Annotated in this window: 53 protein-coding genes and 1 pseudogene (2 of these 54 only partly in view); 35 read left to right on the top strand and 19 right to left on the bottom strand. The window is 67.5% G+C overall.

Features of this window, described 5'->3' with window-relative positions:
• Positions 1-665, bottom strand: the 5' end (the start) of a protein-coding gene (locus AB3K92_RS00240; RefSeq protein ID WP_059677848.1) for an FUSC family protein. The gene continues 1468 nt to the left of window position 1, outside the view; 665 of the gene's 2133 nt are visible here — the first part of the coding sequence; its start codon is at positions 663-665; its stop codon lies beyond the left edge, outside the window.
• Positions 662-1141, bottom strand: a complete 480-nt coding sequence (locus AB3K92_RS00245) for a MarR family winged helix-turn-helix transcriptional regulator (protein ID WP_048028119.1) — start codon at positions 1139-1141, stop codon at positions 662-664. The genes AB3K92_RS00240 and AB3K92_RS00245 overlap by 4 nt, the downstream gene beginning before the upstream one ends.
• Before the next feature lie 326 nt (positions 1142-1467).
• On the opposite strand from AB3K92_RS00245, the gene AB3K92_RS00250 reads away from it, so the two are divergent.
• The 3 genes from AB3K92_RS00250 (at position 1468) to AB3K92_RS00260 (ending at position 3358) form a co-directional block, all read left to right on the top strand.
• Positions 1468-2328, top strand: coding sequence for a MaoC family dehydratase N-terminal domain-containing protein (locus AB3K92_RS00250; protein ID WP_226203030.1), 861 nt, complete (start codon positions 1468-1470; stop codon positions 2326-2328).
• A gap of 213 nt (positions 2329-2541) precedes the next feature.
• On the top strand, positions 2542-2829 hold the full coding sequence (locus AB3K92_RS00255; protein ID WP_021160733.1) for a DUF1330 domain-containing protein: 288 nt from the start codon (positions 2542-2544) through the stop codon (positions 2827-2829).
• A gap of 58 nt (positions 2830-2887) precedes the next feature.
• The gene (locus AB3K92_RS00260; RefSeq protein ID WP_131723255.1) at positions 2888-3358 is read left to right on the top strand and encodes a hypothetical protein; all 471 of its coding nucleotides are present in this window, start codon (positions 2888-2890) and stop codon (positions 3356-3358) included.
• A 33-nt stretch (positions 3359-3391) separates the two neighbouring features.
• On the opposite strand, the gene AB3K92_RS00265 is transcribed toward AB3K92_RS00260, so the two are convergent.
• From AB3K92_RS00265 to AB3K92_RS00280, 4 genes are all read right to left on the bottom strand, one after another.
• Positions 3392-5092, bottom strand: coding sequence for a dihydroxyacetone kinase family protein (locus AB3K92_RS00265; RefSeq protein WP_369464302.1), 1701 nt, complete (start codon positions 5090-5092; stop codon positions 3392-3394).
• Positions 5093-5340: 248 nt separating this feature from the next.
• Entirely contained in the window at positions 5341-6483 is a 1143-nt protein-coding gene (locus tag AB3K92_RS00270; protein WP_059487828.1) for a sigma-54-dependent Fis family transcriptional regulator, read from the bottom strand.
• Positions 6438-7784, bottom strand: coding sequence for an acyl-CoA dehydrogenase family protein (locus AB3K92_RS00275; protein WP_369464303.1), 1347 nt, complete (start codon positions 7782-7784; stop codon positions 6438-6440). Before AB3K92_RS00275 ends, AB3K92_RS00270 begins: the two co-directional genes overlap by 46 nt.
• 118 nt (positions 7785-7902) lie before the next feature.
• On the bottom strand, positions 7903-8091 hold the full coding sequence (locus AB3K92_RS00280; RefSeq protein ID WP_155631925.1) for a hypothetical protein: 189 nt from the start codon (positions 8089-8091) through the stop codon (positions 7903-7905).
• Positions 8092-8139: 48 nt separating this feature from the next.
• On the opposite strand from AB3K92_RS00280, the gene msuE reads away from it, so the two are divergent.
• From msuE to AB3K92_RS00300, 4 genes are all read left to right on the top strand, one after another.
• Positions 8140-8700 (top strand): FMN reductase, encoded by a 561-nt coding sequence (msuE, locus tag AB3K92_RS00285; RefSeq protein WP_060147665.1) that lies wholly within the window; start codon positions 8140-8142, stop codon positions 8698-8700.
• A gap of 36 nt (positions 8701-8736) precedes the next feature.
• Positions 8737-9840 (top strand): dimethylsulfone monooxygenase SfnG, encoded by a 1104-nt coding sequence (gene sfnG, locus AB3K92_RS00290; RefSeq protein ID WP_369464304.1) that lies wholly within the window; start codon positions 8737-8739, stop codon positions 9838-9840.
• Positions 9841-10014: 174 nt separating this feature from the next.
• Positions 10015-11244, top strand: a complete 1230-nt coding sequence (locus AB3K92_RS00295; RefSeq protein WP_369464305.1) for an SfnB family sulfur acquisition oxidoreductase — start codon at positions 10015-10017, stop codon at positions 11242-11244.
• Between the two features lie 96 nt (positions 11245-11340).
• On the top strand, positions 11341-12789 hold the full coding sequence (locus AB3K92_RS00300) for an APC family permease (RefSeq protein WP_059491826.1): 1449 nt from the start codon (positions 11341-11343) through the stop codon (positions 12787-12789).
• Positions 12790-12894: 105 nt separating this feature from the next.
• Here the strand turns inward: AB3K92_RS00300 and AB3K92_RS00305 are convergent, their stop codons facing one another.
• Entirely contained in the window at positions 12895-13542 is a 648-nt protein-coding gene (locus tag AB3K92_RS00305) for a LysE family translocator (RefSeq protein ID WP_021160723.1), read from the bottom strand.
• A 110-nt stretch (positions 13543-13652) separates the two neighbouring features.
• Here AB3K92_RS00305 and AB3K92_RS00310 point away from each other — a divergent pair, with 110 nt between their 5' ends.
• The gene (locus AB3K92_RS00310) at positions 13653-14504 is read left to right on the top strand and encodes a LysR substrate-binding domain-containing protein (RefSeq protein WP_369464306.1); all 852 of its coding nucleotides are present in this window, start codon (positions 13653-13655) and stop codon (positions 14502-14504) included.
• A gap of 28 nt (positions 14505-14532) precedes the next feature.
• On the opposite strand, the gene AB3K92_RS00315 is transcribed toward AB3K92_RS00310, so the two are convergent.
• Positions 14533-15423, bottom strand: a complete 891-nt coding sequence (locus AB3K92_RS00315) for a LysR substrate-binding domain-containing protein (protein WP_369464308.1) — start codon at positions 15421-15423, stop codon at positions 14533-14535.
• Between the two features lie 153 nt (positions 15424-15576).
• On the opposite strand from AB3K92_RS00315, the gene AB3K92_RS00320 reads away from it, so the two are divergent.
• Positions 15577-18636 (top strand): FAD-binding and (Fe-S)-binding domain-containing protein, encoded by a 3060-nt coding sequence (locus AB3K92_RS00320; RefSeq protein ID WP_369464310.1) that lies wholly within the window; start codon positions 15577-15579, stop codon positions 18634-18636.
• A gap of 97 nt (positions 18637-18733) precedes the next feature.
• Here AB3K92_RS00320 and AB3K92_RS00325 read toward each other — a convergent pair whose 3' ends face one another.
• The 3 genes from AB3K92_RS00325 to AB3K92_RS00335 all read right to left on the bottom strand — a co-directional run bounded on the left by AB3K92_RS00325 (position 18734) and on the right by AB3K92_RS00335 (position 21815).
• Positions 18734-19036: a hypothetical protein gene (locus AB3K92_RS00325; RefSeq protein WP_021160718.1), complete on the bottom strand. Its 303-nt coding sequence runs from the start codon at positions 19034-19036 to the stop codon at positions 18734-18736.
• An 87-nt stretch (positions 19037-19123) separates the two neighbouring features.
• A complete protein-coding gene (locus AB3K92_RS00330) occupies positions 19124-20278 on the bottom strand; it encodes a branched-chain amino acid ABC transporter substrate-binding protein (RefSeq protein WP_021160717.1) in 1155 nt (384 codons plus the stop codon).
• A gap of 637 nt (positions 20279-20915) precedes the next feature.
• Positions 20916-21815, bottom strand: a complete 900-nt coding sequence (locus AB3K92_RS00335) for a DMT family transporter (RefSeq protein ID WP_021160716.1) — start codon at positions 21813-21815, stop codon at positions 20916-20918.
• Positions 21816-21872: 57 nt separating this feature from the next.
• Between AB3K92_RS00335 and AB3K92_RS00340 the strand changes: the two genes are divergently transcribed.
• From AB3K92_RS00340 to AB3K92_RS00355, 4 genes are all read left to right on the top strand, one after another.
• Positions 21873-22862, top strand: coding sequence for a LysR substrate-binding domain-containing protein (locus AB3K92_RS00340; RefSeq protein ID WP_369464313.1), 990 nt, complete (start codon positions 21873-21875; stop codon positions 22860-22862).
• A gap of 188 nt (positions 22863-23050) precedes the next feature.
• Complete coding sequence (locus AB3K92_RS00345) at positions 23051-23719, top strand: hypothetical protein (RefSeq protein ID WP_059620447.1); 669 nt, start codon at positions 23051-23053, stop codon at positions 23717-23719.
• A gap of 112 nt (positions 23720-23831) precedes the next feature.
• Entirely contained in the window at positions 23832-24287 is a 456-nt protein-coding gene (locus AB3K92_RS00350) for a hypothetical protein (protein WP_060276732.1), read from the top strand.
• A 232-nt stretch (positions 24288-24519) separates the two neighbouring features.
• Positions 24520-25029, top strand: a complete 510-nt coding sequence (locus tag AB3K92_RS00355) for a hypothetical protein (protein WP_021160712.1) — start codon at positions 24520-24522, stop codon at positions 25027-25029.
• Between the two features lie 58 nt (positions 25030-25087).
• Here the strand turns inward: AB3K92_RS00355 and AB3K92_RS00360 are convergent, their stop codons facing one another.
• The 4 genes from AB3K92_RS00360 to AB3K92_RS00375 all read right to left on the bottom strand — a co-directional run bounded on the left by AB3K92_RS00360 (position 25088) and on the right by AB3K92_RS00375 (position 29327).
• On the bottom strand, positions 25088-26320 hold the full coding sequence (locus AB3K92_RS00360) for an acyltransferase (RefSeq protein ID WP_369464315.1): 1233 nt from the start codon (positions 26318-26320) through the stop codon (positions 25088-25090).
• Between the two features lie 84 nt (positions 26321-26404).
• On the bottom strand, positions 26405-27049 hold the full coding sequence (locus tag AB3K92_RS00365) for a glutathione S-transferase family protein (protein ID WP_369464317.1): 645 nt from the start codon (positions 27047-27049) through the stop codon (positions 26405-26407).
• Positions 27050-27168: 119 nt separating this feature from the next.
• Complete coding sequence (locus AB3K92_RS00370) at positions 27169-28341, bottom strand: porin (protein ID WP_021160709.1); 1173 nt, start codon at positions 28339-28341, stop codon at positions 27169-27171.
• Between the two features lie 152 nt (positions 28342-28493).
• Positions 28494-29327: a helix-turn-helix transcriptional regulator gene (locus AB3K92_RS00375; RefSeq protein WP_226280899.1), complete on the bottom strand. Its 834-nt coding sequence runs from the start codon at positions 29325-29327 to the stop codon at positions 28494-28496.
• A 242-nt stretch (positions 29328-29569) separates the two neighbouring features.
• Here AB3K92_RS00375 and AB3K92_RS00380 point away from each other — a divergent pair, with 242 nt between their 5' ends.
• The 9 genes and pseudogenes from AB3K92_RS00380 (at position 29570) to AB3K92_RS00420 (ending at position 40176) form a co-directional block, all read left to right on the top strand.
• A complete protein-coding gene (locus AB3K92_RS00380; protein WP_369464319.1) occupies positions 29570-30691 on the top strand; it encodes a polyamine ABC transporter substrate-binding protein in 1122 nt (373 codons plus the stop codon).
• Positions 30692-30762: 71 nt separating this feature from the next.
• Positions 30763-31842, top strand: a pseudogene (locus AB3K92_RS00385) (ABC transporter ATP-binding protein); the annotation flags it as partial.
• A 10-nt stretch (positions 31843-31852) separates the two neighbouring features.
• Positions 31853-32836: an ABC transporter permease subunit gene (locus AB3K92_RS00390; RefSeq protein WP_369464321.1), complete on the top strand. Its 984-nt coding sequence runs from the start codon at positions 31853-31855 to the stop codon at positions 32834-32836.
• Positions 32833-33774, top strand: coding sequence for an ABC transporter permease subunit (locus tag AB3K92_RS00395; protein WP_059492535.1), 942 nt, complete (start codon positions 32833-32835; stop codon positions 33772-33774). Before AB3K92_RS00390 ends, AB3K92_RS00395 begins: the two co-directional genes overlap by 4 nt.
• 21 nt (positions 33775-33795) lie before the next feature.
• Complete coding sequence (locus AB3K92_RS00400; protein ID WP_369464323.1) at positions 33796-35430, top strand: DUF3138 family protein; 1635 nt, start codon at positions 33796-33798, stop codon at positions 35428-35430.
• Positions 35431-35456: 26 nt separating this feature from the next.
• Positions 35457-36749, top strand: a complete 1293-nt coding sequence (locus tag AB3K92_RS00405; RefSeq protein WP_369464324.1) for an NAD(P)/FAD-dependent oxidoreductase — start codon at positions 35457-35459, stop codon at positions 36747-36749.
• A 67-nt stretch (positions 36750-36816) separates the two neighbouring features.
• Positions 36817-37197, top strand: a complete 381-nt coding sequence (locus tag AB3K92_RS00410; RefSeq protein WP_021160700.1) for a cupin domain-containing protein — start codon at positions 36817-36819, stop codon at positions 37195-37197.
• 47 nt (positions 37198-37244) lie between these two features.
• Positions 37245-38660, top strand: coding sequence for an amidase family protein (locus tag AB3K92_RS00415; RefSeq protein WP_059620356.1), 1416 nt, complete (start codon positions 37245-37247; stop codon positions 38658-38660).
• 25 nt (positions 38661-38685) lie between these two features.
• A complete protein-coding gene (locus AB3K92_RS00420) occupies positions 38686-40176 on the top strand; it encodes an aldehyde dehydrogenase (RefSeq protein ID WP_369464325.1) in 1491 nt (496 codons plus the stop codon).
• Between the two features lie 51 nt (positions 40177-40227).
• Here the strand turns inward: AB3K92_RS00420 and AB3K92_RS00425 are convergent, their stop codons facing one another.
• From AB3K92_RS00425 to AB3K92_RS00435, 3 genes are all read right to left on the bottom strand, one after another.
• On the bottom strand, positions 40228-40740 hold the full coding sequence (locus AB3K92_RS00425; RefSeq protein ID WP_369464326.1) for a DUF4262 domain-containing protein: 513 nt from the start codon (positions 40738-40740) through the stop codon (positions 40228-40230).
• A gap of 124 nt (positions 40741-40864) precedes the next feature.
• Positions 40865-42718 carry an ABC transporter ATP-binding protein gene (locus AB3K92_RS00430; RefSeq protein WP_059710151.1) on the bottom strand — a complete coding sequence of 618 codons (1854 nt, stop codon included), beginning with the start codon at positions 42716-42718 and terminating at the stop codon, positions 40865-40867.
• 96 nt (positions 42719-42814) lie between these two features.
• Positions 42815-43834, bottom strand: a complete 1020-nt coding sequence (locus AB3K92_RS00435; protein WP_369464327.1) for an alpha/beta hydrolase family protein — start codon at positions 43832-43834, stop codon at positions 42815-42817.
• A gap of 148 nt (positions 43835-43982) precedes the next feature.
• On the opposite strand from AB3K92_RS00435, the gene AB3K92_RS00440 reads away from it, so the two are divergent.
• The gene (locus AB3K92_RS00440) at positions 43983-44579 is read left to right on the top strand and encodes a TetR/AcrR family transcriptional regulator (protein ID WP_042975746.1); all 597 of its coding nucleotides are present in this window, start codon (positions 43983-43985) and stop codon (positions 44577-44579) included.
• Positions 44580-44600: 21 nt separating this feature from the next.
• Here AB3K92_RS00440 and AB3K92_RS00445 read toward each other — a convergent pair whose 3' ends face one another.
• The gene (locus AB3K92_RS00445) at positions 44601-45413 is read right to left on the bottom strand and encodes a DNA-binding transcriptional regulator (protein WP_021160693.1); all 813 of its coding nucleotides are present in this window, start codon (positions 45411-45413) and stop codon (positions 44601-44603) included.
• Between the two features lie 163 nt (positions 45414-45576).
• On the opposite strand from AB3K92_RS00445, the gene AB3K92_RS00450 reads away from it, so the two are divergent.
• The 12 genes from AB3K92_RS00450 to AB3K92_RS00505 all read left to right on the top strand — a co-directional run.
• Positions 45577-47424 (top strand): bifunctional 3-(3-hydroxy-phenyl)propionate/3-hydroxycinnamic acid hydroxylase, encoded by a 1848-nt coding sequence (locus AB3K92_RS00450; RefSeq protein WP_369464328.1) that lies wholly within the window; start codon positions 45577-45579, stop codon positions 47422-47424.
• Between the two features lies 1 nt (position 47425).
• Positions 47426-48394, top strand: a complete 969-nt coding sequence (locus AB3K92_RS00455; RefSeq protein WP_369464329.1) for a 3-carboxyethylcatechol 2,3-dioxygenase — start codon at positions 47426-47428, stop codon at positions 48392-48394.
• Positions 48384-49172 (top strand): 2-keto-4-pentenoate hydratase, encoded by a 789-nt coding sequence (gene mhpD, locus AB3K92_RS00460; RefSeq protein ID WP_060221492.1) that lies wholly within the window; start codon positions 48384-48386, stop codon positions 49170-49172. Before AB3K92_RS00455 ends, mhpD begins: the two co-directional genes overlap by 11 nt.
• 17 nt (positions 49173-49189) lie before the next feature.
• The gene (locus AB3K92_RS00465; RefSeq protein WP_369464330.1) at positions 49190-50137 is read left to right on the top strand and encodes an acetaldehyde dehydrogenase (acetylating); all 948 of its coding nucleotides are present in this window, start codon (positions 49190-49192) and stop codon (positions 50135-50137) included.
• 15 nt (positions 50138-50152) lie between these two features.
• Positions 50153-51175: a 4-hydroxy-2-oxovalerate aldolase gene (gene dmpG, locus AB3K92_RS00470; RefSeq protein ID WP_369464627.1), complete on the top strand. Its 1023-nt coding sequence runs from the start codon at positions 50153-50155 to the stop codon at positions 51173-51175.
• 58 nt (positions 51176-51233) lie between these two features.
• The gene (mhpT, locus tag AB3K92_RS00475) at positions 51234-52487 is read left to right on the top strand and encodes a 3-(3-hydroxy-phenyl)propionate transporter MhpT (RefSeq protein ID WP_042975743.1); all 1254 of its coding nucleotides are present in this window, start codon (positions 51234-51236) and stop codon (positions 52485-52487) included.
• A 14-nt stretch (positions 52488-52501) separates the two neighbouring features.
• On the top strand, positions 52502-53368 hold the full coding sequence (locus AB3K92_RS00480) for an alpha/beta fold hydrolase (protein ID WP_175896104.1): 867 nt from the start codon (positions 52502-52504) through the stop codon (positions 53366-53368).
• A gap of 541 nt (positions 53369-53909) precedes the next feature.
• Positions 53910-54476: a TetR/AcrR family transcriptional regulator gene (locus AB3K92_RS00485; protein ID WP_059489255.1), complete on the top strand. Its 567-nt coding sequence runs from the start codon at positions 53910-53912 to the stop codon at positions 54474-54476.
• 224 nt (positions 54477-54700) lie between these two features.
• Complete coding sequence (locus AB3K92_RS00490; RefSeq protein WP_021160683.1) at positions 54701-55126, top strand: organic hydroperoxide resistance protein; 426 nt, start codon at positions 54701-54703, stop codon at positions 55124-55126.
• Positions 55127-55184: 58 nt separating this feature from the next.
• The gene (locus AB3K92_RS00495) at positions 55185-56219 is read left to right on the top strand and encodes an alpha/beta hydrolase (protein WP_176114766.1); all 1035 of its coding nucleotides are present in this window, start codon (positions 55185-55187) and stop codon (positions 56217-56219) included.
• A gap of 390 nt (positions 56220-56609) precedes the next feature.
• Positions 56610-56981: a CidA/LrgA family protein gene (locus tag AB3K92_RS00500; RefSeq protein ID WP_021160680.1), complete on the top strand. Its 372-nt coding sequence runs from the start codon at positions 56610-56612 to the stop codon at positions 56979-56981.
• Positions 56978-57019, top strand: partial view of an LrgB family protein gene (locus tag AB3K92_RS00505; RefSeq protein WP_153491283.1) — the start only. It continues 693 nt past the right edge of the window; 42 of the gene's 735 nt are visible here — the first part of the coding sequence; the start codon lies at positions 56978-56980; its stop codon lies beyond the right edge, outside the window. The genes AB3K92_RS00500 and AB3K92_RS00505 overlap by 4 nt, the downstream gene beginning before the upstream one ends.

Below are 57019 nucleotides of genomic sequence, written 5' to 3' on the forward strand. Positions count from 1 at the left end.
CGCGGATGCGCATGGTCGTAGCTCAGCTGGCTCAGCAGGAATTCGAGGCCCGTGATGGTTGCCGCGAGCCGTTGCCGGCACGCGGACAGCGCCTTGCCGGCAATGTGCCCGGACAGCGTCTCGCGGCCGTAGAACGCCGCGTCCTTGAACCATGCATCGGTACGCTCGATCAGCGTCGGCGCGAGCCGGTTCGGGAAGATGGCGCTGCCGACCACGCTCGCGCAGACGATGCCGAGCACGATCTCCTCGGTACGCGCGATCGCGACGTCGAACACGGTGGACGGATCGGTCACGGTCGGCAACGCGACCAGCGGCATCGTATAGCCGGCGAGCATGAACACGTAGCTGCGCGCGGTGCGGTCGGAGATCGCGAGGTAGAGCAGCGTGCCGCACCAGGTGGCGACGATGATCGCGAACAGCAGCGGCGTCTCGACGAACGGCGGCACGAAGAAGATCGCGGCAGCCGCGCCGAGCGCGGTGCCGAGCGCGCGATACAGCGCCTTCGAGCGTGTCGCGCCGACGAACGGGTTCGACACGATGTAGACGCTCGCCATCGCCCAGTACGGGCGCGGCAACTGGAAATACAGGCCGAGGTAGAGGGCCAGCATCGACGCGGCGAACGTCTTGCCCGAGAACAGCCAGTCGCGAAGGCTCGGATAGGTCATGACGTGGCGTTGCCGGTGCGGGATGCGCGCGCGGCGGGCGTGGGCGATTCGGATGCATTGAATGCGTCGAGCACGCGCAGCGTCGCTTCGAGATCGGCGCGCGTGACCCCCTTGAGCACCTGCGCACGCAGCACGCGCAGGTCTTCCTCCATCTTCGCGGTAACCGCGCGGCCGGCGGCCGTCAGCGAGATCGTCTTCGCGCGGCGATCGTGCGGATCCTCGTCGCGGCGCGCAAGGCCGGCCGCGCACAGCTGGTCGAGCAGGCGCACGAGCGACGGCCCTTCGATGCCGACGTGTTCGGCGAGCGTGCCTTGCCGCACGCCTTCGCCGAGGCGCCCGGCGATCAGCAGCGGGGTCGCGCAGGCCTCGGACACGTTGTACGCGTTCAGTACGCCGTCGCTGGTGCGGCGCCACTTGCGCGCGGACAGCACGAGCAGGCTGCTGACGGCGAGACGGAGGTCGTGCAGATTGGTCATGGGCGAGATGATAGGGGCAAAATAATTCGATAGCAAACTATCGTTTTTGTCACCCGTGTGACACGTCGCGGCCGGCCCGTCTGAAGCAATTTAGGCGGCGTGCCGGCGGTGGTCAAGCCGCAAGGATGTCGGCCCGGCCCGCGCGCGGCGACCGCGATCGAATGATCAGACGAAATCCGTCCGGCGCGGCCACGGGGAGGGGAGGCGGGACAGGCGGGTTCGAAGCCGGGAATCGGGAAGCGGGAAGCGATTCGGGAAATCCGGCTTCGCGAAACGGTGCGCGGCGTGCATATTGAAGCCGTTGCAAGCCTCCCGGAGATTCGCACGTGTCCACCCCATCCTCGCAGCCGTCCGCCCCGGCGTCGCTCGACGCGTGGCTCGGCAAGACCGAAACGCTCGGCGACGACATCACCGCGTTCCCGCTGAACGCGCTGGCCGCCACGCTCGACCGCCCGTCGCCCGGCGACGTCGTGCCGCCGATGTGGCACTGGCTCTATTTCCTGCCTGTCGCGCCGCTGGCCGAAGTCGGCCCCGACGGCCACCCGAAGCGCGGCGCTTTCCTGCCGCCCGTGCCGCTGCCGCGCCGCATGTGGGCCGGCGGCCGCCTGACGTTCCATGCGCCGCTGCGCACCGGACGGCGCGCGATACGCGAATCGACGATCGTGAACCTCGAGGACAAGACGGGCCGCAGCGGCCGGCTCGTCTTCGTGACGGTGCAGCACCGGATCGAGTGTGACGGCGTGCTGTGCATCGAGGAGGAGCACGACATCGTCTATCGCGATGCGCCGCAGCCGGGCGCACCCGCGCCAAAGCCGATCGCGGCGCCGGCAGGCGACGCGTGGTCGCGCACGGTCACGGCCGACGCGGTGCTGCTGTTCCGCTATTCGGCGCTGACCTTCAACGGCCACCGCATCCACTACGACCGCAGCTACGTGACGCAGGAGGAAGGTTATCCGGGGCTCGTCGTGCACGGCCCGCTGATCGCGACGCTGCTCGTCGATCTCGTGCGGCGCGAACGGCCCGATGCCGTGCTCGCGAGCTTTGCGTTCCGCGCGGTGCGCCCGACGTTTGACGGGGAGCCGTTCACGCTGTGCGGCAAGCCGTCGGACGACGGCAAGACGATCGAGCTGTGGGCGAAGGATCGCGACGGCTGGCTGACGATGCAGGCCACCGCGACCGTTGCGTGACGGGCGCCGTTCCGTTCGTCCGCGACGCGGCAGGAGCCGAACGCGGACGACCGGTGGTGCCCGCCGCAGCTGCTCGGGCGGGCATGCGGGCAGGCCCCGGCGCTTGTCGCGAAACCGCTGTAAGCTGCGAGCAGGCCGCGTGCCGTCCTGCCGGACGGTGCGGCGCGCGGCCGGCCCTTCCACCTTCCACGCATCGCATCAGGAGCACGTATCTTGGCCACCTACATTGTGTTTACACGTGAAAGCACGCAGGACCAGCACGAACTCGACGTCTACCAGAGCAAGGTCGGCGCGACGCTCGCCGGGCATCCGGTCAAGGTGCTCGCCGCTTACGGCCCGCAGGAAACACTGGAGGGCGAAGGCCCGGAAGGTGTCGTGATCGTCGAGTTTCCGTCGAAGGAAGCCGCGCACGCGTGGTATCACGGCCCCGAATACCAGGACGTCGTCCAGCATCGTTTCAAGGGCGCGCGCTATCGCGCCGTGCTGGTCGAGGGCGTCTGAACGACCCGCATCGGGCGCTTCCGGCGGCGCGCTGCGACGCCGGAAGCCCGGCACGCCCATGAACACATCGAACCCCGCCACTGCGACCGTCCGACCGCCGATGGGCCGCGCCACGACCGTGCTGCTTGCGATCAGCGTCGTGCTCTATCTGGTCGCCATGTTCACCGCGCCGTTCCGCACGGGCGCACCCGACCCGCATCCATGGGCCGACGGCTGGCAGGTGTTGCTGACCGGCTGGATGGGTCTTTTCTTCGGCATCTTCGCGTGGCTCGCGAACCCGCTCGTGTTCGCGGCCTGGTGGCTGATCGCGAAGCGCCGGCGCACGCAGGCGCTCGCGCTGGCCGGGCTCGCGCTGCTGTTCGGGTTGAGCTTCCTGACGCAGCATCGGATCGTCGTCAACGAAGCCGGCGGGGTCGAGCCGGTTCATCTCGATGCAATCGGCTACTGGTGCTGGCTCGCGGGTTTCGGCGCGGCCGCAATCGGCGCCGCGCTGTTGCCGGGGCGAACCGGGACGCGCGCGGCAGGTTGATGCGGGCCGCCCGCATCAACCTGCCGCCACCGCTTATCGCACGTGCGGCTGCAACGCGCGCAACCAGTACGACACCGCCACCGCACCGCCATCCGGCGAGCCGATCGCGCGCTCGCCGAGATAACTCGCACGCCCCGCGCGCGGCGTCATCTGCGCGGTTTCCTGGGCACCGTGCTCGGCGGCTTCGACCGCCGCCGCCCATGCGCCCGCGGGATCGCGATCGTTGTCGAGCGCCCGTTCGAATGCCGCGACGGCCGGCACCAGCGCATCGAGCATCGTCCGGTCGCCGGCGTGCGCGCCGCCCAGTTCGCTGATCGAATCCACCGCGCCGTGGAACGCCGCGGCCCAGTCGCGTGCCGACGGCTCGGCGACATCGGCCAGCCGGCGCGATGCGCGCAGCAGCGCGGTCGCATAAAACGGCCCCGAGCTGCCGGCGATGGCGCGGCGCAACGCGGCGCCGAGCGCTGCGAGTACGCCGGCCGGCGAGCCGTATGCGGTTTCCGGCAGCGCGAGGATCGCCTGTGCGGCACGCAGCATGCTCGCACCGAGATCGCCGTCGCCGGCGGCCGCATCGAGGTCCGTCAGCGTCTGCTCATGATCGATCAGCGTCTGCGCGACCGCGTGCAGTGCCGGTTGCAGGCGCGCGGCCCACGCGCGGCCGGTCGCATCGAGCGGCGGCAGCGGCGCTTCTTGCGCAGCGGCCGCGGCCACGCGGATCTGCGTATTCACCGCGCCGCCGCCCGGCCATGTGCGCGCCTGCGTCGGCGCGTCGAGCAGCACCGCGCGTTCGTCGTTCAGCCGCAGCACGGAAATCGAGCAGCCGGGCATGTTCAATGCCGACAGGAACGTGCCGGCCCACGCGCGTGAGACGACGATGCCGCGCCGCGTCAGGTTGTCGTGCGCGGCGCGCAGCACGATGGCGAGTTCCATGTCCGGCGTCGCGCCGAGGCCGTTGACGAACAGCGCGACGCGTTCGCCGCGGTCGAGCACGAGATCGGCGACGATGCTCGACAGCAGCGTGTCGGCCAGCGCATCGGCCGGCAGCGGCGCGCGGCGTTCGACACCTTTCTCGCCGTGGATGCCGAGGCCGAGTTCGATCTCGTGATCGCCAAGGCTGAAGCCCGACTTGTCGGCGCCGGGGATCGTGCAGCCGTCGAGCGCGACGCCCATCGTGCCCAGCTCGGCCGCCGCGTCGCGCGCGATGGCCGCGACGCGTGCGAGCGGCAGCCCGCGCGCGGCAGCCGCGCCGGCGAGCTTGTGGATCAGCACGGTGCCGGCGATCCCGCGCCGCTGGCCGCGCTCGACGCGGCCGCGCAGCGAGACGTCGTCGGCGACGATCACCGTCTCGACCGGAATGCCTTCCGCACGCGCGAGCTCGGCGGCGAGCCCGAAATTGAGCCGGTCGCCCGTGTAGTTCTTCACGATCAGCAGTGCGCCGTTCGGGCCCGCGCTGGCGCGGATCGCGGCGAGCACCGCGTCGGTGGACGGCGACGTGAACACTTCGCCGCAGACGGCCGCGCTCAGCATCCCTTCGCCGACATAACCGCCGTGCGCGGGCTCGTGGCCGCTGCCGCCGCCGGAGAGGACGGCGACGGGGCGCTGCGCCGGCTCGGGCAGCGGCTGGCGGACGAGCACGTGCTCGTCGCCGAGGATCGCGACATGCGGCGACTGTCGCGCGATGCCTTCCAGCATTTCTCGGACGACATCGGACGGGCGGTTGACAAGCTTTTTCATGGCGACGGGTTCCGGACGGGTGAACGAGGCACGGCCGGGCCCGCACGGGCGCCGGACGGCCTTTCGTGTTGCGGAGGATCGTGCGTGCGCCCTGTCGCCGGGCCCGGGCGGTCATGCAACGGACGACCGGATGCGGGAGGGGAACGAGGCGCGCGCCTCGCGCCACGATACATCAGGTTCGGACCCTGCCGCACGGATCGCGGCGCGAAACGCGCCGGAGCGGGGTGGCGGCGTGCTCCCATGCGCGGCTACTTCATTGCCGCGATCTCCTTCGCGCGAATCAGCCTGGCGCGCAGCACGTTGCGGCTGATGCCGAGCAGCCGTGCGGCCTGGATCTGGTTGCGGTGGCTGAAATCGAACGCGACACGCATCACGGTGTCCTCGATGCGCTCGAACAGGTTGCCGTGATCCTCGTCGAACAGCGCACGCAGCGCGCGTTCGAGTGCAGCCTGCGCGCCGGTTGCCGGGTCGGGTTCCTGCGCCTGTGCATGCTCGGCGGCGGCCGTCACGTCGGGCGCCGCGAGATGCAGGTCGGCCTCCTGCAGTGCGTCGTGGCGGCTCACGAGCAGCGCGTGATGGATCACGTTCTCGAGTTCGCGGATATTGCCGGGCCAGCCGTATGCCTGCAGCCGGCGCTCGGCGCGCGGGTCGATGCTGCGCGGCCCGTAGCCGAGGCGGCTCCGGTAGTCGTCGAAGAAGTGGCGGGCGAGCGGCAGGATGTCGCCGGGGCGTTCGCGCAACGTCGGCACTGCGAGCTGCACGACGTTGAGCCGGTAGAACAGGTCGCCGCGAAACTGCCCGTGCGCGACGGCCTGCTGCAGATCGACGTTGGTCGCGGCAACCACGCGCACGTCGATCGGCACGCCCGTGCGCGAGCCGAGCCGCACGACCTCGCGCTCCTGCAGCACGCGCAGCAGCTTGACCTGCATCGACAGCGGCAGGTCGCCGATCTCGTCGAGAAACAGCGTGCCGCCGTTCGCGGCTTCGAACCAGCCGGGCTTCGCGCTGAACGCGCCCGTAAACGCGCCCTTCTCGTGGCCGAACAGTTCGCTCTCGACGAGCGTCTCGGAGAAAGCGCCGCAGTTCACCGCGACGAACGGCCCGTTGCTGCGGCGACTGAGGCCGTGCACGTGCCGCGCGATCAGTTCCTTGCCGGTGCCGGTCTCGCCGACGATCAGCACGTTCGCGTCGCTCGGCGCGACCAGGCGAATCCGTTCGAGTAGCGCGACCGAGCGCGGATCGACGAACACCTGCGCGCGGGCGCGAATGGACGTCGCCAGCGCGGGCCGGTCGGGCAGCGTGAGGACGGGCGCGGCGTCGGGCCACGCATCGGAAGGGGAGCGGTTCACGAGTAGAAGCCCGGCGTCGGCCAGGTTCGCTTGAGCGCCCATTCGCCGATCTCGCGAATCTTGTACGCGAGCGGATCGTGGAGCGTATGGGTGCGCAGGTTGCGCCAGTGCCGGTCGAGCCGCAGCGCGCCATGCGTCGCGCGCGCGCCGGCGACGTCGAACATGCGCGTGCAGAGATCGAGCCCGGTGCGGGTGGCCGACACCTTTGCAGCGGCCGTGGCGAGCGCGACCTCGCCGCGCTCCGCATGCGTGAGCGCCGCATCGCGCGCCCACGCGGCGTCGAGGCGATCCGCCGCGCGGTCGGCGAGCACGCGCGCGGCTTCGAGCCCGACCCAGAATTCGCCGTACTGGCCGAGGATGTACGGATCGTCGCCGGTGCTCGCGACCTGCGCGCCGGGCCACGGCCGCGCTTCGTGCAGCGTGTAGTGCCGCGCGTCGCCGAACGCGGCTTCGGCGATGCCGAGATACACGTTCGTCAGCACGAGCTGCGCGACGAGCGGGCGCAGGCACGCGAACGGCGTCGACAGCGGGCCCGGGTCCGTCAGCAGTTCGTGTTCCTCGACGCGCACTTTCTCGAACGTGACCGTGCCGCTGTCGGTCTGTCGCTGGCCGATGTTGTTCCAGTCGTCGGCGATCGAGATGCCGCTGCGCTGCGTCGGCACGGCCGCGATCAGGAACGCGCGCGTCTGCGCGTCGTGCGCGGACGCGATCAGCATCTGCGAATCGAGTGCCCCCGAACAAAAGCTCTTCTGGCCGCTGAATTCGTGCCATGCGCCGCGCGAACGGCTGACCGTGCGTTCGTCGAGCGGATTCAGCGCATTGCCCCAGAACCACTGCTGGCGCGCGGTTCGCTCGAACCACGATTCCCACTGCGCGGGCGTGCCGAACAGCCGCACGGTCGCGAGCATCAGGTGATGGAAGCCGAACACGTGCGCGAGCGAACTGTCGGCGGCCGCGAGCACGCGGACCGCGTCGAAGGTCGTGCGCCAGCTTGCGCCGAGGCCGCCGTAGGCGGTGGGGATGCTCAACGCGAGGAGGCCGCTGTCGCGCAACTGGTCGCGCTCGGCCTTCGGCGTGCCGCCCTGCTGGTCGCGTTCGGCCGCAGTTCGTGCAAAGCCGGCCGCCAGGCGCCCGGCGGTTTGCAGCGCGTCGGGAGGAGCCGGTTCGTCGCGGGACGGCGCGACGACGCGCAGGCTTTCCGCGCGGGGCGATACGGAAATGGATGTCATGGCGATGAATGCGTCGGGTCGCTGCACGAAAACGGCCAGGCTGCATCGGGCGTTGCCGACCGGGTGCTGCGTGATCAGCAGAGTGTTCAACGTTTTGCGCAACGCGGGAAACATCGATTTCTGATAACCAATGCCGGATTGCTGCGCTGGACGCCGCGCGCCTGCCGGAATCCGTGCGGAAGCGGAAAAATGCGCTCGCCGCACACCGCGCTGCTGATTACGCAGCAGTGCATCAGCAGCGCTGTTTCCCCCAGTTCATCGTGCTGCGGAATATGGTTGTGATGCCGTGGCTGGCACGCTTATCAACGTGTGCCGGTCGGCGGGAGTGCCACGACAGGCCGTCGATCGCGATGCATTTCGTCATGCAGACGATCGCTTTTTCATCGCCTTCGTCGAAATGGCACGCTCCTTGCTGACCCATGTCGTGGCGGGTGCATCGGCACCCGATTCGACAATGGGAATGCAACCGATGAGCAATGCAATCAACGTGGTCGCGATATCGGGCGGCCTGCAACGGCCGTCGCGCACGCTGGCGCTGACCGACGCGATCGTCGCGGCACTCGGCGCCGCGCTGCCGATCGACACGCGGCTGATCGAACTCGGCGAGATCGGCAGCCGACTGGCCGGCGCGCTGACGCGCGCGCAGGTGCCGGCCGACCTCGACGCGCAGATCCGTGCGATCGAGACGGCCGATGCACTCGTCGTCGCGAGCCCCGTGTATCGCGCGTCGTACACGGGCCTCTTCAAGCACCTGTTCGACCTTGTGCATCACGAGGCGCTGGTCGACGTACCCGTGCTGCTCGCGGCCACCGGCGGCAGCGAGCGTCATGCGCTCGTGATCGACCATCAGCTCCGGCCGCTGTTCAGCTTCTTCCAGGCACGCACGCTGCCGATCGGCGTGTATGCGTCCGAAAGCGATTTCGACCAGTACCAGATCGCGAGCCCGGCGCTGCGTGCGCGCATCGCACTCGCCGTCGATCGCGCGGTGCCGCAGCTGCGCCAGCATGCGCTTTCCGTCGCGGCCGCCTAGGCCGCCTGTGTTTTTCCTCCCGACCAGGACACACTCATGAGCCATACCGACCCTTCCGCCGACGGCGTCAAGTTCGCCTACTGGGTGCCGAACGTCAGCGGCGGCCTCGTCGTCAGCACGATCGAGCAACGCACCGACTGGAGCCTCGAATACAACCAGCAGCTCGCACGCACGGCCGAGGCGGCCGGCTTCGAGTACGCGCTGAGCCAGATCCGCTTCACCGCCGGCTACGGCGCCGAATACCAGCACGAGTCGGTGTCGTTCAGCCAGGCGCTGCTGCACGCGACGACGAAGCTCAAGGTGCTCGCCGCGATCCTGCCGGGGCCGTGGCATCCGGCCGTGGTCGCGAAGCAGCTCGCGACGATCGACCACATCTCGAACGGACGCATCGCGATCAACGTCGTGAGCGGCTGGTTCAAGGGCGAATTCACCGCGATCGGCGAGCCGTGGCTCGAGCACGACGAACGCTACCGGCGCTCGAAGGAATTCATCCAGGCGCTGAAAGGCATCTGGACGCAGGACAACTTCACGTTCAAGGGTGATTTCTACCGCTTCAACGACTACACGCTGAGCCCGAAGCCGGTGCAGAAGCCGCATCCGGAGATCTTCCAGGGCGGCAGCTCGCGCGCGGCGCGCGACAACGCGGCGAGCGTGTCGGACTGGTATTTCACGAACGGCAATACGCCGGATAACCTGAAGGCTCAGATCGACGACATCCGCGCGAAGGCGGCGGCGAACAACCATCGCGTGCGCATCGGCGTCAACGCGTTCGTGATCGCGCGCGATACGGAGGAAGAGGCGCAGGCCGTGCTCGACGACATCATCCGGCACGCGCACGTCGAGGCCGTGCACGCGTTCGGCGATGCGGTGAAGCAGGCCGGCAAGGCGTCGCCGGAGGGGGAGGGCAACTGGGCGAAATCGACGTTCGAGGATCTCGTGCAGTACAACGACGGCTTCCGCACGAACCTGATCGGTACGCCGCAGCAGATCGCCGAACGGATCGTCGCGCTGAAGGCGATCGGCGTCGATCTCGTGCTCGCGGGGTTCCTGCATTTCATCGAGGAGGTCGAGTACTTCGGCCAGCGCGTGCTGCCGCTCGTGCGCGAACTCGAGGCGCGACGGCAGGCGGTTGCCGCGTGACGCGGGGGCCGGTGCGCGGCGGGCACGAACGCGTGCCGCGCGCCGGCCGATCGAAGGGGCGACACCGGCGGCTCTCGCGGGTCGACCCGGTTTGACGTTTCGGATATCGAAACAGGAGGTCGGCGGATGCTTCCCGGCGCCGCCGGCCGGTTCATGAGCTTTGCCGGAATCGACATGTCTACGGAAATCATCGAAGAAAACGTGCAACCGCAAGCGGGCGCCACGCCCGTTCCCGTCATCGGTTCGGATGCCGAGGCGCTCGACGTCGCGCGTCAGGTCGCGGCACGGCTGGCCGAGCACGCCGCGTTGCGCGACCGCGAGCGGAAGCTGCCGTTCGACGAGATCGAACTGTTCTCGTCGAGCGGGCTGTGGGGCATCACCGTGCCGCGCGAATACGGCGGCGCGGAGGTATCGAACGTGACGCTCGCGGAAGTGATCGCGATCGTTTCAGAGGCGGACCCGTCGCTCGGCCAGATCCCGCAGAACCACTATTGCCTGATCGAGGACATCCGCCTCGAGGGCAGCGATGCGCAGAAGCGCTTCTTCTTCGATCTCGTCCTGAAGGGCACGCGCTACGGGAACGCGTTTTCCGAAGCCGGCGGCAAGAACGTGCTCGATATCCGGACGCGCGTGCATCGCGACGGCGACGCGTTCGTGCTGAACGGCCGCAAGTTCTATTCGACCGGCACGCTGTTCGCGCACTGGATTCCGGTACTCGCGCTCGACGAGTCGGACCAGGCCGTGCTCGCCTTCGTGCGGCAGGGGGCGCCGGGGCTGACCGTCGTGGATGACTGGAGCGGCTTCGGGCAGCGCACGACCGCGAGCGGCACCGTGATCGTCGAGAACGTGCGCGTGAGCCCGTTCGAAATCTTCCACACGCAGCGTTCGTACGATCGCCCGACCTTCGCCGGCCCGTTCGCGCAGATCACGACCGCCGCGATCGACCTCGGGATCGCGCGCGCCGCGCTGCAGGACACGATCGCGTTCGTGCAGCAGCATGCGCGCCCGTGGATCGACAGCGGCGTCGAGCGCGCGAGCGAGGACCCGCTGTCGGTCGCGCAGATCGGCGACATCGCGTACCGCGTGCACGCGGCCGAAGCGCTGCTCGCGCGCTCGGGCCGCTTCGTCGATGCGGCGAAGCGCGAGCCGGGCGAGGAAACCGTCGCGCAGGCGGCGATCGCGGTGGGCGAGGCGAAGATCGCGACGACCGAGGTGGCGCTGCTTGCCGCGAGCAAGCTGTTCGAGCTCGGCGGCAGCAAGTCGACGCTGGCGAAATACAACTTCGACCGCCACTGGCGCAACGCGCGCGTGCATACGCTGCACGACCCGGTGCGCTGGAAGTATCACGCGATCGGCAACTACTACCTCAACGGTGTGAAGCCTGCGCGCCATTCCTGGAACTGACCGGCTCGCGCCGGCCGCCGTCACCCCCTCACCCTCACCACTACCGCCGCGGACAGCACGCACGCGGCGCCGCTTCATTCCTGACGAGGTCAATCGATGAGTCATCCAGCAAGCCCCGCGCAGGCACTGCCCGCGCAGCATGCCGTACCGCCGGCGGGCGGCCTGCGGCGCAACTATCTGAGCCTGCCGGAACTGATTGCGCAGTCGATCGGCCTCGTCGGCGTGTCCGGCGGGATCGGCGTGCTGATCCCCGCCGTCTTCGCGACGGCCGGCAACGGCACGTGGCTCGCGTACCTGTTCGCGATCGTCGCGCTGCTGTTTGCGTCGTGGAGCATCTCGGTGTTCGCGCGCGATTCGGCGTCGCCGGGGGCGCTGTATGCATACGTGTCGGCCGGCATCGGGCCGGTCTGGGGCGCGATCTGCGGCTGGTCGCTGCTGATTGCCTATGCGGTGGCCGCCGCGGGCATCCTGCAGGGGACGATCAACACGTTTCTCGTGCTGGGCCGCGAGACCGGGCTGCTCGGCGGCGCGACACCGCTCGGCGCCGTGCTCGGGCTCACGGTCGTCACCGCGTTCGCCGCGTGGTACATCGCGTTTCGCGACATCCGGCTGTCCACGCGGTTCACGCTGTTCGTCGAACTCGCGACGCTGTTGCTGATCGCCGTCGTCGTGATCGGGACGATCGCGTTCGGCGGGCATCCGGTCGATCGCGCGCAACTGACGCTCGAAGGCGTGAAGCCGACCCAGCTGCAGCTCGGGATGGTGCTCGCGTTCTTCAGCTTCACGGGGTTCGAGAGTGCAACCGTGCTCGGCGCGGAAGCGCGCGACCCGTTCCGCGCGATTCCGCGCGCGGTGCTGATCAGTGTCGTCGGGCCGGCGATCCTGTTCGTGATCGGCGCGTACGGGATGGTGAGCGCGTTCCACGGACAGACGCCGCCGCTCGACCGGGTCGACGGCCCGCTCGCGGTGCTCGCGCATCGGCTCGGCGCCGGCTGGGTCGGCGTGCTGATCGACGCAGGCGTGGCGTTGAGCTTCTTCGCGGCGTTCTTTTCGTCGATCAATGCGGCGGCGCGGATCGTCTATACGTTCGGGCGGCAGGGCGTGCTGCATGCGTCGACGGGCCAAGCACACGAGCGCAATGCGACGCCGCACGTCGCGGTGGCGCTGATCGCGGTGCTGGCGCTGGTCACCGCGCTGGTATTCACCGCGCGCGGCACCGCGCTACTCGACTCGTATGGCTATCTCAGCTCGATTGCCACGTATGGCTGGCTGCTTGCATACGTGCTGGTGGCGATCGGCGCGCCGCTCTATCTGCGCCGCCAGCGCCGGCTTCGCGCGCGGCATGTGGCGATCAGCGTCGTTGCGGTCGTGCTGCTCGCGATTCCGCTGGCCGGCAGCGTGTATCCGGTGCCGGAGGGCGTGTATGCGTGGCTGCCTTATGTGTTCGTCGCGCTGCTGGCGATCGGGCTCGGGTGGTTCCTGGTGCTGCGCGTCCGCTTTCCGGAGAGGCTGCGCGAGCTGGAGGCCGAGTTGCTGACGAAGTGACGGGGCGCCGTTGGCCGGTTCGGCGTCTTCGGCGCATGCCTGGCGCGACGACCGGCCGGCAACGCGCCGGGCTCGCCGATTCCTTTTCATGAGCACGCGCGGACGTCACGCCACACCCGCCATCCTCGACGCATCGACCACCATCTGCACGCCGAGCCCGCCGAGGATGAGCCCCATCGCCCAGCGCTGGGCGAGCAGCAGCGTCGGGCGCCCGTGCAGGAACTTCGCGATGCTGCTGGAACAGATCGCCACCGTCCCGTTCGCGCAGGCGAATGCGGCGATCAGCAGCGAACCGAGAAACAGCGACTGGCCGAGCACGCTGCCGTTCCGGTAGTCGATGAACTGCGGCAGCAACGAAATGAACAGCATCGCGAGCTTCGGGTTCAACACGCTGGTCGTCGCGCCCATCGCGAGCAGCCGCAGCGGCCGCTCGCTGGGCAACGCCCGCACCTCGAACGGCGAACGGCCGCCGGGCCTGACGGCCTGCCATGCGAGATACAACAGGTACGCTGCACCGACCACGGCCAGCCCGCTGCCCGCATAGGGCACGCTCATGAACAGCGTGGTGATGCCGAACGCCGCGCCGAACATGTAGAACAGGTACCCGATCATCACGCCACCGAGTGAAATGAGCCCCGCCGTGCGGCCCTGCGCGATCGAGCGCGACATCACGTAGACCATGTTCGGCCCGGGCGTGACCGCGAGCATGCCGCCGATGACGAGAAACCCGTAGAGCGATCCGGACGTATGCATGTCTGACGATTCCTGCAACGAGTGAGTGCTGACGGGAGTCATTGTCCGATCGTGGAGGCGAACAGTAAAACGGGATAAACTGAATCGATTGATCAGTTTTTCTGAATACGATGAAAAAGCTCGACCTCGATGTGCTCGCGATGGTGGTGGCCGTCGCCGAATCCGGATCGTTCGCTCAGGGCGCGCAGGCCGTGCACCGGTCGCCGTCGGCGGTGAGCATGCAGATCAAGGCGCTCGAAGACGCGCTCGGCAAGCCGCTCTTCATCCGCGACACGCGCAACGTGACGCCGACCGGCGAAGGCACGATGCTTGCCGAATACGGCCGCCGGATGCTGGCGATGCGCGACGAGGCCTGGGCGTCGGTCGTGCGCCCGGAGATTCGCGGCCGCGTGACGATCGGCGTGCCCGATGACTACATTTCGTCGCTGCTGCCGCAGGTGCTCGGCAAGTTCGCCGCGATGCATCCGCGCGTGGAAGTGCGCGTGATCGGCCAGCCGAGCAGCGCGCTCGTGCCGATGCTCAAGGACAACACGGTCGACCTCGCGTGCCTCACGCGGATCAAGGGCGTGACCGGCGAGCTGATCCGGCTCGAACCGCTCGTGTGGGTCGGGTCGCCGAAACGCAACGTATGGGAGGAGCGGCCGCTGCCGGTGGCCTTTTTCACGCACGGCGGCAGCATGGCGCGCGATCACGCGGTCAAGGCGCTGAACCGGCGGAAGATCCCGTACCGGATGTCGTACGAGAGCCCGAGCCACCTCGGCCTCCTCAGCATGGTGGAGGCCGGGCTCGCGGTCGCGCCGCTGGCGCGCTGCTGCATTCCCGATCATCTCGTGCAGCTGTCGGAAAGCCAAGGGCTGCCGCCGCTGGGCGAACTCGAGGTCGTGCTCGCGCGCAGCGCGCAGTCCGCGCGCCCGCCGTGCGACTACCTGGCCGAGCAGATTCTCGGCGAATGGCGTACCTGAACGCAGGCAGCCCGCCGGCGGCCGTGTTTCAGCACGACTTCAGCAGCCATTCGCGGAACGCGACGAGCGACGGCAGCGTCTCGTTCCCCGGCGGATAGACGAGGTAGTAGCTGCGCTGGCTGGTGATCGCGTCGCCGATCGACACGAGTTCGTTGCGGCCCAGCTCGTCTTCCACCAGAACCTTCGGCACCAGCCCGATCCCCATCCCGGCCCGCACGGCCTGGATCAGGTGCGACGTCAGCTCGAAGCTCGGGCCGATGCGCATCTGCCGATGGTCGAGCCGATAGTGCGAAAACCACTCGGCCCACGCCTGCTGGTTGCTCGTCACGCCGAGCAGCGTCTGTTTCGCGGCCCACGCCGGCGAACGCGCGTCGGCCTTGCGGCGGCTGCCGGGGTCCGGCGGCGCGATCGCGATCAGGAACTCGTTGTACAACCGGTGCGCGTGCTGGCCCGGCCAGTCGCCCGCGCCGACGGTGATGGCCGCATCGAGGTCGTCGTTGAGGAAATCGATGGCGCCGATCCGCGAATGGAGGTGCACGGTCACGCCCGGATGCGCGGTGTAGAAGTCGTGCAGGTGCGGCAACAGCCATTTCGAGCCGAACGTCGGCAAGGTGGCGAGCCGCAGCGTGCCGGCGCCCGCCTGGTGGGACATCGCCTGCAGCGTCGCGCCGCGGATGCGCCCCAGTGCGCCGCTCAGCTCGGCGAAGTAGCGGCGCCCGACCTCGGTCAGCTTCACGGAGCGGCCCTCGCGCCGGAACAGCGGCACGCCGAGTTGATCCTCGAGCGTCTGGACTTGCCGGCTGATCGCGCTCTGGCTCAGCGACAGCTCCTCGGCCGCGCGCGTGTAGCTTTCATGCCGCGCGGCGGCCTCGAACACGAGCAGCAGCGACATGGACGGGGTGAGGCGACGGTAATTCATGAGTTTTATGCAATATTTGCCGGGTGAGAATTCGTTTGTTTCTCGCGGAAATTCCAAAGATACTGGAATTCCCGGTCGCGCGGAAACTTGCCAAAAAATCATGTTTTGCAGCGCGCGAACCGGCCGGCTCCACCCACACTGCGCTTTTGCCCCATGTCGATCGCCTCGTTGCCCCGTCCCGCCAGCCCGCCCGCGAATGCGTACCGTGACTTTCTCGCCGCGCTGCGGGCTGCCGGATTCGCCGGCGAGATCCGCGCGGACCATGCGAACCGGACGGTGCAGGCCACCGACAACTCGATCTACCAGCGCCTGCCGCAAGCGGTGATCTGCCCCGCGCATGCCGACGACGTCCAGCTGCTGGCACGGCTGCTCGCCGAGCCCGCGCATCGCGACGTCGCGGTGGCCGCGCGCGGCGGCGGCACGGGCACCAACGGGCAGTCGCTGACCGACGGCGTGGTCGTCGACCTGTCGCGGAACATGAACCGGATCCTCGAAATCGACGTCGAGCGCCGCTGGGTGCGCGTGCAGGCGGGCGTCGTCAAGGATCAGCTCAATGCGGCGCTGAAGCCGCACGGGCTGTTTTTCGCGCCGGAACTGTCGACGTCGAACCGCGCGACCGTCGGCGGGATGATCAACACCGACGCGAGCGGGCAGGGCAGCTGCACGTACGGCAAGACGCGCGATCACGTGCTCGAACTGGATTTCGTGCTGATGGGCGGCGAGCGGCTGCACAGCGACGCACTCGATGCCGAAGAACTGGAGCGCCGCTGCGCGCGGCAGGACCGCATCGGCAAGGTGTACCGCACCGCGCGACGCATCAGCGACGACAAGGCTGCGCTGATCGAAGCGAAGTTTCCGAAGCTCAACCGCTGCCTGACCGGCTACGACCTCGCGCACCTGCGCGAACCCGACGGCCGCTTCAACCTGAACAGCGTGCTGTGCGGTGCCGAGGGTTCGCTCGGCTTCGTCGTCGAGGCGAAACTCAACGTGCTGCCGATCCCGAAGGTTTCGGTGCTGGTCAACGTGCGCTACGCGGGTTTCATGGATGCGCTGCGTGACGCGCGCGCACTGCTCGCGCACGCGCCGCTGTCGATCGAGACGGTCGACTCGAAGGTGCTGATGCTCGCGATGAAGGACTTCGTGTGGAGCAGTGTGGCCGAGTATTTCCCGCAGGACGACGCACGTCCGACGCTCGGCATCAACCTGATCGAATTCAGCGGCGACGACGCGGACGACGTCGACGCACGCGTGCGCGCATTCGTCGACCATCTGCGCACCGATGCCAGCGTGGAGCGCCTGGGCCACACGCTCGCGGCCGGCGACGACGCGGTGAAGCGCGTGTATGCGATGCGCAAGCGCGCGGTCGGCCTGCTCGGCAACGTGCAGGGCGAGGCCCGCCCGCAGCCGTTCGTCGAGGACACCGCGGTGCCGCCCGAGAACCTCGCCGCATACATCGCCGAATTCCGCGCGCTGCTCGACGGCCACGGGCTGCAGTACGGGATGTTCGGCCACGTCGACGCGGGCGTGCTGCACGTGCGCCCCGCGCTCGACATGAAGGACCCGAAGCAGGCGGCGCTGGTGCGGCCCGTGTCGGATGCGGTGGCCGAGCTCACGCAGCGCCACGGCGGCCTGCTGTGGGGCGAGCACGGCAAGGGCGTGCGCTCCGAATATGCGCCGGCGTTCTTCGGCGAGCTGTATCCGTCGCTGCAGCAGCTGAAGGCCGCGTTCGATCCGCACAACCAGTTCAACCCGGGCAAGATCGCGACGCCGCCGGATCACACGATGCGGCTGCTGAAGATCGACGAAGTGCCGACGCGCGGCGACCACGACCGGCAGATCGACGAGCGCGTGTGGCAGAGCTACGGCACGGCGATGCACTGCAACGGCAACGGCGCGTGCTACAACTTCGATCCGGACGACGCGATGTGCCCGTCGTGGAAGGCGACGCGCGAACGCGTGCAGTCGCCGAAGGGGCGTGCGTCGCTGATGCGCGAATGGCTGCGCCTGCAAGGGCAGGCCGGCGTCGACGTCGTCGCGGCCGCGCGCGCACGGCAGCCGTTCCTGCGCGGCCTGGCCGCGCGCTGGCGCAACAGCCGCGCGGCGCGCAACGGCGAGGCCGATTTCTCGCACGAGGTGTACGACGCAATGGCCGGCTGCCTCGCGTGCAAATCGTGCGCCGGGCAGTGCCCGGTCAAGGTCAACGTGCCCGAATTCCGCTCGCGGTTTCTCGAGCTGTATCACCAGCGCTACCTGCGGCCTGTACGCGACTACCTGATCGGCTCGCTCGAATTCACGATGCCGTGGATGGCGCGCGTGCCCGCGCTGTACAACGGGCTGATGCGCGCCGGCTGGGTGCGCACGCTGCTCGAGCGGCACGTCGGCATGGTCGACAGCCCGCTCCTGAGCCGCTTCGATCTCGCCGCCGTGATCCGCGAATGGCGCGTGAAGCCGGCCGACCCGCAGGCGCTCGCCGCGCTGAGCGACGCGCAGCGCGCACGCAGCGTCGTCATCGTGCAGGACACGTTCACGCGCTATTTCGATACCGAGCAGCTGGCGGCGCTGATCGAGCTGGCGGCGCGCACGGGTTTTCAGGTGTGGCTCGCGCCGCTCGCGCCGAACGGCAAGGCGCTGCACGTGCAAGGCTTTTTGCGCGCGTTCGAGAAGGCGGCGATCCGCAATGCCGGGCAGCTGGCGGCGCTGGCGCGCTCGGGGGTCGCGCTGGTCGGCCTCGATCCGGCGATGACGCTCACGTATCGGCAGGAATACCTGAAGGTGACGGGGCTCGCCGATGTGCCGAAGGTGGCGCTGCCGCAGGAATGGCTGCTGCAGGCGCTGCCGGAAGCGGATGCGGGCGGCGTGCCGCGCGTCGCCGGTTCGTACCGGTTGCTGCCGCACTGCACCGAGAAGACCAATGCGCCCGACAGCGGCAAGCAATGGACACAGGTGTTCGCACGGCGCGGGTTGCGCTTGCACGTGCAGGCAACCGGGTGCTGCGGGATGTCGGGCACCTATGGGCACGAAGCGCGCAATCTCGAGACGTCGAAGACGATCTACGCGCAGTCGTGGGCGGCGCACGTCGATGCGGCGGGTGGGGAAGGCGAGGCGCTGGCGACCGGCTATTCATGCCGCAGCCAGGTGAAGCGGATGTCTTCGAAGCAGGTGCGCCATCCGTTGCAGGCGCTGCTCGATCACGTGCGGGCGGCGGAAGGATGATCGGGCGTCGCGTGGCGCGGTGCCCGTGAAACGACTTCCGTTCCGGCGTCGAGCGTCCAGCGGCAAGCGTTGAGCCGCTGTCGACGCATGCCTGCGCTCAGGCGTCGGTCTTCGCCGTTTTTCTGGAACGCGGCTTGTCCGCCGCAGGAAATACGCCGCCGCCGCGCGGCCGTTTCGGTTCGATCCGCATCTGCCGGATCACGCGCCGGAAATCGATCTCGTGCGCGGCCAGCGTGCCGATCAGTTTCGCGATGACCGCGAGGTGGGACGGGACGGTGCCCTTGCTCGAATAGTTCGTGATCGAACTTTCGTTCATCCGGATCAGGCGGGCGAACTCGCGCGCCGTCAACTGTGCCTTCCTCAACTCCTGTTGGAATTCCGCATACGCCATTGCGCACATGATGCTTCGTCTCCGTGAATCAGAAATCGGCCCGCGCGGCGCCGGCGCCGACGAGTGGCGTTCCCGTCGTGCCGGCGCCGCGGCGGGTTACATCTTCACCTGGTCGAGGAAGGTCTTCTTGCCGCTCTTGTAGCCGTAGATCGAGATGATCCCGTGCGTCAGGTCGCCCTTCGCATCGAAGGTCGTCGTGCCGATCACGCCGTCGTACTTCGTCGCCGGCATCGCCGCGAGGATCTTCGCCGGGTCGGTCGAGTTCGCGCGCTTCATCGCGTCCACAGCGATGTAGACCGCGTCATATGCGAACGGCGCATCGAACTTGATGCCCTGGTTGAAGCGCTTCTGGTACTTCGCGAGGAAGTCCGCGCCGCCCGGCATCTTCTCGAGCGCGGCGCCCGCCTGCGAGCACAGCACGTTGTCGGCTGCCGGGCCGGCCAGTTCGGCCAGCGAGTCGGTGCACACGCCGTCGCCGGACAGGATCTTCGCGCGCAGGCCGAGCTGCTTCGCCTGCTTCGCGAGCGGGCCGCCGGTGGCGTCCATGCCGCCGTACATGATCGCGTCCGGGTTCTCACCCTTGACCTTCGTCAGGATCGCGCGGAAGTCGACGGCCTTGTCGTTGGTCGCGTCGTGCGACAGCACCTTCAGGCCGAGCGCCTTCGCCTTCTTCTCGAACTCGTTCGCGAGGCCCTGGCCGTACGCGGTCGAATCGTCGATCACCGCGACGCTCTTCACGCCCTTCGCCTGCGCGTAGCTCGCGAGCGCCGGGCCTTGCTGCGCGTCGGTCGCGACCACGCGGTACGTCGTCTTGAAGCCTTGCTGCGTGTAGGTCGGGTTCGTGGCCGACGGCGAGATCTGCACGATGCCCGCGTCGCTGTAGATCTTCGACGCCGGAATCGACGTGCCCGAGTTCAGGTGGCCGATCACGGCGACGACCTTGTCGTCGACGAGCTTCTGCGCAACCTGCGTGGCTTGCCGCGGGTCGGCCGCGTCATCCTGCGCATCGAGTTGCAGCGTGATCTTCTTGCCGCCGATCGTCAGGCCCTTTGCGTTGATTTCCTCGACCGCGAGGCGCGCACCGTTCTCGTTGTCCTTGCCGAGGTGCGAGATGCCGCCCGTCGTCGGTTCGACGCTGCCGATCTTGACGACCTGGTCGGCCATCGCGCCCGACGCGGCCGCGAATGCGGCGGCAGCCAGTGCGACGGTGATCAGGGGTTTGCAGCGCATGCCGACAGTGCTTCGTTCCATCTGCCATCTCCGATTTGAATGATCGTTCTATTGGACGTCTCGACCGTCCGACGGCGAGGCCGGGGCGATCGGACGAGTCTCCATACCCATCATGGGCTTCACTTGCATCGCGTCCTGCCCGTCGGCGTGATGCCCGGATGAGCGGGCCGGGGCCTGACGGCGTGCAATTCGTATGAATATATATGAAGCCGATTTTGCGCGCTGCAGCGAATCGCGCCACGGGGCGGGCGCGGCAAGGCCTGCGCCCGAAATCCGGAGGCGCCGGACGCCGGAAATCGTGCGCCGCGGCACGCGATGGATTGCGATTCGCTGTCGACGGCCTTACGGCCGCATCCATTATTCGGCCGACGGCCGGGGCGAAGCCATGGACACTGATGCGCGGTCAATCCGGAACTGTTCGGTCGATTTGTCTGCACAGTTTGGACGGTTGTAAATGCGCATCCGGTTGAGCTACCGGGTTTCATCGGGATCGACGCCCCTATTGATGCAACTAACGGTCAAGCCCCGGCGGCGCTGGCGAACTGGCGCGAGTCGACAGTCCGCGCCATCCGATCGGCTTTGCAGATGCCGGGGTTCATCCGACCGGTTTGCTTGACGAGCGTCGGGCTGACTGTACCGGCCCGATGCGGCGTTGCGCCTAAGCGCGTCCGCGCAACGCCACGAAGATCACGCCGGCGATCGCCAGCAGGCCGCCGCACACCGTCTCGATCCCGGGCCGCTCGCCCGTCAGGACCATCGACAGGGCCGTCGCGACCGCCGGCGTCAGATAGAGGAAGTTGGCGGCGCGCGCCGCGCCGAAGTAGCCGAGTGCGAAGGTCCAGGTCGCGTAGCCCAGCGCGGCCGGGAAGATGCCGAGCATCAGGACGGCCAGCGTCGTATCGCGCGACCCGCTGCCCAGTGCCCCGAGCGCGCCGGGCAGCCACGGCGCGAGCAGCAGCGCGCCGGCCAGCAGCGTGTAAGCGGTGCAGGCCAGCGCGCCGTATACCGGAATCAGCCGCCGCTGCAGCACGAAGTAGCTGGCCGAACACAGGGCCGCGCCGAGAATCAGCGTGCTGCCCGCGCCGAGGACGAGGCCGCCCGGTTGCCCGCGCGCGATCACTGCGATGCCGGCGAGGCTGACGAGCGAGCCGAGCCAGCCCCAGCGATTGAAGCGCTCGCCGAGAAACACGGCGGCCAGCAGGGCCGTGAAGATCGGCAGGGTGTTCACGATGAAGCTCGCCGCGCCGGCCGACACGGTCTGCTCGCCGGTATTGAGCAGCGCGTTGTACAGCGCGATGCCGAGAAAGCCGCACAGCAGGAAGCGCAGCGCATCGCTCCGGGTCGGCACGCGCGGCCGCCGCGCCACCAGCCACGCGACGATCAGCACGGCCGCGGTGGCGAAGCGTGCCGCCGCGAGCTGAAGCGGGGTCAGGCCATGCAGGCCGATCCGGATGAACGGGAAAGCGGACGCCCACGAAACGATCGTGAAGGCGACCGCGCCGGCCGCGACCAGCGGCTGCCGCGCAGTGCGCGACGACGGTGTGGAGAGTGTGTTCATGCGGCGATGATGCGGCGTCGCGAGATGTTAAGCTAGCGCACAGATCAGCAATCAGATATGAAGATGATTCACAGCTCGAGCCGGCGGCCGGCCGGCGCTTCAGCCCGCGCGAAGCGTGGCGCGGCGTTGCCCGCCGCGGCGCCGGCGCCGGCGCCGGCTTCGCGGCCGCCGCTCGCGAGCCTGGAGACGGTGTGCACGGTCGCGCGCGAGGGTTCGTTCCTGGCCGCCGCCGACGTCTCCGGCGTGACGCACGGCGCGATCAGCCGGCGGGTGGCCGCCGTTGAAAACTGGCTCGGCCTGAAGTTGTTCGAACGTCATGCGCGCGGCGTGCGCCTGACGCCGGACGGGCAGCGCTTCGTCGGCCGGATCGAACAGGCGTTCGCGATCATCGACAGTGCGGCCGACCAGTGGCGTTCGCCGCGCGCGCCGCGACTGGTCAGGATGAGCGTGGTGCCGGCGTTCGCGCAGCTGTGGCTGTTCGAGCGGCAGCATGCGCTCGAGAGCGAGGCACCCGCGTTGCAGATCGAACTCGGCATCGATCTTCGCAACGTGGATATCGCCGGCGGCGAAGCGGACCTGTCGGTCCGGTACGGGCGCGGCAACTGGCGCCAGCTCGAAACCCGTGCGTTCATGCCGGAGCGGCTCTATCCGGTCGCGCATCCGCGGCTCGCCGCGCAACTGGCTGCGGAGCGCCGCCGGCGCGGCGATGCCGCATTGCTCGACATGCCGTTGCTGCACGATTCCGATGTGACCGGCTGGCGCACGTGGTTCGATGCGTTGGGCGTGCCGTTCAAGCCGCGCGCGCAGGACCGCCGGTTCGAGGATTACAACCTCGTGCTGGCCGCGGCCGAGGCCGGGCTCGGCGTGGCGCTGGCGCGCGTACCGCTCGCCGACGCCTATCTCAAGCGCAGCGAACTCGTGCGCGTGAGCTGCCACGAGGTCGATTCGGTGCTCCGGTATTACTTCGTGCACGCGAAGGGGGAGAATCGGCCGGAGGTGCTGGCGTTGATGGAGCGGATGCGGGCGGCGGTGGCGGCAGGCAAGTGAGCGAAATGGAAATGGTCGTGGCGACCCGCCACGGCGGGCCGGCTGGTGCGAAGGACGCGGTGTGCGATTCGAGGCACTAGGCCGGCGGCGCCGGATCGACGACAATGCGTCCGCGAAAAACGATGAGGTGGAGAGATGAACGAAAATCGGAAATGTATGCATCCGTGCGGGTGCAAGCGAGGTCAACAATGAACAGGCCGGACAAATCGTCGAAAGCGCGTGCAGCGCTCGACCAGCTTTTTTCGGGCATGGCGCCCGCGGACGAGACGCGCGCGTCGCGGCCCGGCAACCCGTTCGAAGCGAACGCAAACGAGGCATCCGCCGGCACGGGCGTGCGCGGCGGGATCGAAGTCACGCTGTCGACCCGGATTCAGCTGCGCGGTTATCCGAACGCGGACGCATTCATGAAGCGCATGGCCGAAGCGTGGGGGCTGGATTGGGGGATGTACGACAGCGTCAAGGCCATCGCGACGCTGCCCGCCGGATGGCGAGCGCGCCGGCTTCCGGAAGTCACGCAGATCGTCGACGGGCACGACGTGCTGCGCGCGGAGAGCAGCCTGCAGGGCGGCGAGATGTCGTACCTGAAAGTGCATCCGCGGTACTACATCGACGCACGCAAGGGGTTCGGCTGGGGCAAGTCGTCGAAGGCGTCCGACGATCCGGATCTCGACGGGCCCGACTGGAACTGCTTCGTGGTCGATCGCGAGAAGTCCATCGAAGTGCATGAATTGACGACCTCGTCGCTGAAAGCCGACATGGACAACGCACGGGCGACCTTGCTGAAATGGCTGGACGAAAACTATCCGAAGCATCGCGATCCGTTCGCTTACTGGACGGATTGCGAACGGGCGTCGTGATGTTGCGTGGCTGCCCGGTTCGGCATCGCGGGCACATGCTGCCCGGCCGGCGCCGGAGCGGGGGCGGCACACGCTGCTTCGATTCCTCGGCCGGTTGCGCCGGGGGCGCCAGTTGAAACGCGCGAGTGTCGTCCCGATTCTCTGGGCGGCGTTCGCCGCGGCGGTCGGCTCGACCGTCGTCGAGCTGCTGCTCTGGCCGATCGCCGGCGATGATGCCATCGGGAACCTGCTGCGCGACGCACGCCTCACGGCCGCCATCGTGATGGGGCGCCGCGTGCTCGACGTGTCCGCCGGCTTCGATCCGCTGGTCATGGCGGTGGCGACCTTCGTGCATCTGGTGCTGTCGCTGGTCTATGCGGCCGTGCTGGCGAAAACGATCCGCACCCTGTCGCTCGCGGCCGCGCTACTCGCAGGCGGCGCGTTCGGCCTCATCCTGTACGGCGTCAACCTGTACGCCTTCACCGCGATCTTCCCGTGGTTCGTTCCGGTCCGTGGTGCGATCACGCTGGTGGCCCATCTGGTATTCGGGATCACGGCGGCAGCGGCTTACCGCTTCGCGAGGCGCTAGGCCGGCGCCGGCCGCCAGCCGCGGCATCGACTGTCGAAGGTTCCCGCGTCGGTCAATCGCACCAGACCCCTGGAATAAGCACGCGCGCCGCATCGTTCAGCAGGCAGGAGACCTTGTACGAAGCGGCGGCGCGTTACCGCCGCGTGGTGAATCGTGCGTGAGCAATCCGATGTGTCGGGCGCCGTCAGCGGCGCCACGCGATCGAGTGGTCGGGGGCAATCAGGAGCCGATCATGTGCAACTTGTTTCGAGCCGGGATAGGTATCGTCTGTCTCGGCTGTTCCGCGGCGGTCTTCGCGCAAACGTACGACGATCTGGCGGACGACACGGCCAACTGCCGTGCAGTCGTCGCGCGAGCGAACATCGACGGCACGGACCAGCAAATCGTGGGGCGTGCGTGCCTGCAGGACGACGGCACATGGCAGTTCGTGCAGAGTCCCGATGGTAGTGTTTTATGGTATCCGGCGGTGGACTACCCGTATGCCGACCTGGGGTACTGGGGGCCGCCGCTTTTCATCGGCGCGGGCGTGAGCTTCGTCTTCATCGATCGTTTCCACCACTTCCACCATTTCCACCATTTCGATCCGGTCGTTCACGTCAACGGGATCGAACATCGCCGCTTCGGCGTGCCGATCGGCGCCGGTTTTCGCCATGGCGCGTTCCCGGTCGGCGCGCATCGCGAATTCGGCGGAATGCATGCGTTCGGCGGCATGGGCGGGGCGGGGGGCATGCGGCGACATTAGGCGTGCATTTCCGGCTTGATCGTGTGCCTTCTTCCAGCTGCGCCAGGCATGAGTGCGCTTACAGGATCGACGCGAGTCTCGGCACGCGGAGCAGGAGGCCGGCAATCAGGTAGCACGTGACGCAGGCGACACCGCCGGTCACGGCGAACTTCAGGAACGGCGACGCCGGCACGGTTCGCCATACGAGGGCGATACCCACCAGCACCGGGGGATGGATGATGTAGATCGTGTACGCGCGCCGGGACAGCGACCGCCATGCGCCTGTCAGTCGATCGAAGCGCCGCTGGAAACGGCTGGCAAGAAACAGGCTCGTTCCCCACGCGACCAGCGGCTCCCAGAATGCGTAGATCACGTCCTGCGGGCGGCCGCGCAATGCAGGAACGTGCTTGGCGAGCAGGTAAGCGACCGGCAGGACAGGGAGTGCCAGCAGTGCGATGCGCCACCACAGTCTGACCTGCCGTGCCGGCAGGTGCTCGATCCAGTGCACGCGCGCGGTCCGGCACCCGGCTGCGTACAACACGACGTAACTCGCGAAGTAGCCGAGCTGCAGCCCCCATACGTTGGTACCTACCGGCCATCGCGACCGCAGCGCGAGTGCCGCGATACCCGTGAGCAACGCCGCGGCGGCCAACGTCCTGTCGGAAGGAAAGGGGTTGCGGGCGGGGCGGTTCGTATCGCGCGCCACGGTGCGCCGGAAGGCGATGTGCCAGAGTGCTGCGGCTGCGCTGAACATCAGCAGCGCCTCGGCGAACCACATCGGGCCGTTCTCGAACGTGCCTTTGCGCCACAGGCGGCCCAGCGTATCCGCGAACGGGTGGCCTGCGCCCGATTGCGCCAGGGCGATCGTTGCCGGGCCGATCACGAAGCCGTACACCAGCAGAGGCAGGCCGAGCCTGATGAACCGGTCGGTGAGGAAACGGGCGGCGCCCTTGCGATCGATGGACGGCGACGTGTAATAACCGGCCAGGAAAAAGAACAGGCCCATGAAAAAGGCCTGGTTGATCGCGCAGAAGAGCGTCAGCAGTGCGGATTCCACGGACGGCCCGGCAGCCACCTCGTGGTAGTACCACCCGCCGAGCGCGCCGTATGTGATCGCGCAGTGGTGAAAGACCACCAGCAACGTCAGGCACGCGCGCAACGCGTCGAGGCCGGCGTTTCGATGGACGGCTGCCGCCGTGTCCTGCTGAAAAGCGAAGTCGACCGGAATATCCTGAGCGCTCATCACGTTGCCTGCGTGGTTGGTCAGCGATGACCCGCCTGGCGACGATCCTGGTCGCGACGACGCATGCAAATCCGGCGGGCGTACAGGTCGGCACCCTACACCGTTGTTCTTTCAACCATCCAACAAGCCGCCTGCCGTTGGCGTGGCGCCCGCTCAGTCGAGCTTGCCCCGCAGGTCGTCGAACGGAATCATCACGTGCGTGCGATACGCGGGCCGCGCTTTCAGCCGTTCATACCATGCTTGCACGTGCGGCAGGTCCGGCCGGGCGATGTCGAGCTCGAAATAGCGATACAGATGCGTGCCGGCCGCGATGTCGGCGAGCGTGAGCGTGTCGCCCGCGAGAAACGGTTGCCCGGCCAGCACCGCATCGAGCGTGCGGAAGTATTGCGCGCACTGCGCGATGCTTTGCTCGACGCGCGCCGTGTCGCGCTGCTCGGGCGGCGTCCGGTAGAAGCCCCGGAACACGCCGTTCAGGAACGTCGGCTGCAGCGTGGTTTGCGACCAGTCCATCCAGCGGTCGGCGCGCGACTGTTCGGCCGGATCGTCGTGCCAGAAACCGGGGCGCCCGTAACGCGCGGCGAGGTAGCGCAGGATGCTGTGCGATTCCCAGACGACCGTGCCGCCGTCGTCGATTACGGGCACGCGCCCGTGCGGGTTCATCGCGAGAAATCCGGGCGTGTCGAGCACGCCGAACTGCTCGCCGGCCGGCACGTGCCGATGCTCAAGCGCGAGCTCGTCGACGAGCCACATCACCTTCTGGACGTTGAATGCATTGCGGCGCCCCCATACGGTCAGCATGCCGGCCTCCTTGTGTCGTGCGGAACGTGAACGCGGACAGTGTAAACGCCGCAGGCGCGCACCGCGGTGCGCGCCTGCCGGCTGTCGTCCGTCGCTGTCGTCGCCTGGCGGCGACGCGATCAGAACTTGTGGCGAATCCCGACGATCGCGAGTTCCTGCGTATCGGTGCCGGAGTTCACGCCGTACGAGCCGACCGACGCGGCGGCCTTCACGACCGCGCCGTTCGCGTTGAGCGTGTTGCCGCTCGCCTTCTGGTAGCCGAACAGCGCATAGAGGTCGGTGCGCTTCGACAGCGCGTAGTCCGCGCCGAGGTTGACCTGGTTGTAGTGCGCGGAAGACGGGCCCGTCAGCGACGTGTAGTTGTAGCCGACACCCGCACGCAGCGCCGGCGAGAACTGCCAGTTGAAGAACGCGGAGCCGTTGTTGAACTTCGCGTTCTGGCTGAACGCCGACAGCGTGTCCGCGCCGTACTGCGTATTCGAATACGCGAGGCCGAAGGTGGCGGGCCCGGCCACGTACTGGCCGGCCACACGCACGATCTGGATCGACTTCGCGCTCGAGAAGCCCTGGTTGATCACGGTGTTGAACAGCGTGTCCGAGCTGCTCGACCACGTGCGCACGCCGTTCGCGACCGAGGAGCCGCCGTTCGCGTAGAAGAAGCCCGCGCCGAGCGACAGCGGGCCGTTCGCGTAGCTTGCGCCGAAGCTGTACGTGCGGCCGCTGCCGGTGGCGCCCGCGACGCCGCCGAAGCCGTACAGGCCCTCGAACTGGAAGCCCGAGATCAGCGGGCTCGTGTATTTCACCGAGTTGCTGACGCGCAGGCTGTTGTCGTAGTTGTCGAGGTCGCCCGGCGTCGCGAACACGCCGCCGAAGTAGTTGTCCTGAGTAAGGCCCTGCACGAGGTCGACGACCGGATCGTACTGGCGGCCGAGCGTGACGGTACCGTACGTGCTGCTCGCGAGGCCGACGACGGCCTTGCGGCCGAATTCGCGGCTGCCCTGGCCGAGTGCGCCCGTGCCGATGTTGAAGCCGTTCTCGAGCTGGAACAGCGCGGCCAGGCCGCCGCCGAGATCCTCGGTGCCGCGCAGCCCCCAGCGGCTGCCGGACAGGTTGCCGCTGCTGAACTTGACGAGGCTCGACGCATTGCTGCCGTTCGCGTTCTGCGCGTTGTGGACATAGGCGATGCCCGCATCGGCGATGCCGTACAGCGTGACGCTGCTTTGCGCGTGGGCGCCGGCGGCGAAGAGCGCGGCCGGCAGCGCGAGCAGTGCGAATGAACGGACTGGTTTCATTGTTGAATTCCCCCGTTGGTCGATTGGTCTGACGAGTCGGTGAACGATACGGACAGCGCATCGTCGAGGGAACCAATAAATTGTCGGATCGTTATGAGGCGGCGCGGAGATGGATGCGTGCGCAACCGGCCGGCGGCCGGTGCGTGGGGACGTTATGCGTCGTGCCGCCGCGACGCGTTTTTCAGCACGAGCGTCATCAGTTGCCGGCGCGAATCGACGCCGAGCTTTGCGAAGGCGCGCTTCGCGTACGTGTCGACGGTGGACGTCTTGAGCCCCATCGATTGCGCGATGGCCGCCGAGGTCATGCCCTGGATGAACGATGCGCATACGTGCATCTCGCGCGCGGTCAGGCGTTCGTGCCATTCCGGCAGCCATTGCGCGACGAGGTCGGGATCGAGCTCGTCGCGCGGCGCGTCGTCCGCGGAGATCGCGCCGAGCAGGCGCTTGTGCGTGGACGCCAGCGGCAGCACGACCTGTGAAAGCTGCTTCAGCAGGCTCAGTTCCTTCAGCGAAAACGGCGGCAGCCGCCGCGAGCGCGCGATCGAGATCGAGTAGCGCGTGCCGCCCGTCACGCCCGCGATCACGCATTCGTCGTGAATGTCGCCGGCGTCGAAGAACAGATGCCGGAGTTCGCTCGCCACGCGCTGCGCGGATACCTGCAGCAGCTGCACGTCGTTTTCGGTTTCGATCGCCGCGTACGTTGCATCCTCGCTCGCGTAGCTGCGGTAGTAGTGGCGCATGACCTGCGCGATCAGCTCGGGCTCGCGGCCGAAGCTGCCGATCCAGCCGACGTTGCGCCGGCCCGACGACGGGCCGCGCTCGTAGTCGAGATGCACGGCGTCGAAATCGACGTAGCGCACGAGCGTGTCGTAGACGGCGCGCATGAACTGCGGCGTCCCGACGGCCTGGGCGATGTCGCCCAGCGTTTCGGTCACGAACGCGACGTGGCTCAGCGGGAGATCGGGGGCGGGCAGCGCAGCGTTCATGACGTCGGGTGTCGAGGAATTTCCGGTGGCGCTACGGGTATCACGAATATTTTCGACTGCCTACACGGGAATCTACCCAAACGGGGCCGGTCGACGTCGCCGTTTGTCCCGGTTTTCAGGACTGACGCTGCCGGCCGCGATCTCTACATTGCCTCTTGTGCCGAACACCGCCTGACGGCGTTGACGCGAATCCCGACCCGGACCGGGCGCAACGGCCGATCGCCATCACAAGGAGAATCCCCATGCGTATCCGTATCCGTCGTCAACCGGCGTTGCGCGTCGCGCTCGTCACGTCGGCGGCGCTGGCCTGCGCGGCCAGCCTGCGCGCCCATGCCGGCGATGCCAACCTGAACGTGTACAACTGGTCGGAGTACGTCGCGAAGGACACGGTGCCCACTTTCGAGAAGCAGTCGGGCGTCAAGGTGCGCTACGACAGCTACGACAGCGACGATACGCTGCAGACCAAGCTGCTCGCGGGCAGCTCGGGCTACGACATCGTCGTGCCGACGTCGAACTATCTCGCGCAGCAGATCCAGGCCGGCGTGTACCAGAAGCTCGACAAGTCGAAGCTCCCGAATCTCGCGAACCTCGACCCGGTGCTGATGAAGATGGTCGCGAAGGCCGACCCGGGCAACCAGTACGGCGTGCCATGGGCATGGGGCACGACGGGTATCGGCTACAACGTCGAGGCGGTCAGGAAGCGGCTCGGCGACAACGCGCCGACCGACAGCTGGGCGCTGCTGTTCGACCCGGCCAACGCGGCGAAGCTGAAGGGCTGCGGCATTTCGCTGCTCGACGCGCCGGACGCCGCGTTCGCGGCGGCACTGCAGTACCTGGGCAAGGACCCCGAGAGCAAGAACCCGGCCGACTACCAGGCGGCCTACGATGTGCTGAAGAAGATCCGCCCGTACGTGACGCAGTTCAGCTCGGCCGGCTACGCGGACGACCTCGCGAACAACGATGTGTGCGTCGTGCTCGGCTGGTCGGGCGACGTCGGCGTCGCGCGGCGGCGCACGCTGGACGCGAAGCGCTCGTACGAAATCCGCTACGTGAATCCGAAGGAAGGCGGCCTGCTGTGGTTCGACGTGATGGCGATCCCGAAGGATGCGCCGCATCCGGAAGCCGCGCTGAAGTGGATCAACTACATCGAGGAGCCGAAGACCAACGCGGCGATCACGAACGAGATCTTCTACCCGAGCGCCAACAAGGCCGCGCGCGCATTCGTGACACCGGTGATCGCGCAGGACACGAGCGTCTACCTGTCCGATGCCACGATCGCGAAGACGTCGCTCGCGATGCCGCGAAGCGCCGACATCGCACGGATGCAGAACCGGCTGTGGCTGCAGCTGAAGTCGGGCGGTTGAGGGAGGCGACGATGATCCATACGCTCCCTGCCGCGTCGGTGGCGGCCGGCATGTGCCGCGATGCGGACGCCTTCGTCCGCATCGAAAACGTCGTGAAGAAATTCGGCGACAGCACGGCCGTCGACAACGTGAACCTGACGATCGCTAAGAACGAGCTGTTCGCGCTGCTCGGCAGCTCGGGCTGCGGCAAGTCGACGCTGCTGCGCATGCTCGCCGGGCTCGAGACGGCCACCTCCGGCAAGATCTTCGTCGACGGCGAGGACCTCGCGTCGCTGCCGCCGTATCGCCGCCCGGTGAACATGATGTTCCAGTCGTACGCGCTGTTCCCGCACATGACGGTCGAATCGAACGTCGCGTTCGGCCTGAAGCAGGAAGGCACGCCGAAGAACGAGATCCGGGAACGCGTGGCCGACGCGCTCGCGCTCGTGCAGATGAGCAAGTACGCGAAGCGCAAGCCGCATCAGCTCTCCGGCGGCCAGCAGCAGCGCGTCGCGCTGGCCCGCTCGCTGGTCAAGCGCCCGAAGCTGCTGCTGCTCGACGAGCCGATGTCCGCGCTCGACAAGAAGATCCGCCAGAAGACCCAGCTCGAACTCGTGAACATCATCGAGAAGGTCGACGTGACCTGCGTGATGGTCACGCACGACCAGGAAGAGGCGATGACGATGGCGAGCCGCCTCGCGGTGATGAGCGAGGGCAAGATCGTGCAGATCGGCTCGCCCGGCGAAGTCTACGAATACCCGAACAGCCGTTTCTCGGCCGAATTCATCGGCTCGACCAACCTGTTCGAGGGACGCGTGGTCGAGGACGAACCCGACCACATCTTCGTCGAAAGCGACGACCTCGAGGCGCGCATGTACGTGAGCCACGGCGTGACGGGCCCGCTCGGGATGCCGGTCGGCATCTCGGTGCGTCCGGAACGCGTGCACGTGTCGCGCGAGAAACCGGGTTCGAAACACAACTGGGCGCGCGGCGTCGTGACCGACATCGCGTACATGGGCAGCTACTCGCTGTACCACGTGCGCCTGCCGAGCGGCAAGACGGTGGTGTCGAACCTGTCGAGCTCGCACCTGATGAACGACAACGCGCCGGCGTGGAACGACGACGTGTTCGTGTCGTGGTCGCCGGCCAGCGGCGTCGTGCTGACGCAGTGAGGACGCCACGATGAGAACCTCCGCTTCCACTTCGTCCGCGCCGGTGTCTGCCGGCGCGGCGAGCACCGGCGCCGGCCGCGCGCGCCCGGGCCGTTTCTCGATGCTGTCGCGCTTCCTGCCGTCGGGCCGCAGCGTCGCGATCGGCGTGCCGTTCGTGTGGCTCGCGATCTTCTTCGCGCTGCCGTTCGTGCTGGTGCTGAAGATCAGCTTCGCCGACCAGGTGATGGGCATCCCGCCGTACACCGCGCTCGCGCGGCTGGAGGCCGGCACCGTGCAGGTCGCGCTGTCGCTGAAGCATTACGCGCTGCTGCTGCAGGACGACCTGTACCTGAACACCTACGTCAGTTCGCTGAAGATGGCGGCCTCGTCGACGCTGATGTGCCTGCTGGCCGGGTATCCGATCGCCTACTTCATCGCGCGCTCGACGCCGGCTCGCCGCAACCTGCTGATGATGGCCGTGATGCTGCCGTTCTGGACGTCGTTCCTGATCCGCGTCTACGCGTGGGTCGGCATCATGAAGGACGACGGGCTGCTGAACCACGCGCTGGCGGCGCTCGACGTGATCGCGACACCGCTGCGCCTCTATCACACCGACGCGGGCGTCTACATCGGGATGGTCTATTCGTACCTGCCGTTCATGGTGATGCCGCTGTACGCGCATCTCGTGAAGATGGATCTCACGCTGCTCGAGGCCGCGAGCGATCTCGGCGCAACGCCGTGGTCCGCGTTCTGGCGCATCACGCTGCCGTTGTCGCGCAACGGCATCGTCGCGGGCAGCCTGCTGGTGTTCATTCCGGCGGTCGGCGAATACGTGATCCCCGAACTGCTCGGGGGCGCGAACACGCTGATGCTCGGCCGCGTGATGTGGGACGAGTTCTTCAACAACATGGACTGGCCGATGGCGTCCGCCGTGACGGTGACGATGGTGCTGCTGCTGCTCGTGCCGATGGCGCTGCTCCATTACAGCCAGACCGAAGCGGAGGCAAAACCGTGACCCGCGCGAATCGCATCCTGTCCGCGTGCGTGCTGGGCGCGGGCTTCCTGTTTCTGTACGTCCCGATCGTCAGCCTGGTCGCGTACTCGTTCAACGCGTCGAAACTGGTGACGGTGTGGTCGGGTTTCTCGCTGAAATGGTATGGCGCGCTGCTGCACGACGACGAGCTGCTGACGGCCGCGTGGCTGTCGCTGAAGATCGCGCTGCTGACGGCCACCGCGTCGGTCGCGATCGGCACCTGGGCCGGTTTCGTGCTCGCGAGGATGGGGCGCTTTCGCGGCTTCACGCTGTATGCCGCGATGATCAATGCGCCGCTCGTGATTCCGGAAGTGATCCAGGGCATCTCGCTGCTGCTGCTGTTCGTCGCGATGCAGCAGGCGTTCGGCTGGCCGGCCGGGCGCGGCTGGCTGACGATCTGGATCGGCCACGTGATGCTGTGCCTGTCGTTCGTCGCGGTGATCGTGCAGTCGCGCGTGAAGGAGCTCGATCGCTCGATCGAGGAGGCCGCGCTCGATCTCGGCGCGCGGCCGTGGAAGGTGTTCTTCGTGATCACGCTGCCGCTGATCGCGCAGGCGCTGGTGTCCGGCTGGCTGCTGGCGTTCACGGTATCGATCGACGACGTGATCCTGTCGGCGTTCCTGTCCGGCCCCGGGTCGACGACGCTGCCGCTCGTCGTGTTCTCGCGCGTGCGGATGGGGCTCAACCCGGAGATGAATGCGCTCGCCACGGTGTTCATCACGGTCGTGACGATCGGTGTCGTCGTCGTGAACCGCGCGATGCTGGCCCGCGAGCGGCGGCAGGCGCGCGACATGCGTACGTGGCGAGCATCATCCGCACCCGAGGTGCCCGACACCCCCGCGTCGCCGTCCGCCATGCCGCCCGCGAGCGCGCCGGCCCCACGGCCGCTGCACGACCGCATCCCGCATCCCACGAAGTGACGAACGACCAGGAGACATTCGATGAAAAAGAAGATGCTCTGCGCGCTGATCGCCGGAGCGCTACCGGGGCTGGCCGCGGCGAATTCGAGCGCCGACCAGATCCGCACACTGCAGCAGCAGATCGCCGTGCTGCAACGGCAGATGGGCGCGCTGCAATCGCAGCTCGCCGCGAAGCCATCGGCCACGCCGGCCGCATCGGTCGCATCGGCCGCATCGGTCGCGGCGAACGCTGCGAACGCTGCGAACGCTGCGAACGCGGCGAACGCTGCGAACGCGACGACCGGTGCGGCGGCTGACCCGTCCGCACCCGGCTACGGGCAAGCGCCGGCCGTGCTGACCAACGACGACGTGTCGGAAATCCGGCAGCAGGTCGCCAATCAGCAGCTGAAGGTCGACTCGCTGACCGACGCCGCACGCACGGGCCCGATCGCGGGGCTGTCGGTGACGGGCTATCTCGACCCGACGTACCTGTACAACCGCGGTGGCGGCACCTCGTCGTTCCAGTTCGCGAACCATGAAAACGCGTACACCTACTACAACAGTACGTTCGGCGACGTATTCCTCGACATCAAGAAGACGTTCGGTGTCGGCCCGAGCGCACCGTCCGCGGAAATCACGCTGATGCCGAACCGCGGCGCGGGCCTGTCGATGATGACGGGCAGCGGCGCGAGCGGGCTCGACATCGTGAACACGGCGGTCGTCACGGTACCGCTGTCGGGCACGACGGCGTTCGTCGGCGGGCTCGTGACGGGGTTCGGCGGCTACGAGTACCAGCAGTCGAGCCAGATGCTCACGCTCACGCACAACCTGTTGTACGACTTCTCCGATCCGGGCTCGTCGATCGGCGCGGGCGTCAACTACCAGAGCGCGGACGGCCACTGGGCGTGGAAGTTCTTCGTCGGCAACGAGCAGTTCCGCAGCGCGGGCGCGGTGACACAGACCGGCGTCAACGCGTTCGGCGACCCGATCACGACGAGCAACAAGGTGCCGACCTTCACCGCGCGTGTCGATTATCTGCGCGGCAGCGCGCTCGATGTCGGCGGCTCGATCAGCATCGGCCGACAGACGCTGCCGAGCGCGGTCGATCCGGCGACCGGCAACGTGCGCTACGGCGTGGGCGGCAATGCGCCGAGCGCATACGGCGCGTTCTTCTTCGGCGAAGCCGATGCGACCTACACGCTCGCCGACGCGCAGTACAACGCCGAGTTCGACTACGGCCAGCAGCAGCACGGCGCGTTCAACGGCGGGCTCGCGCAGTGGTTCGGGCTGTCGCTGCTCGCGCACCGCAAGTTCAACGCGCCGGTGGTCGGCCGCATGGGCGCGACGCTGCGCTACGACCTGCTCGTGAACCGGAAGAACGGCGGCGGCGGATCCTCGATCGGCCTGAACGGCAACGGGATGGATCCGTACAACGGCTTCGGCATCGATGCGGACTGCCTCGCGCTGTCGAAGGCGAACGGCGGTGTCGGCTTCGAGTGCAAGGGCACGACGCGGCAGGCCGCCGCGTTCGACCTGCTGTTCTACCCGACCCAGCAAGTGACGGTGAAGGTCGAATACCGGCACGACTGGGCGAGCAACAAGGTCTTCCTGCGCCACGACGGGTCGTACGAGAAGTCGAACGACCTGCTCGCCACCCAACTCATCTACGCGTTCTGACGCGACGCTGTTCGCGAGTCTTGCACATGCTCAAGTTCGAAAACCAGCAACATGTTCAGTCCTACTATTCAGCGACCGCCAACGACCGCGCACGGCATCCGTCGCTCGACGGGGCCGTGACGGCCGACGTCTGCGTGATCGGCGGCGGGCTCACGGGCCTGTCCGCGGCACTCGAGCTCGCCGAGCGCGGCCATTCGGTCGTGCTCGTCGAGGCGTCGAGGATCGGCTGGGGCGCGAGCGGACGCAACGGCGGCCAGCTGATCGCCGGGTACGCGTGCGACATCGATACGTTCTCGGCCTGCCTGCCGGAAGACGACGTGCGGCGCGTATGGGCGATGGGGCTGGAGTCGGTCGACATCGTCCGCCAGCGGGTCGGGCGCTACGGCATCGATTGCGACCTGACCTTCGGCTACCTGACCGCCGCGAACAAGCCGCGCCATTTCGATGCGCTGCGCGCGTGGCGCGATACCGCGGCGAAACGCTTCGGTTATCGCGGCTACGAAGTCGTCGAGCGCGCCGACATGCATCGCTTCGTCGCATCGGATCGTTACGTCGGCGGCCTGCGCTACGAAGGCAGCGGCCACCTGCATCCGCTGAACTACACGCTCGGCCTCGCGCGGGCGGCGCGCGAGGCCGGCGTGACGATCCACGAGGACACGACCGCGCTCGCGCTCGATCGTGCCGCGCCGCATCACCGCGTCACGTGCGCGCGCGGGCACGTGGATGCCCGTCATGTCGTGCTGGCCTGCAACGCGTACCTGGGGCGGCTGGCCCCCGCGCTCGCGCGCAAGATCATTCCGGTCGCGACGTACCTGATCGCGACGGAACCGCTCGGCGACGCGCGCGCGGCCAGGACGATGCCGGCCGATGCGGCGGTCTGCGACACCCGTTCGGCGCTCGACTATTTCCGGCTGACGCGTGACCGCCGGCTCTTGTGGGGCGGCAAGGCCAGCAGCTCGACGAATACGCCGCGCGACCTCGCGGCCGCGATGCGGCGCGACATGCTGAAGACGTTCCCGCAGCTGGCCGATGTGCGGATCGACTATGCATGGGGCGGCCTGATCGACGCGACGATGAATCGCGCGCCGCATTTCGGCAGGCTCGAGCCGACCGTGTATTTCGCGCAGGGATTTTCCGGGCACGGCGTCAACGTGGCGGGCCTCGCGGGGCGGCTGATCGCGGAAGCGATCGACGCGCAGGCCGCGCGCTTCGACCTGTTCGGCCGGATTCGCCATCGCGACTTTCCGGGCGGGCGCGCGCTGCGCACGCCGATGCTGGCGCTTGCGATGACCTGGCACCGGATGATGGACCTGCTCTGATGCGCGCGGGGCGGCTCGCCCGCGCGGCACCGAAACGTTTCGATTCACTCATGCCCTGGAGGCACACATGACCAACATCACGACTCTCGTCGACCTGATGCAGGCACCGGCGAAGCTCACGCAGAGCCGCGTGCCGAGCGGGCTGCTGCTCGACGGCAATCCGCTGCAGACGCTGTCGCACCACTACATCAGCCCGTGCGGGCAGTTCAGCTGCGGGATCTGGGAATGCACGCCCGGCCGCTGGACGATCGAGTACGACGAGTCCGAGTATTGCGAGATGCTGAGCGGCGTCGCGATCGTGCGCGACGCGGACGGCCGCGAGCGCGTGCTGCGCGCCGGCGACCGGTTCGTGATTCCACCGGGTTTTCGCGGCACGTGGGAAGTCGTCGAAACGTGCCGCAAGATCTACGCGTCGCACGCCCCGCTGGCCGGGCAGCCGTGCGCGTAGCGCACGTCCGGTACAAGACAATCATCGAGATCAACGAGGAGCAACTCATGACCCAGGAATGGTGGCGTCTCAGCGCGGCCGAGATGGCCGAGCGCGTCGCGCGTCGCGACGTGTCCGCAACCGAACTCACGCGCAGCTGCCTGCAGCGACTCGACGCGGTGAACCCCGTCATCAACGCGATCGTCGACGTGATGGCCGACAGCGCGTTGCAGGCCGCGTCCGATGCCGATGCCGCGATCGCGCGCGGCGCACCGGTCGGCCCGCTGCACGGCGTGCCGGTGACCGTGAAGATCAACGTCGACACGGCCGGACACGCGACGACCAACGGCGTGCGCGCGTTTTCAGGGCTGGTCGCGCATGAGGACAGCCCCGTGACCGCGAACCTGCGCAAGGCCGGCGCGATCGTGATCGGGCGCAGCAATGCGCCGGCGTTTTCGTACCGCTGGTTCACCGACAACGACCTGCACGGCCGCACGTCCAATCCGTGGGATTCGTCGCTGACGCCGGGCGGTTCCAGCGGCGGTGCCGCCGCGGCCGTGGCCGCCGGTATCGGCGCGATCGCGCACGGCAACGACCTCGGCGGTTCGATCCGCTATCCGGCCTACGCATGCGGTGTCGCCGGGCTGCGGCCGAGCACCGGCCGCGTGCCGGCGTACAACCCGACGCAGTCGAAGGACCGCACGCTCGCGGTGCAGCTCGCCTCGGTGCAGGGGCCGCTCGCCCGCACGGTCGGCGATCTGCGGCTCGCGCTCGACGCGATGGCGGCAGGCGACGCGCGCGACGCTTGGTGGATGCCGGTTGCGCCGATGGCGCGCGAAACCGCGTTCCCCGCGCGCGTGGCCGTGTGCGCGGCGCTGCCGGGCGTGCCGTCCGATCCCGTGGTGGTCGATGCGATCCGGCAGGCCGCGCGCTGGCTCGAGGACGCCGGCTGCATCGTCGAGGAAGCGGTGCCGCCGCGGTTCGCCGAAGCGTGCGAGCTGTGGCTGGACCTGGTGACCAACGAAGCGCGCAGCGGCCTCGGCGACGTGATCATGCAGCACGGCGACGCCGCCATCCGTACTGCGTTCGCGAGCCAGCGCCGTCTCGCGAAGCCGCTGGATCTCGAGGGCTACATGAACGGCCTCGCGCGGCGCACCGCGTTGCTGCGCGACTGGCAGCAGTTCTTCGTGCGCCATCCGCTGCTGCTGATGCCGGTGTCGTGCGCGCGGCCGTTCGCGATCGACGCCGATCAGCACGGCGACGACGCGATGCGCGCGATCGTCGACCGGCAGGGGCCGCTGCTCGCGACCGCGCTGCTCGGGCTGCCGGGGCTGTCGGTGCCGACCGGCATCCGCGAGGGCGTGCCGACCGGCGTGCAACTCGTCGCCGGACGTTTTCAGGAGGCGCTGTGTCTCGCGGCGGGCGAAGCGATCGAGGCGCGCGCGGGCATCTTGACGCCGATCGATCCGGTTACCGGATCGTGATGCGGGACTTTTCACGAGGATACGCATGAATCAATCGACATTCGAAGACTGGCAGGCCCGCGCGGCCGCGCTGCGGATCGAAGGGCGCGCGTTCGTCGACGGCGCCACCCGCCACGCGCAAACCGGCGCGACCTTCGCCTGCTTGAGCCCGATCGACGGTCGTGTGCTCGCGCACGTGGCCGATTGCGGCGCCGACGACGTCGACCTCGCGGTGGCGGCCGCGCGCCGCGCGTTCGACGCGGGCGTGTGGGCCGGGCTGAACCCGCGCGCGCGCAAGGCGGTGCTGCAGCGCTGGGCCGCGCTGATGCGCGAGCACCTCGACGAGCTCGCGCTGCTCGAGACGCTCGACACCGGCAAGCCGATCGCCGATACCACCGCGATCGACGTGCCGGCCGCCGCGCATTGCGTCGAATGGTATGCGGAGGCGATCGACAAGATCGGCGGTGAAGTGGCGCCGGTCGACCCTCGGCTGGTCGGGCTCGTCACGCGCGAGCCGATCGGCGTCGTCGCGGCCGTCGTGCCGTGGAATTTTCCGCTGCTGATGGCCGCCTGGAAGTTCGCGCCGGCGCTCGCGGCAGGCAACAGCGTGGTGCTCAAGCCGTCCGAGAAATCGCCGCTCACCGCGATCCGCGTCGCGCAGCTTGCGTGCGACGCCGGCATGCCGGCGGGCGTGTTCAGCGTCGTGCCGGGCGGCGCGGAACAGGGCAGGGCGCTCGCGCTGCATCGCGACGTCGACTGCATCGCGTTCACGGGGTCGACGCGCACGGGGCAGCAGATCATGGCGTGCGCCGCGCAGTCGAACCTGAAGCGTGTCTGGCTCGAGCTCGGCGGCAAGTCGCCGAACATCGTGCTGCCCGATTGCCCCGATCTCGACCGCGCCGCGCAGGCGGCCGCCGACGCGATCTTCTTCAACATGGGTGAAGTGTGCACGGCCGGCTCGCGCCTGCTCGTGCATCGCGACATCAAGGATGAATTCGTCGCGAAGCTGGTCGACGCGTCGCGGCGCTTCGTGCCCGGGCATCCGCTCGATCCGTCGGTGACGATGGGGGCGATCGTCGATCGCATGCAGCTCGATCGCGTGATGGGTTACATCGGCGCCGGGCGCGACGAGGGGCGCCTCGTGATGGGCGGTGCGCGCGTGCGCGAGGAGCCGGGCGGGTTCTATGTCGAGCCGACGGTGTTCGAGGTGAAACCGGATGCGAGGATCGCGCGCGAGGAGATCTTCGGGCCCGTGCTGTCGGTGATCGTGTTCGACGACGTCGACGAGGCCGTGCGGATCGCCAACGACACGGAGTACGGGCTGGCCGCGGCGGTATGGTCGGCCGATCTGTCGACCGCGCATGCCGTTGCGCGGCGGCTGCGCGCCGGCACCGTGTGGGTCAACTGCTACGGTGACGGCAGCGACGACCTGAATTTTCCGTTCGGCGGCTACAAGCAGTCGGGCAACGGCCGCGACAAGTCGCTGCACGCGCTCGACAAGTACACCGAGCTGAAATCGACGGTCGTGCGGTTGTAGCGTCGGGCCGCGCGGCACGCTTGCACGGTGCCGCGCGATCCTGCGCGCGGGTCAGTGGCGTTGGTTGCCGGCGCCGAACAGGCGCGGCTGCGCGGCGTTCAACGCGTCGTCCGCTTCCGGCTGCCACGGGAACACCCCGTTGCGGTCGGGCCACAGCAACTGGACGCACGGGAACTCGTCGTTGCCGTAGAACCAGCGGTTCCAGCCGAGATGGGCTTCGTAGTGCGCCTTCTCGACCGGCATCAGCAGCGCGTTCGCGTTGCCGAAGACGGCATCCGTGACTTCGCCGACCGGCGGCGGCGTGCCGGCTGCGACCATCCGGTAGACGTCCCACAGCACGTCATGGACGATGCGCGCCGGCATCGAGAACACGATGAGTTCCGGAAAACCGTGGTTGACCCACAGCCCGGTCGTGAAAGAAAACCCGGGTGCGTCCCCTTCCGCGAACACTTCCGTGCGGAACCACCCGTGCTGACGAATCCGCTGTACGAATCGCTGCTCGTCTTCCTCGAGCACCGAATCGGGCGCGTCGAGCGCGGTGGCGATATCCGGTCGCGTGGTCATACGGGGCTCCTTGGATCTGCGTCGGGCGACGGGAAGCCGGGGGCGGGCATCCCGCCGGCGGGAATGCGACCGCGGCCTAACCGGCCGGCGATCGCCGTGCGCCATGTTGCCACAGCGGTCCCGCCTACTGCTCCGCCTTCTCCACCTCCGCCGTTTCACCGAGGAACCCGCCGCTCTGGTGCGCCCACAGCGCCGCATAGATGCCGCCGGCCTGCAGCAGTTGCTGGTGCGTGCCTTCCTCGACGATGCGCCCTTCGTCGAGCACGATCAGCCGGTCCATCGCCGCGATGGTCGACAGCCGGTGTGCGATCGCGATCACCGTCTTGCCGCTCATCAGGCCGTCGAGGCTGCGCTGGATCGCGACTTCGACCTCGGAATCGAGCGCGCTGGTCGCTTCGTCGAGCACGAGGATCGGCGCGTCCTTGAGCATCACGCGTGCGATCGCGACGCGCTGCCGCTGGCCGCCCGACAGCTTCACGCCGCGTTCGCCGACCTCGACGTCGTAGCCGCTGCGGCCGTGGCGGTCGCGCAGCCGGTCGATGAACTCGGACGCTTCCGCGCGCTCGGCCGCGTCCTGCATCTCGCGCTCGGTCGCGTCGGGGCGGCCGTACAGCAGGTTCTCGCGCATCGTCCGATGCAGCAGCGACGTATCCTGCGTGACCATCCCGATCGCGGCGCGCAGGCTGTCCTGCGTGACGTGCGCGATGTCCTGCCCGTCGATCCGGATCGCGCCGCCGCCCACGTCGTAGAAGCGCAGCAGCAGGTTCACGAGCGTCGACTTGCCGGCGCCCGAGCGGCCGATCAGGCCGATCCGCTCGCCCGGCCGGATCGTCAGGTTCAGCCCGTCGAATACCGCGCGATCGTTGTCCTCGTGCGCGAACTGCACGTTGTCGAACACGATTTCGCCACGCTGCACCGTAAGCGGCTTCGCATCGGGCGCGTCGACCACGCTGCGCACCTTCGTCAGCGTGTTGATGCCGTCCTGGATCGTGCCGACGTTCTCGAACAGCTCGGTCATTTCCCACATGATCCAGTGCGAATAGCTCGACAGGCGCAGCGCCATCGCGATCACGGCCGCGACGACGCCCGCGCTCGCTTCGCCGTGCATCCACAGATACAGCGCGAGCCCGGCGGAGCCGACCAGCAGCAGCGTCGACAGCAGGTGATTGACGACCTCGAACGCGCTGACGAGGCGCATCTGCGCGTCGCCGGTCTCCTTGAATGCTTCCATCGCGCGTCGTGCATGGTCGGCTTCCCGCCGCGTGTGCGAGAACAGCTTCACGGTCGTGATGTTCGAATACGCGTCGGTGATGCGGCCCGTCATCAGCGCGCGCGCGTCGGCCTGCCGGCTGCCGACCGCACCGAGGCGCGGCACGAAATACGCGCACGCCGCGCCGTAGCCAAGCGCCCATAGCACGAGCGGAATCATCAGCCGCCAGTCGAAGCTGGCGGCGAGCGCGAGGATGCCGATCAGGTACGCGGTGACGCCGATCACGACGTCGACCGACATGAACAGCGCGTCGCGCACCGCCAACGCGGTCTGCATGATCTTGGTCGTCACGCGGCCCGCGAACTCGTTCGCATAGAACGACAGGCTCTGGTCGAGCATCAGCCGGTGAAACAGCCAGCGCAGCCGCATCGGAAAGTTGATCGCGAGCACCTGGTGCTTGACCATCGTATGCAGCGCGATCAACAGGGCACTGCCGGCGAGGATCGCCGCGAAACCGGCGAGCGTGCCGAAGTGCCGGCCGCCGAAGTCCGCCGGCGTCGCGGACGCGAGCCAGTCGACCACGCGGCCCATCATCGCGAACAGCGCGGCTTCGTACGCGGCCAGCGCGGCCGACGTCAACGCGATCAGCAGGATCCAGCTGCGCGCGCCTTTCGTGCACGCCCAGACGAACGAGAAGAATCCCTTCGGCGGCGTGACGGGATCTTCGAGCGGGAAAGTCGGCAGGCGCCGTTCAAACCACGAAAACATTGGAACCTCTCCTTGATGCGGCCACGCCAGCCGGCGCGGCCGTATTGCCTGTTTCAGGTGCGGCGCCTTCGCGGCGCCGCGGTACTGCACACGTGTTCACTGCGACCGGATCCACGCCTCGATCGGGGCGAGCGTGCCGGGCGCATATGCATGGCGCCCGAGCGCCATGTACAACCAAGTCTTCCACGTCGGCCAGTCGGACTCGAGCTGGTAGTGGAACCAGCCGGCGCGCAGCAACCCATGCGTCGCACCGGGCACGACCACCACGCGCCGGTCGGGCCGGTTCGCGAAGGCTTGCGTGTAGGCATGCGCCTCGTCGACCGGATCGACATTGCAGTCTTGCGCGCCCCACACGGCCAGCACGGGCCCCTGCATCGTCGCGAGCGCCTGCGACGAATCCTCCAGGTAGTTGCGTGCGATGAAGCCGAAGCGGCGCGGCTCGATGTCGGGGCGCCGGCGCGGATCGGCCGGTACGTCCGACCGACCGAAGATTTCGTCGTTGTCGCGTCGCTCGGCGGCCAGTGTCGCATCGATTCGATCCGGCTGCAGGCCCGTTGCCTGGAGCTGCTGCCGGCTCAGGTAGGTGCCTTGCCGGCGCCAGCTGACGGCGCCGCCGACGATCACCGAGAACGCGGGCCGCACTGCATTCGCGACGCGCGGCACGACCCAGCCGCCCTGCGAGAAGCCGAGCAGGCCGATCTTGTGCGCGGGGCCGACGACGGCGCGCACGCGCGCCATCCCGGCGATGGTTTCGTTCGCACGATCCTGCATCGATTGCGCGAGCCAGTCGCCGCCGCTGCGGCCGGTGCCCTGCTTGTCCCATGCGAACACGCCGATGCCGGCGTCGAGCAGGCTGTTGACGAGCGGCAGCATCGCGTCGTCGGAGAAGCGGGTGCGCGGCCCGTCACCGTGCACGAGCAGTACGATCGGCGCGCCGGGCGCATGGGCCGGCAGCGCGAGCGTGCCGGCGAGGTCGGCGCCGTTGGCGCGGAACGTGAGCGACGACACGTTCGCGCCCTTCAGCTCGAAGTCGGCGAGGCCGCGCAGCACGAGCGCACCGGCCGCGACGAGCACGAACAGGACGAGCGCGATGCCGGCGATGACGATTCGTTTCAAGAGGCCCTCGGTACGGTGGCGTGAGCGGATGCCGCAGGCGGCATGTGCGGGGGCACGCTGCCTTGACGCCTGCCGGACGTCGCCACGATAATAGATCGATTAATCAGTCTAATAAAGATTCGAGTCATCGTCGAGTACGGAGTGCCTGTTGAGAAAGATCGACCCTGAAAGAGTGGAAGCGAAGCGGCGCCAGATCCTGGATGCCGCGATCGACTGTTTTGCGCGCGACGGCTTCCATGCGACGTCCACGGCCGCGATCTGCAAGGCGGCCGGCATGAGTCCCGGCAACCTGTTCCACTACTTCCCGACGAAGGCGTCGATCATCGAGGCAGTCGCGCAGGACGACCAGCGCGAGATGGCCGAACTGTTCGCGCGGCATGCGGACGCCGACGACGCGCTGGCCGCGATCGAGGAAATCGCACTGACGTTGATGGAACTGTCGAGCGATCCCGTCTATGCGCGCATCTGTGTCGAGACCGCGGCGGAGGCGACGCGCAATCCGGACGTCGCCGCGCTGTTCGCGGCGAACGAGGCGCAGGTGAAAGGGCGGATGGTCGCGCTGATCAAGCGCGGCGTGGCGCAAGGGAAGATCGACGCAAGCCTGAAGCCCGATCTTGTCGCGACGTGGCTGCTCGCGCTCGCGGAAGGCGCGGTCGGGCGCGTGGTGTTCGAGCCGGGGTTCAAGCCGCGCGCGCACCGGGCGATGTTGCGGACGATCATTCAGCGGATGTTGAAGCCGCAGTGAGGATCGCTGCCGTGGATTTGCTTACGCCGATGGATGGGGCTGAGTCCCTGGTTCCAGCTTCAACGCTGCGGCAATCTCGGTCGCCGTTTTTTGCAACTCGGGCACATAGCGGCGAGTGGCATCTGCGAGACTGACCGCGCGCGACAGGAAGACGATATTGAGACTCGCGATCACGCGCTCGTCCGCGCTGATCGCGACCGCCACCGCGCCGATCTTCGCCTGTGCGGTCCAGTCCCCGTGATTCGAGCCGAAACCGTCCTCTCGCACACGCCGGATCAGCTTGCGCACGAGCGCATCGTTTCTCGCGAACGCCTGTTGCTCTTCGCCGCCCGCACCGGAGCGCAGCAGTTCCAGAATGTCCTCACGCTCCTCGTCGGGGCACATTGCGAAGTAGGCGCGGCCCGCAGCCGTCAGCAAGATCGGTAAACGCCGCCCGACCATCGCGCGATGAAACGACAGCCGGCTGAAGCGATGCGTCGTCTCACGGATGATCATCGCGTCGCCATCGGGCGTGGTCAGATCGGATGGCCACGCGACGCGCTGCAGGAGCTGCCCCATGATCGGCGGCGCCACGGTGGCGATGCGCTCGGTATCGGTGAAGCCCTCGCTCAGCGAACGCACGGCGAGCGTCAGGCGGAAGCTGTCGTCCGATGTGCTGCGGCGCACGAATCCTTCCTCCATCAACGTTTCGAGCAGGCGGCGCACCGTAGTGCGATGCAGGCCGGTCAGATCGGCGATCTGCTGACTCGTTGCGCGTCCGTCTTCCATCGCATTCAGAGCCCGCAGTACCTGGAGGCCGCGCGCCAGTCCGCGCACGTTCGTATAGGTTGTCACGGAAAAATCCCATTGAAATCAATCATGTGCATTCTATGCACATTCCGGAGATTTTGTTGAGGGGGTTATCCGCCATCCATAAACTGCGTTCATAAGCTGAACGATCGGGAGCCAGGCGCTTCGTCGGTTCAGCACATCGGACAAGCCCAGTCAGGAGACAAGCATGCGCCCCGCCTTTGAACCGGCGGCCGGCAACGGCCGCGCTCATCCTCACGAAACGACACACCGTTCGATCGACGCAGAGGTCGCCATCATCGGCGCGGGCCCGGTCGGCCTGATGATCGCGAACATTCTCGGCCTGCAGGGCGTGCGCGTCGTCGTGATCGAGAAGCTCGCGCAGATCATCGACTATCCGCGCGCCATCGGCCTCGACGACGAAGCACTGCGCGTATTCCAGTCGGTCGGCCTTGTCGACGCTCTGCTGCCGCACACCACACCGAATCACTGGATGCGCTTCACGCTGAAAGGGAAGTGCTTCGCGTCGATCGAGCCGCGCACCGACGAGTTCGGCTGGCCACGCCGCAATGCATTCATTCAACCGCTCGCCGATCAGATTCTGTACAGGGGGCTCGGGCGTTTCGAGAATGTATCGACGCTGCTTGGCCACAGCGTCGACGGCTTCGTGCAGGACGAGAGCGGGGTGACCCTCGACGTGACAGACGCGAACGGTGCGAAGACGACGATTCGTGCCGCATACATGGTCGGTGCGGACGGCGGCAACAGTTTTGTGCGCCGCGCGCTCGACGTGCCGTTCGAAGGCCGCACGAAGCCGAATCAATGGATCGTGATCGACGTGCGCAACGACCCGATCGGCTCTCCGCATGTCTATCTGCATTGCGACGCGCGGCGTCCCTACGTTTCGGCTGCGCTGCCGCACGGGATCCGGCGCTTCGAGTTCATGGTGATGCCGGGCGAGACGGAGGAGGAACTGTCGAAGCCGGAGAACATGGCGGCGTTGGTGCGCGGGGTCGTCGACGATCCTGACAAGGTCGACTACATTCGCCGACGGGTCTATACGCACAACGCGCGGCTCGCGAGCACGTTCCGCGTCAAACGCATCCTGCTCGCGGGGGACGCTGCACACATCATGCCGGTGTGGCAGGGGCAGGGTTACAACAGCGGCATTCGCGACGCGAGCAATCTCGGCTGGAAGCTCGCGATGGTCGTGAAAGGCACGGCGCACGACGCGCTGCTCGATACCTACACGATTGAGCGGCGCGCCCACGCGCGCTCGATGATCCACCTCTCGGAAGTCGCGGGCGATATCTTCGCGCCGACGAGCTTCTTCGGATCGAAAGTGCGCGACGCGTTCGTGCGCTGTTTCGACATGCTGCCTTCCCTGAAGCGTTACTTCGTCGAAATGCGCTTTAAGCCGATGCCGCGCTATGAAGAGGGCGTCGTGCTTCTGGCGCGACGCGCGCGGTCCGAAGGGCTGCTCGCGCGCATGATCGCGAAGCGCGGACACGGCGCGTTCGGCAGGCTGGTCGGTTTGATGAGCGAGAAACGTGAATCGCTGATCGGGCGGATGGTGCACGGCCGCGATGCGCAGGCGGGCACTCCTGTGGGCCGCATGTTCATCCAGCCACGCGTGCGTCTGGTGGATGGCAGCATCGTCCGGCTCGACGATGCGATCGGCAACCGTTTCGCGATCGTGGGGTGGGGCACGGACCCGACTTTCGGCCTGACGCCCGAGGCGCGCCGCATCTGGAACGCGCTTGGGGGGTGCTTCGTGATCGCGAAGCCCGACCCGCAGCTCGCCTTCCAAGACGACGTGCCTGACGACGTGATCGCTGTTGGCGATGTCGACTCGCGCTTGCGCGACTGGTTCGCGCGCGTGCCCGAATCGGTCGTGCTGTTGCGGCCCGACCGCTTCGTGGCCGGCATGTGCTCGCCGCAATGTGTATCGGGTTGCGTGTCGCAGCTTGCGCAACGGCTGTCGCTTGTGATGGCAACGGGCGCGACGGCCAACGGCGCGACGTTCGCGCACGCCGCCGACCTGGTAGGGGCCTGAGATGCCGATTCATCTCGAATGCATGTCGCACACCCCCTTGCACGGGTATTTCGACCCCAGTCCGAAAATCGTCGCGGAAGTCGAACTGGTGCAGCGCGCGGCGCGCGAGCGGGTCGATGCGTTCGATCCGGAGCTGGTGATCGTGTTCGCGCCGGACCACTACAACGGATTTTTCTACGACGTGATGCCGCAGTTCTGCATCGGCGTGAGTGCAACGGCCATCGGCGATTTCGGCAGCGCGGCCGGCCCGTTGCCCGTCGCGCGCGATGTGGCGCTCGCGCTCGCCGATGCCGCGCTCGCGAGCGATATCGACGTCGCCGTTTCGTATCGCATGCAGGTCGATCACGGCTGCGCGCAGGCGCTCGAGGTACTCACCGGTGGCATCGACCGCTATCCAGTGGTGCCCGTGTTCATCAACTCGGTTGCGCCGCCGATGGCGTCGTGCCGCCGCGCGCGGCTGCTCGGCGATGCGATTGGCCGTGCCGTCGCGCGCATGCCGAAGCGCGTGTTGCTGATCGGCTCGGGCGGCATTTCGCATGAGCCACCGGTGCCGGAAATCTCGGGCGCGGACGATGTCGTCGCGGAACGGTTGATCGCGGGACGCAACCCGTCACCGGAGTCGCGCGATGCGCGGCAATCCCGCACCGTCGCGGCGGCCAAGGCGTTCGCTGCGGGTGACAGCCGGCTGCATCCGCTCAATCCAGCATGGGACCGCGCGTTTCTCGAACTGCTCGAACGCGGTGAACTCACCGCCGCCGATGGCTTCACGAACGAAGCAATCACGCTTGAGGCAGGCAAGTCCGCACACGAGATCCGCACGTGGGTTGCGGCATTCGGTGCGCTTGCCGCGAGCGGTCGTTACGCGGCATCGATCGATTACTACCGCGCGATTCCGGAATGGATCGCCGGCTTCGGCGCGATGCACGCGCGAGAACAGGCCCTTTCCAGGAGACAGAACCATGTCGGATGACAGCAACACTCTTTCGATGGCCGCGCGCCTGCGTGAAGCGCAGGCCTCGCGTCGGACGATCGCGCCACTGCGCGAGACGTGTCCCGAAGGCGACGCGACACTCGCTTACGCGATCCAGCAGATCAACAACGACTTGCGCGCAGCGAACGGCGAGCGCGTCGTCGGCAGGAAGATCGGCCTGACTTCGCCCGCGGTGCAGAAGCAACTCGGCGTCGATCAGCCCGACTTCGGCGCGTTGTTCGCGTCGATGGCTTACGGCGACAGCCAGCCGATGCCGCTCGCCTCGTTGATTCAGCCGAAGGTCGAAGCGGAGATCGCACTCGTGCTCGAACGCGACCTGACCGCCGAAAAGCACACCTTCGCGGATCTGATCTCGGCGACCGCTTATGCGGTCGCCGCGGTCGAGGTCGTCGACAGTCGCATCCGCGACTGGGATATCCGGTTTTTCGACACCGTCGCGGACAACGCGTCGAGTGCGCTGTTCGTGCTCGGCAGCCGCCCGGTGCTGCTGCGCGATATCGATCTGACCGCTTGCGCGATGACGCTCACGCAGGACGGCGAAGTGCTTTCACGCGGCAATGGAAGTGCGTGCCTCGGCAATCCACTGAATGCGGCTGCGTGGCTCGCGGACCGGATGGCTCGACTCGGCACGCCGCTGCGCGCGGGCGAGATCGTGCTGACGGGTGCGCTCGGCCCGATGGTCGCGGTGAAGGCGGCCGGCACTTATACGGCGCATATCGAAGGGCTCGGCAGTGTGCGCGCCAGTTTCAGCGAATGACGGACGGAGACATTTCCATGGCAACAGACAACACGAGGTGCAAAGCCGCGATCATCGGATCCGGCAACATCGGCACCGACCTGATGATCAAGATCATGCGTCGCAGCAGGCATCTCGACGTCGCGGCGATGGTCGGCATCGATCCGGCCTCGGACGGCCTCGCGCGCGCCGCGAGGCTCGGCGTGGCGACGACGCATGAAGGCGTGGAAGGGCTGGTGCGCCTGCCCGTATTCGACGAGATCGACTTCGTGTTCGATGCGACGTCCGCCGGCGCGCATGTGAAGAACGACGCGTTCCTGCGCGCGCTCAAGCCCGGCATTCGCGTGATCGACCTGACGCCCGCTGCCATCGGCCCGTATTGTGTGCCGGTGGTGAACCTCGACGCGCATCTCGATGCGCCGAACGTGAACATGGTCACGTGCGGCGGACAGGCGACGATCCCGATGGTCGCGGCCGTGTCGCGGGTCGCAAAGGTGCATTACGCGGAGATCGTCGCATCGATCAGCAGCAAGTCGGCGGGGCCCGGCACGCGCGCCAACATCGACGAATTCACGGAGACGACGTCGAAGGCGATCGAAGCGGTCGGCGGCGCCGGAAAGGGCAAGGCGATCATCGTGCTCAACCCGGCCGAGCCTCCGCTCATGATGCGCGACACGGTCTATGTGCTGTCCGAAGCGGCAGACCGGGCGCAGATCGAAGCGTCGGTCGGCCAGATGGCCGCTGCGGTCCAGGCCTATGTACCCGGCTATCGCCTGAAGCAATCCGTGCAGTTCGACGAGATCCCCGCCGCTGCGCCGTTGCATATCCCCGGACTCGGCCGTTTCAGCGGACTCAAGACCTCGATCTTCATCGAGGTGGAAGGCGCGGCCCATTATCTGCCGGCCTACGCGGGCAATCTCGACATCATGACTTCCGCCGCGCTGGCAACGGCCGAGCGCATGGCTGCGTCGCTCGTGAACGCCTGAAGCAAGGAGCACCCGATCATGGACAAGAAACTCTATATCTCCGATGTGACGCTGCGCGACGGCATGCACGCGATCCGTCATCAGTATTCGATTCAGAACGTGCAGGACATCGCCCGCGCGCTGGACGAGGCGAAGGTCGACAGCATCGAGGTCGCGCATGGCGATGGCTTGCAGGGCTCGAGCTTCAACTATGGCTTCGGCGCGCATGGCGATCTGGAATGGATCGAGGCGGTCGCCGATGTGGTGAAGCACGCGCAAATCGCGACGCTGCTGCTGCCCGGCATCGGCACGATTCACGACCTGAAGGCCGCGTACGACGCGGGCGCGCGTGTCGTACGTGTCGCGACCCATTGCACGGAGGCGGACATTTCGAAGCAGCACATCGAATATGCGCGCAGCCTCGGCATGGATACCGTCGGCTTTCTGATGATGAGCCACATGACCACGCCTGACCACCTCGCTATCGAGGCGAAGAAGATGGAAAGCTACGGAGCGACCTGCGTGTACGTGGTCGATTCCGGCGGCGCGATGAACATGAACGACATCCGGGCGCGCTTCAGGGCGCTCAAGGACGTGCTTCGCCCCGAGACCCACACGGGCATGCATGCCCATCACAACCTGAGCCTCGGCGTGGCCAACTCGATCGTTGCGGTCGAGGAGGGGTGCGACCGCATCGATGCGAGCCTGGCGGGCATGGGGGCGGGAGCGGGCAATGCCCCGCTCGAAGTGTTCATCGCGGCGGCCGAGCGCCTTGGCTGGCATCACGGCACCGATCTTTATCGCCTGCTCGATGCGGCCGACGATATCGTCCGCCCGTTGCAGGACCGACCGGTGCGGGTGGACCGCGAAACGCTCGCGCTCGGTTATGCGGGCGTGTATTCGAGCTTCCTGCGGCATTCTGAAATCGCGGCGAAGAAGTACGGCCTGAAAGCCGTCGACATTCTCGTCGAGCTCGGCAAGCGACGCATGGTGGGCGGCCAGGAAGACATGATCGTCGACGTCGCGCTCGATCTCAAGAAGCGCGAAGCACGCGCCTGAACCATTCGGTATGCCACGCGCCATGAAGAGCGCTGCATCGTTCAACCTGGAGACATCAATGAAAACGTCAACGGCTTCCCCCCCGCGCGCCGGCGGCGCCATCACCATCGGCCTGTGCCTCGCGGTCGCGCTCCTCGAGGGGCTCGACCTGCAATCCACCGGCATCGCCGCGCCCCGCATGGCACGCGAGTTTCATCTCGCGGTCGCGCAGCTCGGCTGGGCATTCGGCATCGGCGCGCTCGGCCTGCTGCCGGGCGCGGCGATTGGCGGCAGGCTCGCGGATCGCATCGGCCGCAAGCGCGTGCTGATGATGTCGGTCGCGCTGTTCGGGATATTTTCGATTGCAACGACCCAGGTGTGGGATCTGCAGAGCCTGCTCGTCGCGCGCTTTCTCACGGGCCTCGGTCTCGGTGCTGCGATGCCGAACCTGATCGCGCTGTGTGCGGAGGCGGCAGCGCCCGGACAACGCAGCACGGCAGTCGGCGCGATGTACTGCGGCATGCCTTTCGGCGCGGCGCTCGCGGCCGTGATCGGCATCGTCAGCCCGGGCGCTGAGGGCTGGCGGCACATTTTCTATGTCGGCGGGATCGGGCCGCTGTTGACCTTGCCGCTGCTGGCGCTCTTCCTGAAGGAGTCGACGCACTTCGTCGCGGCGAGCCAGTCTGCGACCCGCGAGTCGAAGGACGGCATCGTGCGCGCGCTCTTCAGCGACGGGCGCGCGGTGACGACCATCGCGCTGTGGATCAGCTACCTGGGAACGCTGATCGTGCTGTATTTCCTGATGAACTGGTTGCCGTCGATGGTGCTCTCGCGCGGCCTCACACCGGTACAGGCAAGCATCGTGCAGATGATGTTCAACATCGGCGGCGGCGTCGGTGCGATCGTGATCGCAGGGCTGATGGATCGCATGGGCAAGCGGCCGGTCGTGGTCGGCATGTATGCGGGCATCGCGATTGCGTTGCTGGCGCTCGCCAGCGCGACGGGCAGCGTGTCGATGGCATGGGGTGGCCTGCTGGCGGGGCTGTTTCTCGTTGGCACGCAATCGGTGCTGTATGCGCTTGCCGGTGCAACGTATCCGACGCGGGTGCGCGGCACGGGCGTCGGCGCAGCGGTGGCCGTCGGCCGTGTGGGTTCGATGGTCGGCCCGCTGATCGCCGGGCAACTGCTGGCGTTGGGCCAGAGCGCGTCGATGCTCGTGATCTCGAGCATTCCTCTCATCGTGATCGCGGCGCTCGGTGCGCTCGCCGTGGTCGCGAAATCTCCGCGCGAGTCGGCCAACGGCTCGCACACACTTGGAACCGAATCGATCTGACGAAGGACATCGACATGACTGACACCGTGATTCATACAGAGGCCGCGACCAGCAGGTTCGTGAACGTGATGGAAGGCGGCACGGAACTGCGCGTGCACTACAACGACACCGGCGCGGGCAAGGAAACGCTCGTTCTGCTGCACGGCTCCGGTCCGGGCGCGAGCGGCTGGGCGAACTTCCATCGCAACGTGGACGCGTTCGCGAACGCGGGTTATCGCGTGATCCTCGTCGACTGTCCCGGCTGGGGCAAGAGCGATTCGATCATCTGCACCGGCTCGCGCTCCGACCTCAACGCGCGTGTGCTGAAGGGCGTGCTGGATACGCTCGGCATCGAGCGCGCGCATCTCGTCGGCAACTCGATGGGCGGGCATAGCGCGGTGGCCTTCGCGCTGTCGTATCCGGAGCGCGTCGGCAAGCTGGTGCTGATGGGCGGCGGCACGGGCGGTCCGAGCCAGTTTGTGCCGATGCCTACCGAAGGCATCAAGCTGCTGCAAGGGCTGTATCGCAACCCAACGCTCGAGAACCTGAAGAAGATGCTCAACGTGTTCGTCTACGACGCGAGCACGATGACCGAAGAGCTGACGCAGACGCGGCTCGATAACATGCTGGCGCGGCGCGATCATCTCGAGAACTTCGTGAAAAGCCTGGCTGCCAATCCGAAGCAGTTTCCCGACTATGGTCACCGGTTGAACGAAATCAAGGCGCCCGCGCTCGTGATCTGGGGGCGCGACGATCGTTTCGTGCCGATGGATGTGGGCCTGCGGCTCGTGTGGGGCATGCCGAATGCTCACCTGCATGTATTCGGGCGATGCGGGCACTGGGCGCAGTGGGAGCATGCGGACGCATTCAATCGCATGGTGCTCGACTTTCTGCAAAATTGAGTGGCAGGCACTCGCGGTTGTCGCGGGTGCCGCGCCTCTTTCCTGCAAGCGGGGCAGTGGGCTCGGCACGTTCGGGGAAGCCGGGTTCATCGAGTCGCCCGAGTCGCTGAATGCGTACGTACCGTTCGGTCTCTGAAGGCTTTCACCCAACAGAACCGGTAGGGCACGGATGTCGAGTCCGGTGCGCATGAGCACACGTCGAGTCTTGTTACGGGTGGTTGATCACAGTGTTGCCGCCATCGTTTGCACAATCGAACGCCGCCTGCTTGCTTTCGCATTTGCCTACCGTTTCTGATCGGAAGCGACGCAGGCGCCGGTCATCCGCGCTCTGATCACTTGGGCGCGGATTCAAGTGTGACGTCCGGCCGTGGCCGGTTCGCGGTGCCCGCGGACTCATCAAGCGAAATATCGGGCGTCGGTTGAATAGCCTCGGCACGGCGTTCCGCGCATCTCGACAGTCGAGCCACGGCTTGCACACCATCTCATCGCGCCCCAAATAAAGTCCTTGACTATCTATCTATGAGTAGATAAAGTTCGATCCATGGAAACGAAACCGACCGTCCGCGAACAGATTCTCGACCACGCGATCACGCTGATGATGCAGCGCGGTTACAACGGCTTCAGCTATCGAGACCTGTCCGACCTGGTGGGCGTGAAGACGTCGAGCATCCACTACTACTTCCCGTCGAAGGACGACCTCGTGCTGGAAGCGGTGGCGGCCTACAGCGACGAAGTCCTCGCGGCCGTGCGGGCGATCGATCCGGCGTTGCCGGCCGACGTGAAGCTGAGCCTGTACACGAAGATGTTCGGCCGCACGCTCGGCGACGGCAACCTGATCTGCCTGTGCGGGATGCTCGCGGCCGACATCGAAACGTTGCCGGAGAATGTGCGGCAGGCGGTGCAGGCGTTCTTCAAGGCCAACGAGAGCTGGCTGGCGGAATTGTTGAAGCAGGGTGCGCAGGAAGGCACGCTGCAGTTCAGCGGCGAGCCCGATACGGCCGCGCGCACGTTGTACGCGGCGTTCCAGGGCAGTGTGCTGGCCAGCCGGCTGTTTCACACACGGGCGCGCCTTGAAGATGTCGAGGCCGTCTGGAAAAAGCGGTCCTGACGGAGCGCGCATGCAGTGAGGCGGTTCGCCGCCTTTTTATTGAATCTTGTTATCTATCTATAGATAGATAGAAGTCTGGCGCAGATGGCTCGACCGTCTGCATTTTTTGGGGATGTTTATCTATCTATGGGTAGATAAACAAGCGCGATGCGAGCAGCAAGGCTGTCGGCACGCGGTCCCCGGTTCGAAGGCTGTTTCATTCATTTGCTGAAAAGGAGTCTGTCATGTCGATCGAAAAAGTGCTGTACCGCGCCCATGCAAAAGCCACCGGCGGCCGTGACGGCCGTGCCACGGTGCCCGAGAGCAACCTCGACCTGAAACTGACCACGCCGCGCGAGCTCGGCGGCGCGGGCGGCGCAGGCGCGAACCCCGAGCAACTGTTCGCCGCCGGCTACAGCGCGTGCTTCATCGGCGCGATGAAGTTCGTCGCGGCCCGCGACAAGATCGCGATGCCCGCGGACGCTTCCATCGAAGGCAGCGTCGGTATCGGCGCGATCCCGAACGGCTTCGGCATCGAAGTCGAACTGACGATCTCGCTGCCGGGCCTCGATCGCGACATCGCGCAGACGCTGATCGACCGCGCGCACCTCGTGTGCCCGTATTCGAACGCGACGCGCGGCAACATCGACGTCACGCTCACGCTTGCCTGATCGGTCGCACTGCGAATCATCCATCGTCATTTACCGGCTAAAGCCAAGGAACACCATCATGAAGATCGTCAAGCCGCTGCTGATCGCTGCCGCCGTCGCCGCTGTACTGTCCGCCTCGACCACCGCATTCGCCGCCGGTGCCGATACAGTCCGCCCCGATGCGACGACGAGCGCTTTCCTCGCCGCGCTGAACGGCCAGAAGGGCCCGGGCCTCGAAACGCTGAGCCCCGCGAAGGCGCGCCAGGTGCTGGTCGACGCGCAGAACGGCACGAAGGTCGACCTGTCGGGGATCGACGTGTCGAACCGCACGATCGAACAGGACGGCCTGTCCGTGCCGGTCACGATCGTCCGCCCGCAAGGCGCGACGGGCACGCTGCCGGTGTTCGTGTTCATCCATGGCGGCGGCTGGGTGCTCGGCGATTTTCCGACGCATGAACGCCTCGTTCGCGATCTCGTCGTGCAATCGGGGGCCGTCGCGGTGTTCGTGAACTACACGCCGTCGCCGGAAGCGCATTACCCGGTCGCGATCAACCAGGCGTATGCGGCGACGAAGTGGGTGGCCGCGCACGGCGCGGAGATCGGCGTCGACGGCAGCCGCCTCGCGGTGGTCGGCAACAGCGTCGGCGGGAACATGGCGGCCGTGGTGGCGCTGATGGCGAAGGACAAGGGTGGCCCCGCGATCCGCTTCCAGGGGCTGATGTGGCCGGTCACGGACCACAACTTCAACACGGGCTCGTACAACGCGTATCAGCAAGGGCACTTCCTGACGCGGCCGATGATGAAGTGGTTCTGGGATGCCTATACGAAGAACGAAGCGCAACGCAACGAAATCTACGCGTCGCCGCTGCGCGCAAGCACCGCGCAGTTGAAGGGCCTGCCGCCCGCGCTGATCCAGGTCGCGCAGTTCGACGTGCTGCGTGACGAGGGCGAGGCATACGGCCGCAAGCTCGACGCGGCCGGCGTCGATGCGACGACCACGCGCTACGACGGCACGATCCATGATTTCGGTTTGCTGAACGCGCTGGCCGGCGACGCGCCGACGAAGGCCGCGACGAAGGCGATGGCGAATGAACTCGCGACGCGACTGAAGTAAGCGATGGGTTCGCACTCGCGCTGCCCGTGAGGCGGGGCAGCGTGAGCGCGTATGACGACGAGGCGGGCGCATGCCCGCCTTTGTTACGTGCGGCGCGTGAACCGGGCGAAGGTGCCGGCCTGCAACCCGCACGCCCCGATCGACCGCGATTTTTCGTCCCGGTTCGGCAGCACGAGCTCCTTCGCGAACCGCGCCGCATCGTCGTCGGCTTTGCGTGTTGCTTCACGGCGTGCCCGTGACCGCCCGCATCGTTGGCCCGGCGCCCGCAAGGCCCCGCGCGGCGGGCATTGTTGGTACGATCGCGCGTATCGTCCACGCCGGCGCCGCGAGCCGCCGGCCATCGGTCGCGCGGCCGTACGACAGCGCGGCCCCGTCCGGGAGAAGCGTTTCATGCTGCAGGCGTTCGCGGTCTTGCTGACCTTCCAGTGCCTCGGGGAAGGCGTGTCCTACCTGTTCGGCCTGCCGGTGCCGGGGCCCGTGATCGGCATGCTGCTGCTGTTCGGCTTCGTGATGCTGCGCCCGCAGGTGGCCGACGCGATCGAGCCGACCGCGCTCGAGCTGTTGCGCCACCTGTCGCTGCTGTTCGTGCCGGCCGGCGTCGGCATCATGGTGTCGGCCGACCGCGTGCGCGGCGATGCGCTCGCGGTCGTCGTTGCGCTGGCCGTCAGCACCACGCTCGCGATCGCCGTGACGGCGCTCGTCACGCGTGCACTGCTGCGGCGCCAGCGGCGCGCGGGCGATGCGGTGGAGGGCACGCAATGACGGCCTTCCCGAAACTCGGCGCGATCTGGGTCTATCTC

It is taken from the genome of Burkholderia sp. Bmkn7 (assembly GCF_041103175.1).
GTDB lineage: Bacteria > Pseudomonadota > Gammaproteobacteria > Burkholderiales > Burkholderiaceae > Burkholderia > Burkholderia cepacia.

Bases quoted from the DNA above. Each gene is read 5' to 3' on its own strand.
- AB3K92_RS00345 (WP_059620447.1), top strand. From the start codon at position 23,051: ATGAACAGGCCGGACAAATCGTCGAAAGCGCGTGCAGCGCTCGACCAG.
- AB3K92_RS00325 (WP_021160718.1), bottom strand. From the start codon at position 19,036: ATGTGCGCAATGGCGTATGCGGAATTCCAACAGGAGTTGAGGAAGGCA.
- AB3K92_RS00405 (WP_369464324.1), top strand. From the start codon at position 35,457: ATGCTCAAGTTCGAAAACCAGCAACATGTTCAGTCCTACTATTCAGCG.
- AB3K92_RS00430 (WP_059710151.1), bottom strand. From the start codon at position 42,718: ATGTTTTCGTGGTTTGAACGGCGCCTGCCGACTTTCCCGCTCGAAGAT.
- AB3K92_RS00275 (WP_369464303.1), bottom strand. From the start codon at position 7,784: ATGTTTCCCGCGTTGCGCAAAACGTTGAACACTCTGCTGATCACGCAG.
- AB3K92_RS00315 (WP_369464308.1), bottom strand. From the start codon at position 15,423: ATGAATTACCGTCGCCTCACCCCGTCCATGTCGCTGCTGCTCGTGTTC.
- AB3K92_RS00335 (WP_021160716.1), bottom strand. From the start codon at position 21,815: ATGAACACACTCTCCACACCGTCGTCGCGCACTGCGCGGCAGCCGCTG.
- AB3K92_RS00455 (WP_369464329.1), top strand. From the start codon at position 47,426: ATGCCGATTCATCTCGAATGCATGTCGCACACCCCCTTGCACGGGTAT.
- msuE (WP_060147665.1), top strand. From the start codon at position 8,140: ATGAGCAATGCAATCAACGTGGTCGCGATATCGGGCGGCCTGCAACGG.
- AB3K92_RS00265 (WP_369464302.1), bottom strand. From the start codon at position 5,092: ATGAAAAAGCTTGTCAACCGCCCGTCCGATGTCGTCCGAGAAATGCTG.
- AB3K92_RS00245 (WP_048028119.1), bottom strand. From the start codon at position 1,141: ATGACCAATCTGCACGACCTCCGTCTCGCCGTCAGCAGCCTGCTCGTG.
- AB3K92_RS00410 (WP_021160700.1), top strand. From the start codon at position 36,817: ATGACCAACATCACGACTCTCGTCGACCTGATGCAGGCACCGGCGAAG.
- AB3K92_RS00400 (WP_369464323.1), top strand. From the start codon at position 33,796: ATGAAAAAGAAGATGCTCTGCGCGCTGATCGCCGGAGCGCTACCGGGG.
- AB3K92_RS00465 (WP_369464330.1), top strand. From the start codon at position 49,190: ATGGCAACAGACAACACGAGGTGCAAAGCCGCGATCATCGGATCCGGC.
- AB3K92_RS00390 (WP_369464321.1), top strand. From the start codon at position 31,853: ATGAGAACCTCCGCTTCCACTTCGTCCGCGCCGGTGTCTGCCGGCGCG.
- AB3K92_RS00380 (WP_369464319.1), top strand. From the start codon at position 29,570: ATGCGTATCCGTATCCGTCGTCAACCGGCGTTGCGCGTCGCGCTCGTC.
- AB3K92_RS00295 (WP_369464305.1), top strand. From the start codon at position 10,015: ATGTCTACGGAAATCATCGAAGAAAACGTGCAACCGCAAGCGGGCGCC.
- AB3K92_RS00280 (WP_155631925.1), bottom strand. From the start codon at position 8,091: ATGGGTCAGCAAGGAGCGTGCCATTTCGACGAAGGCGATGAAAAAGCG.
- sfnG (WP_369464304.1), top strand. From the start codon at position 8,737: ATGAGCCATACCGACCCTTCCGCCGACGGCGTCAAGTTCGCCTACTGG.
- AB3K92_RS00370 (WP_021160709.1), bottom strand. From the start codon at position 28,341: ATGAAACCAGTCCGTTCATTCGCACTGCTCGCGCTGCCGGCCGCGCTC.
- mhpD (WP_060221492.1), top strand. From the start codon at position 48,384: ATGTCGGATGACAGCAACACTCTTTCGATGGCCGCGCGCCTGCGTGAA.
- AB3K92_RS00305 (WP_021160723.1), bottom strand. From the start codon at position 13,542: ATGCATACGTCCGGATCGCTCTACGGGTTTCTCGTCATCGGCGGCATG.
- AB3K92_RS00355 (WP_021160712.1), top strand. From the start codon at position 24,520: ATGTGCAACTTGTTTCGAGCCGGGATAGGTATCGTCTGTCTCGGCTGT.
- AB3K92_RS00420 (WP_369464325.1), top strand. From the start codon at position 38,686: ATGAATCAATCGACATTCGAAGACTGGCAGGCCCGCGCGGCCGCGCTG.
- AB3K92_RS00300 (WP_059491826.1), top strand. From the start codon at position 11,341: ATGAGTCATCCAGCAAGCCCCGCGCAGGCACTGCCCGCGCAGCATGCC.
- AB3K92_RS00340 (WP_369464313.1), top strand. From the start codon at position 21,873: ATGAAGATGATTCACAGCTCGAGCCGGCGGCCGGCCGGCGCTTCAGCC.
- AB3K92_RS00415 (WP_059620356.1), top strand. From the start codon at position 37,245: ATGACCCAGGAATGGTGGCGTCTCAGCGCGGCCGAGATGGCCGAGCGC.
- AB3K92_RS00490 (WP_021160683.1), top strand. From the start codon at position 54,701: ATGTCGATCGAAAAAGTGCTGTACCGCGCCCATGCAAAAGCCACCGGC.
- AB3K92_RS00260 (WP_131723255.1), top strand. From the start codon at position 2,888: ATGAACACATCGAACCCCGCCACTGCGACCGTCCGACCGCCGATGGGC.
- AB3K92_RS00450 (WP_369464328.1), top strand. From the start codon at position 45,577: ATGCGCCCCGCCTTTGAACCGGCGGCCGGCAACGGCCGCGCTCATCCT.
- AB3K92_RS00310 (WP_369464306.1), top strand. From the start codon at position 13,653: ATGAAAAAGCTCGACCTCGATGTGCTCGCGATGGTGGTGGCCGTCGCC.
- mhpT (WP_042975743.1), top strand. From the start codon at position 51,234: ATGAAAACGTCAACGGCTTCCCCCCCGCGCGCCGGCGGCGCCATCACC.
- AB3K92_RS00425 (WP_369464326.1), bottom strand. From the start codon at position 40,740: ATGACCACGCGACCGGATATCGCCACCGCGCTCGACGCGCCCGATTCG.
- AB3K92_RS00485 (WP_059489255.1), top strand. From the start codon at position 53,910: ATGGAAACGAAACCGACCGTCCGCGAACAGATTCTCGACCACGCGATC.
- AB3K92_RS00480 (WP_175896104.1), top strand. From the start codon at position 52,502: ATGACTGACACCGTGATTCATACAGAGGCCGCGACCAGCAGGTTCGTG.
- AB3K92_RS00330 (WP_021160717.1), bottom strand. From the start codon at position 20,278: ATGGAACGAAGCACTGTCGGCATGCGCTGCAAACCCCTGATCACCGTC.
- AB3K92_RS00365 (WP_369464317.1), bottom strand. From the start codon at position 27,049: ATGCTGACCGTATGGGGGCGCCGCAATGCATTCAACGTCCAGAAGGTG.
- AB3K92_RS00375 (WP_226280899.1), bottom strand. From the start codon at position 29,327: ATGAACGCTGCGCTGCCCGCCCCCGATCTCCCGCTGAGCCACGTCGCG.
- AB3K92_RS00495 (WP_176114766.1), top strand. From the start codon at position 55,185: ATGAAGATCGTCAAGCCGCTGCTGATCGCTGCCGCCGTCGCCGCTGTA.
- AB3K92_RS00320 (WP_369464310.1), top strand. From the start codon at position 15,577: ATGTCGATCGCCTCGTTGCCCCGTCCCGCCAGCCCGCCCGCGAATGCG.
- AB3K92_RS00270 (WP_059487828.1), bottom strand. From the start codon at position 6,483: ATGGGCGCTCAAGCGAACCTGGCCGACGCCGGGCTTCTACTCGTGAAC.
- AB3K92_RS00500 (WP_021160680.1), top strand. From the start codon at position 56,610: ATGCTGCAGGCGTTCGCGGTCTTGCTGACCTTCCAGTGCCTCGGGGAA.